The 55,925-nt window shown below is 64.2% G+C and carries 60 protein-coding genes (2 of these 60 running past the window's edge); 45 read left to right on the top strand and 15 right to left on the bottom strand.

The features are described from left to right. Positions 1 to 762, bottom strand: the 5' portion of a protein-coding gene (locus tag M9978_RS12910; protein WP_254293827.1) for a DsbC family protein. Its footprint begins 12 nt before the window's first position; 762 of the gene's 774 nt are visible here — the first part of the coding sequence; its start codon is at positions 760 to 762; the stop codon falls past the left edge of the window. Then, on the bottom strand, positions 746 to 1,054 hold the full coding sequence (locus M9978_RS12905) for a hypothetical protein (protein ID WP_254293825.1): 309 nt from the start codon (positions 1,052 to 1,054) through the stop codon (positions 746 to 748). Before M9978_RS12905 ends, M9978_RS12910 begins: the two co-directional genes overlap by 17 nt. Positions 1,055 to 1,369: 315 nt before the next feature. Between M9978_RS12905 and M9978_RS12900 the strand changes: the two genes are divergently transcribed. The 6 genes from M9978_RS12900 to M9978_RS12880 all read left to right on the top strand — a co-directional run bounded on the left by M9978_RS12900 (position 1,370) and on the right by M9978_RS12880 (position 5,674). Next, positions 1,370 to 1,795, top strand: a complete 426-nt coding sequence (locus M9978_RS12900) for a hypothetical protein (RefSeq protein WP_254293823.1) — start codon at positions 1,370 to 1,372, stop codon at positions 1,793 to 1,795. Between the two features lie 137 nt (positions 1,796 to 1,932). Continuing rightward, positions 1,933 to 2,340 carry a helix-turn-helix domain-containing protein gene (locus M9978_RS12895; protein ID WP_254293821.1) on the top strand — a complete coding sequence of 136 codons (408 nt, stop codon included), beginning with the start codon at positions 1,933 to 1,935 and terminating at the stop codon, positions 2,338 to 2,340. A 2-nt stretch (positions 2,341 to 2,342) separates the two neighbouring features. Next, positions 2,343 to 2,969 carry a GntR family transcriptional regulator gene (locus tag M9978_RS12890; RefSeq protein WP_254293819.1) on the top strand — a complete coding sequence of 209 codons (627 nt, stop codon included), beginning with the start codon at positions 2,343 to 2,345 and terminating at the stop codon, positions 2,967 to 2,969. A 151-nt stretch (positions 2,970 to 3,120) separates the two neighbouring features. Then, positions 3,121 to 3,240, top strand: coding sequence for a hypothetical protein (locus M9978_RS23550; RefSeq protein ID WP_436977191.1), 120 nt, complete (start codon positions 3,121 to 3,123; stop codon positions 3,238 to 3,240). Between the two features lie 86 nt (positions 3,241 to 3,326). After that, positions 3,327 to 3,935, top strand: coding sequence for a lasso peptide biosynthesis B2 protein (locus tag M9978_RS12885; protein WP_254293817.1), 609 nt, complete (start codon positions 3,327 to 3,329; stop codon positions 3,933 to 3,935). After that, positions 3,935 to 5,674 (top strand): asparagine synthase-related protein, encoded by a 1,740-nt coding sequence (locus M9978_RS12880; RefSeq protein ID WP_254293815.1) that lies wholly within the window; start codon positions 3,935 to 3,937, stop codon positions 5,672 to 5,674. Before M9978_RS12885 ends, M9978_RS12880 begins: the two co-directional genes overlap by 1 nt. A 5-nt stretch (positions 5,675 to 5,679) precedes the next feature. On the opposite strand, the gene M9978_RS12875 is transcribed toward M9978_RS12880, so the two are convergent. The 9 genes from M9978_RS12875 to M9978_RS23360 all read right to left on the bottom strand — a co-directional run bounded on the left by M9978_RS12875 (position 5,680) and on the right by M9978_RS23360 (position 16,432). Further along, on the bottom strand, positions 5,680 to 6,864 hold the full coding sequence (locus M9978_RS12875; protein WP_254293813.1) for a Fic family protein: 1,185 nt from the start codon (positions 6,862 to 6,864) through the stop codon (positions 5,680 to 5,682). A gap of 158 nt (positions 6,865 to 7,022) precedes the next feature. Beyond that, positions 7,023 to 9,080: an Atxe2 family lasso peptide isopeptidase gene (locus M9978_RS12870; RefSeq protein ID WP_254293811.1), complete on the bottom strand. Its 2,058-nt coding sequence runs from the start codon at positions 9,078 to 9,080 to the stop codon at positions 7,023 to 7,025. Positions 9,081 to 9,136: 56 nt separating this feature from the next. Beyond that, a complete protein-coding gene (locus M9978_RS12865) occupies positions 9,137 to 11,743 on the bottom strand; it encodes a TonB-dependent receptor (protein ID WP_254293809.1) in 2,607 nt (868 codons plus the stop codon). 97 nt (positions 11,744 to 11,840) lie between these two features. Then, complete coding sequence (locus M9978_RS12860) at positions 11,841 to 12,908, bottom strand: FecR family protein (RefSeq protein WP_254293807.1); 1,068 nt, start codon at positions 12,906 to 12,908, stop codon at positions 11,841 to 11,843. Then, positions 12,905 to 13,459: an RNA polymerase sigma factor gene (locus tag M9978_RS12855; RefSeq protein ID WP_254293805.1), complete on the bottom strand. Its 555-nt coding sequence runs from the start codon at positions 13,457 to 13,459 to the stop codon at positions 12,905 to 12,907. The genes M9978_RS12860 and M9978_RS12855 overlap by 4 nt, the downstream gene beginning before the upstream one ends. A gap of 237 nt (positions 13,460 to 13,696) precedes the next feature. Further along, entirely contained in the window at positions 13,697 to 14,050 is a 354-nt protein-coding gene (locus M9978_RS12850; RefSeq protein WP_254293803.1) for a MarR family winged helix-turn-helix transcriptional regulator, read from the bottom strand. A 2-nt stretch (positions 14,051 to 14,052) separates the two neighbouring features. Continuing rightward, on the bottom strand, positions 14,053 to 14,982 hold the full coding sequence (locus M9978_RS12845) for a phytanoyl-CoA dioxygenase family protein (RefSeq protein WP_254293802.1): 930 nt from the start codon (positions 14,980 to 14,982) through the stop codon (positions 14,053 to 14,055). Next, complete coding sequence (locus M9978_RS12840; RefSeq protein WP_254293800.1) at positions 14,979 to 15,605, bottom strand: acyl-homoserine-lactone synthase; 627 nt, start codon at positions 15,603 to 15,605, stop codon at positions 14,979 to 14,981. Before M9978_RS12840 ends, M9978_RS12845 begins: the two co-directional genes overlap by 4 nt. 77 nt (positions 15,606 to 15,682) lie before the next feature. Further along, positions 15,683 to 16,432 (bottom strand): helix-turn-helix transcriptional regulator, encoded by a 750-nt coding sequence (locus tag M9978_RS23360; RefSeq protein ID WP_254293799.1) that lies wholly within the window; start codon positions 16,430 to 16,432, stop codon positions 15,683 to 15,685. 352 nt (positions 16,433 to 16,784) lie between these two features. On the opposite strand from M9978_RS23360, the gene M9978_RS12830 reads away from it, so the two are divergent. From M9978_RS12830 to M9978_RS12720, 23 genes are all read left to right on the top strand, one after another. Continuing rightward, complete coding sequence (locus M9978_RS12830; protein ID WP_254293797.1) at positions 16,785 to 17,060, top strand: AbrB/MazE/SpoVT family DNA-binding domain-containing protein; 276 nt, start codon at positions 16,785 to 16,787, stop codon at positions 17,058 to 17,060. Continuing rightward, entirely contained in the window at positions 17,057 to 17,455 is a 399-nt protein-coding gene (locus tag M9978_RS12825) for a type II toxin-antitoxin system VapC family toxin (protein ID WP_254293795.1), read from the top strand. Before M9978_RS12830 ends, M9978_RS12825 begins: the two co-directional genes overlap by 4 nt. Before the next feature lie 262 nt (positions 17,456 to 17,717). Continuing rightward, a complete protein-coding gene (locus M9978_RS12820; protein WP_254293793.1) occupies positions 17,718 to 18,629 on the top strand; it encodes a DUF7146 domain-containing protein in 912 nt (303 codons plus the stop codon). Between the two features lie 33 nt (positions 18,630 to 18,662). Beyond that, on the top strand, positions 18,663 to 18,809 hold the full coding sequence (locus M9978_RS12815; RefSeq protein ID WP_254293791.1) for a ParB N-terminal domain-containing protein: 147 nt from the start codon (positions 18,663 to 18,665) through the stop codon (positions 18,807 to 18,809). Beyond that, positions 18,800 to 20,686, top strand: a complete 1,887-nt coding sequence (locus M9978_RS12810) for a ParB/RepB/Spo0J family partition protein (RefSeq protein ID WP_254293790.1) — start codon at positions 18,800 to 18,802, stop codon at positions 20,684 to 20,686. The genes M9978_RS12815 and M9978_RS12810 overlap by 10 nt, the downstream gene beginning before the upstream one ends. A 177-nt stretch (positions 20,687 to 20,863) precedes the next feature. Continuing rightward, entirely contained in the window at positions 20,864 to 21,109 is a 246-nt protein-coding gene (locus tag M9978_RS12805; protein WP_254293788.1) for a type II toxin-antitoxin system VapB family antitoxin, read from the top strand. Further along, positions 21,109 to 21,513: a type II toxin-antitoxin system VapC family toxin gene (locus tag M9978_RS12800; RefSeq protein WP_254293786.1), complete on the top strand. Its 405-nt coding sequence runs from the start codon at positions 21,109 to 21,111 to the stop codon at positions 21,511 to 21,513. Before M9978_RS12805 ends, M9978_RS12800 begins: the two co-directional genes overlap by 1 nt. 157 nt (positions 21,514 to 21,670) lie before the next feature. Continuing rightward, positions 21,671 to 22,540 (top strand): hypothetical protein, encoded by an 870-nt coding sequence (locus M9978_RS12795; protein WP_367305084.1) that lies wholly within the window; start codon positions 21,671 to 21,673, stop codon positions 22,538 to 22,540. Positions 22,541 to 22,587: 47 nt separating this feature from the next. Next, entirely contained in the window at positions 22,588 to 22,764 is a 177-nt protein-coding gene (locus M9978_RS12790; RefSeq protein ID WP_254293784.1) for a hypothetical protein, read from the top strand. Positions 22,765 to 22,864: 100 nt separating this feature from the next. After that, the gene (locus tag M9978_RS12785) at positions 22,865 to 23,110 is read left to right on the top strand and encodes a type II toxin-antitoxin system ParD family antitoxin (RefSeq protein WP_254293782.1); all 246 of its coding nucleotides are present in this window, start codon (positions 22,865 to 22,867) and stop codon (positions 23,108 to 23,110) included. A 155-nt stretch (positions 23,111 to 23,265) separates the two neighbouring features. Next, on the top strand, positions 23,266 to 23,523 hold the full coding sequence (locus M9978_RS12780) for a type II toxin-antitoxin system Phd/YefM family antitoxin (RefSeq protein WP_254293780.1): 258 nt from the start codon (positions 23,266 to 23,268) through the stop codon (positions 23,521 to 23,523). Further along, the gene (locus tag M9978_RS12775; protein WP_302053985.1) at positions 23,520 to 23,903 is read left to right on the top strand and encodes a type II toxin-antitoxin system VapC family toxin; all 384 of its coding nucleotides are present in this window, start codon (positions 23,520 to 23,522) and stop codon (positions 23,901 to 23,903) included. The genes M9978_RS12780 and M9978_RS12775 overlap by 4 nt, the downstream gene beginning before the upstream one ends. A gap of 248 nt (positions 23,904 to 24,151) precedes the next feature. Further along, the gene (locus tag M9978_RS12770) at positions 24,152 to 25,342 is read left to right on the top strand and encodes a DUF932 domain-containing protein (protein WP_254293777.1); all 1,191 of its coding nucleotides are present in this window, start codon (positions 24,152 to 24,154) and stop codon (positions 25,340 to 25,342) included. 69 nt (positions 25,343 to 25,411) lie between these two features. Beyond that, positions 25,412 to 25,693 carry a DUF5983 family protein gene (locus M9978_RS12765; protein ID WP_254293775.1) on the top strand — a complete coding sequence of 94 codons (282 nt, stop codon included), beginning with the start codon at positions 25,412 to 25,414 and terminating at the stop codon, positions 25,691 to 25,693. Continuing rightward, positions 25,693 to 26,013 (top strand): RNA polymerase sigma factor, encoded by a 321-nt coding sequence (locus M9978_RS12760; protein WP_254293773.1) that lies wholly within the window; start codon positions 25,693 to 25,695, stop codon positions 26,011 to 26,013. The genes M9978_RS12765 and M9978_RS12760 overlap by 1 nt, the downstream gene beginning before the upstream one ends. A gap of 28 nt (positions 26,014 to 26,041) precedes the next feature. Beyond that, on the top strand, positions 26,042 to 26,230 hold the full coding sequence (locus tag M9978_RS12755) for a hypothetical protein (RefSeq protein WP_254293771.1): 189 nt from the start codon (positions 26,042 to 26,044) through the stop codon (positions 26,228 to 26,230). Positions 26,231 to 26,292: 62 nt separating this feature from the next. Further along, positions 26,293 to 27,165 (top strand): hypothetical protein, encoded by an 873-nt coding sequence (locus M9978_RS12750; RefSeq protein WP_302053984.1) that lies wholly within the window; start codon positions 26,293 to 26,295, stop codon positions 27,163 to 27,165. A 150-nt stretch (positions 27,166 to 27,315) separates the two neighbouring features. Next, the gene (locus M9978_RS12745) at positions 27,316 to 27,573 is read left to right on the top strand and encodes a hypothetical protein (RefSeq protein WP_254293767.1); all 258 of its coding nucleotides are present in this window, start codon (positions 27,316 to 27,318) and stop codon (positions 27,571 to 27,573) included. Between the two features lie 725 nt (positions 27,574 to 28,298). Further along, positions 28,299 to 28,769, top strand: a complete 471-nt coding sequence (locus tag M9978_RS12740; RefSeq protein ID WP_254293765.1) for a DUF736 domain-containing protein — start codon at positions 28,299 to 28,301, stop codon at positions 28,767 to 28,769. A gap of 88 nt (positions 28,770 to 28,857) precedes the next feature. Beyond that, positions 28,858 to 29,859, top strand: coding sequence for a DUF2493 domain-containing protein (locus M9978_RS12735; RefSeq protein ID WP_254293763.1), 1,002 nt, complete (start codon positions 28,858 to 28,860; stop codon positions 29,857 to 29,859). Positions 29,860 to 29,872: 13 nt separating this feature from the next. Beyond that, positions 29,873 to 30,121 (top strand): DUF6117 family protein, encoded by a 249-nt coding sequence (locus tag M9978_RS23145; protein WP_367305094.1) that lies wholly within the window; start codon positions 29,873 to 29,875, stop codon positions 30,119 to 30,121. 49 nt (positions 30,122 to 30,170) lie between these two features. Beyond that, the gene (locus M9978_RS12725) at positions 30,171 to 30,455 is read left to right on the top strand and encodes a FitA-like ribbon-helix-helix domain-containing protein (RefSeq protein WP_254293981.1); all 285 of its coding nucleotides are present in this window, start codon (positions 30,171 to 30,173) and stop codon (positions 30,453 to 30,455) included. Continuing rightward, a complete protein-coding gene (locus M9978_RS12720) occupies positions 30,452 to 30,871 on the top strand; it encodes a type II toxin-antitoxin system VapC family toxin (RefSeq protein ID WP_254293758.1) in 420 nt (139 codons plus the stop codon). Before M9978_RS12725 ends, M9978_RS12720 begins: the two co-directional genes overlap by 4 nt. A gap of 35 nt (positions 30,872 to 30,906) precedes the next feature. On the opposite strand, the gene M9978_RS12715 is transcribed toward M9978_RS12720, so the two are convergent. After that, positions 30,907 to 31,374 carry an SRPBCC domain-containing protein gene (locus M9978_RS12715; RefSeq protein WP_254293756.1) on the bottom strand — a complete coding sequence of 156 codons (468 nt, stop codon included), beginning with the start codon at positions 31,372 to 31,374 and terminating at the stop codon, positions 30,907 to 30,909. A 445-nt stretch (positions 31,375 to 31,819) separates the two neighbouring features. On the opposite strand from M9978_RS12715, the gene M9978_RS12710 reads away from it, so the two are divergent. Continuing rightward, positions 31,820 to 32,797, top strand: coding sequence for a DUF2493 domain-containing protein (locus M9978_RS12710; RefSeq protein ID WP_254293754.1), 978 nt, complete (start codon positions 31,820 to 31,822; stop codon positions 32,795 to 32,797). Positions 32,798 to 32,989: 192 nt separating this feature from the next. Here the strand turns inward: M9978_RS12710 and M9978_RS12705 are convergent, their stop codons facing one another. Beyond that, the gene (locus M9978_RS12705; protein ID WP_254293753.1) at positions 32,990 to 33,229 is read right to left on the bottom strand and encodes a hypothetical protein; all 240 of its coding nucleotides are present in this window, start codon (positions 33,227 to 33,229) and stop codon (positions 32,990 to 32,992) included. A gap of 541 nt (positions 33,230 to 33,770) precedes the next feature. Between M9978_RS12705 and M9978_RS12700 the strand changes: the two genes are divergently transcribed. The 6 genes from M9978_RS12700 (at position 33,771) to M9978_RS12675 (ending at position 42,871) form a co-directional block, all read left to right on the top strand. Further along, positions 33,771 to 34,067, top strand: coding sequence for a CopG family transcriptional regulator (locus M9978_RS12700; protein ID WP_254293751.1), 297 nt, complete (start codon positions 33,771 to 33,773; stop codon positions 34,065 to 34,067). Then, positions 34,064 to 36,103, top strand: a complete 2,040-nt coding sequence (locus M9978_RS12695) for a type IV secretion system DNA-binding domain-containing protein (RefSeq protein ID WP_254293748.1) — start codon at positions 34,064 to 34,066, stop codon at positions 36,101 to 36,103. Before M9978_RS12700 ends, M9978_RS12695 begins: the two co-directional genes overlap by 4 nt. Then, a complete protein-coding gene (gene mobF, locus M9978_RS12690; RefSeq protein WP_254293745.1) occupies positions 36,100 to 39,051 on the top strand; it encodes a MobF family relaxase in 2,952 nt (983 codons plus the stop codon). Before M9978_RS12695 ends, mobF begins: the two co-directional genes overlap by 4 nt. A 31-nt stretch (positions 39,052 to 39,082) precedes the next feature. Beyond that, positions 39,083 to 39,565 (top strand): lytic transglycosylase domain-containing protein, encoded by a 483-nt coding sequence (locus M9978_RS12685; RefSeq protein WP_367305083.1) that lies wholly within the window; start codon positions 39,083 to 39,085, stop codon positions 39,563 to 39,565. A gap of 305 nt (positions 39,566 to 39,870) precedes the next feature. Next, on the top strand, positions 39,871 to 41,163 hold the full coding sequence (locus M9978_RS12680) for a tyrosine-type recombinase/integrase (protein WP_254293742.1): 1,293 nt from the start codon (positions 39,871 to 39,873) through the stop codon (positions 41,161 to 41,163). Positions 41,164 to 42,544: 1,381 nt separating this feature from the next. Next, entirely contained in the window at positions 42,545 to 42,871 is a 327-nt protein-coding gene (locus M9978_RS12675; protein ID WP_254293738.1) for a hypothetical protein, read from the top strand. A 226-nt stretch (positions 42,872 to 43,097) separates the two neighbouring features. On the opposite strand, the gene M9978_RS12670 is transcribed toward M9978_RS12675, so the two are convergent. Continuing rightward, positions 43,098 to 43,868, bottom strand: coding sequence for an SDR family NAD(P)-dependent oxidoreductase (locus tag M9978_RS12670; protein WP_367305093.1), 771 nt, complete (start codon positions 43,866 to 43,868; stop codon positions 43,098 to 43,100). Positions 43,869 to 44,204: 336 nt separating this feature from the next. On the opposite strand from M9978_RS12670, the gene M9978_RS12665 reads away from it, so the two are divergent. The 5 genes from M9978_RS12665 to M9978_RS12645 all read left to right on the top strand — a co-directional run bounded on the left by M9978_RS12665 (position 44,205) and on the right by M9978_RS12645 (position 51,730). Continuing rightward, the gene (locus tag M9978_RS12665) at positions 44,205 to 45,347 is read left to right on the top strand and encodes a hypothetical protein (protein WP_254293736.1); all 1,143 of its coding nucleotides are present in this window, start codon (positions 44,205 to 44,207) and stop codon (positions 45,345 to 45,347) included. A 68-nt stretch (positions 45,348 to 45,415) separates the two neighbouring features. After that, complete coding sequence (locus M9978_RS12660; RefSeq protein WP_254293734.1) at positions 45,416 to 47,167, top strand: FAD-binding protein; 1,752 nt, start codon at positions 45,416 to 45,418, stop codon at positions 47,165 to 47,167. A gap of 83 nt (positions 47,168 to 47,250) precedes the next feature. Next, the gene (locus M9978_RS12655; RefSeq protein ID WP_254293731.1) at positions 47,251 to 48,591 is read left to right on the top strand and encodes an aromatic ring-hydroxylating oxygenase subunit alpha; all 1,341 of its coding nucleotides are present in this window, start codon (positions 47,251 to 47,253) and stop codon (positions 48,589 to 48,591) included. Positions 48,592 to 48,755: 164 nt separating this feature from the next. Then, positions 48,756 to 50,879 (top strand): 3-hydroxyacyl-CoA dehydrogenase NAD-binding domain-containing protein, encoded by a 2,124-nt coding sequence (locus M9978_RS12650; RefSeq protein ID WP_254293729.1) that lies wholly within the window; start codon positions 48,756 to 48,758, stop codon positions 50,877 to 50,879. 116 nt (positions 50,880 to 50,995) lie between these two features. Continuing rightward, complete coding sequence (locus M9978_RS12645; protein ID WP_254293726.1) at positions 50,996 to 51,730, top strand: GntR family transcriptional regulator; 735 nt, start codon at positions 50,996 to 50,998, stop codon at positions 51,728 to 51,730. A 13-nt stretch (positions 51,731 to 51,743) separates the two neighbouring features. Here the strand turns inward: M9978_RS12645 and M9978_RS12640 are convergent, their stop codons facing one another. Next, the gene (locus M9978_RS12640; protein ID WP_254293723.1) at positions 51,744 to 52,547 is read right to left on the bottom strand and encodes a crotonase/enoyl-CoA hydratase family protein; all 804 of its coding nucleotides are present in this window, start codon (positions 52,545 to 52,547) and stop codon (positions 51,744 to 51,746) included. A 189-nt stretch (positions 52,548 to 52,736) separates the two neighbouring features. Here M9978_RS12640 and M9978_RS12635 point away from each other — a divergent pair, with 189 nt between their 5' ends. The 4 genes in view from M9978_RS12635 to M9978_RS12620 are tightly spaced (at most 41 nt apart) and all read left to right on the top strand, a layout consistent with a single transcriptional unit that may run on beyond the window. Beyond that, positions 52,737 to 53,561 (top strand): helix-turn-helix domain-containing protein, encoded by an 825-nt coding sequence (locus M9978_RS12635; protein WP_254293721.1) that lies wholly within the window; start codon positions 52,737 to 52,739, stop codon positions 53,559 to 53,561. A gap of 41 nt (positions 53,562 to 53,602) precedes the next feature. Then, positions 53,603 to 54,388, top strand: coding sequence for an enoyl-CoA hydratase (locus M9978_RS12630; protein WP_254293719.1), 786 nt, complete (start codon positions 53,603 to 53,605; stop codon positions 54,386 to 54,388). Between the two features lie 3 nt (positions 54,389 to 54,391). Beyond that, complete coding sequence (locus tag M9978_RS23355) at positions 54,392 to 55,552, top strand: acyl-CoA dehydrogenase family protein (RefSeq protein WP_254293716.1); 1,161 nt, start codon at positions 54,392 to 54,394, stop codon at positions 55,550 to 55,552. A gap of 4 nt (positions 55,553 to 55,556) precedes the next feature. Further along, positions 55,557 to 55,925 carry the 5' portion of an acyl-CoA dehydrogenase family protein gene (locus M9978_RS12620; RefSeq protein WP_254293714.1) on the top strand. The gene runs 717 nt beyond the window's last position, so the window shows 369 of its 1,086 coding nt (coding positions 1–369); it begins with the start codon at positions 55,557 to 55,559; its stop codon lies beyond the right edge, outside the window.

The following is a 55,925-nucleotide window of genomic DNA, read 5'->3' as shown; positions in this document are numbered from 1 at the left end:
CTCGGGCTTCCGCGGCCTGGTGTCGAGAAACGCCTCGATCTCGGCCTGCTGGAACCCCGAGATCATCTTGCCGTCGAGGAACAGCGTGGGCGTGCCCGAGATGCCAAGCTTGCGCACGATCTCGGCCTGCGCCGCAACCTTGCGGGCGCCCTCGGGGCATTTGAGCAATGCCTTGGGTGTCGCGCCGGCATAGATCGCCTTGAATGCCGCCGCCGGGTCCGGTGAGCACAGAATATGCTCACCCTTGGCCGCGGCTTGCGGGTGGATGCCGCTCACGAAGAAGACGAGCCGGCGTACCTCTTTGCCTTCGGCGGCCTTTGCGCCCCAATAGCGGTCGAGCGCCTGGCAATAGGGGCAATCGGGATCGGTGAACTCGATCACCTGGCGCGCGCCGGCCGGACCGATCGCGAGCGCCTGGCTGGTGTCGATGGCGCCGAGCCGTTTGCGCGCGCTCGCATCCTGCGCCAGCGCCGTCACATTGACTCCGTTTCGGTCATACATCGCCGCGAACAGCAGATGTCCGCTCTCCGGCGCAAAATAGATTATTCTCCCGCCCGCGATCGCTTGATATATCGGCCCCTTCACAGGCGCCGGTCCGAAGTCCTCGAACTGCAGGTTCGTGAAGGTCTGGCGTAAAGCCTGCTGCGCTTCGCGCGCCGCTGCCGCGAGCGGCTCATCGGCGTTTGAAGGCGTCTGCTGCGCAAGCGCGGGAACCGTGGCCAGCAATGCGCCGGCGATGGCGATCTTACCGGCCTTCAGCATTGTCCGCCTCCGCTGCCGGCGTGCTCGCACGATCGAGGAGCGCGCGGTCGATCTTGAGACTGGCGCCCAGCGCAATCGTCACCGGGCGCGAGGCGGCAGCTTTAGGCGAAGGGAGCGTTCGAGCCTCGATGACGAACCCCTTGGCGGTCGCGACCACCCCGAGCGAGGCGTGCCGGCTGCAGGGATAGCCTTCGGCATCGGGGCGATAGGATTGCGCCTGCGCCAATGGCGCCAGGCCAAGGACACTCGGGAACAGGGCAAGACTCACTATGCACCATGACCGCGTCGGCATGACGTCATCTCCTGATCGCGCAGCCAGCGGCGCGCGGCGTGAATGGATTCCCCGGCGTTCGAACATTGTGTTCGCCCCGCTGAAGACGAACGACGAATTGCTCGGGTTCTCGAAGCGCCACAATCGTCAGGGCACTAAAGAACCGGAGTGGAAGATAGACGCGAGCAAGTTCTTTGGAGGTCGCCGAAGGTCTCGATCGATCTCGTTTGCGAACTGGGCGGTGCCTGTCGGCAGTAAAGTGCCCTTCAACCTTCTGCAGCCATATCCCCTGTGCCGCACCCCTGCGGCCTGGTCGGCTCTGGAGGAGGTGCGCCGATGACCCGCCAGTCGCGCACGTTCAAGCTGCTGCTTTCGCCAGCCGGACAGGATCTGCTGATCGAGGCGCATTGCCATATGATCAGGTGCACAAGGCAGATGCTCGCCTGGGGCACGACCTTGCAGTTGGCCGTGTTGCACCTTGAGACGGTGCCTCCAGCAAGGATCGAGGACCAGCTCGAACGGCTGCCCGCGCTGGGTCTGATGGGGGATCACCGGCATTTCGTCGGTGCGCCAAAAGGGCTGAGCGAAAGCGCCGCGGCGATCGCGAATTCGGTGTCGGTCGGGGGAGCGACCCCCACGATTTCAAGCATCTACCTGGTCGCGCTTCAGCAATTGCTCGTCGCAGACAGCGCTGATCTGCGCTCGGCGCTCGAGCGGGCGCGATGGACTACGCCGGCAAGAATTAATCCAAATCGGATGTAAGCGACGACTTTACGTCAGTGCCAATCAATTCAGGTAATATTTGCCGCAGTTCGATTTGACCGAGGTGTGTAACACACCTTAGCACGCGTTCGACCAAGCCTTGGGCAGGGCGTATTCTCCTTCCGGAGGCGCGTAAGATGTCGATCACCGGCGATGACCTCGATGCTGAAGGCCCGCTGTCCTTTGTCAAGGAACGCTCGGGCCGACGGATCGAGGAAGCGCGCAAGCGCGAAGGGATCACGCAACGGGAACTCGCAAAGTCGCTTGGCATCGGCGTGCGCTGGCTTCGGGAAATCGAGTCCGGCAATCCCAAGGTCCGGCTCGACGATCATCTGCGTTGCGCATTCCAGCTCGGCATCTCGACCGGGCACATCCTGATCCCGCTCATGTTCGCCAGTCAGAAGATGGCGTTCCCGCGCCAATTGGCCGGCGACCTCCGAGAGTTCGAGCGCCTTTGTGTCGAGATCATCGCCAAGCGACAGCTCGAACAGCTGACCGCGGCGCTGACGCCGAAATGGCGCACGCCGCTTGCCGTATCGGGTTGAACATGCCGCCCGACGCCAGCACCCAGGAACGCGTCTATCGCGCGCTCAAGGCCGAATATCTCGACGGCATCTTCCATGCCGGGATGCGGCTCGACCTGCATGCCGTGGCCGATCGGCACCGCGCGAGCACGACGCCGGTGCGCGAGGCGATCCAGCGGATGGTCGGCGAGCAGCTCTTCGAATCCCATCCCGATGGCGGCATCCGGGTCGTCTGCCCCGACATCGATGGACTTGCTTCGCTCTATGTCTGGAACGCGCAGCATCTGCTCGGCACCTTGCGCCTCGCCGACGCGGGGCATCTGCGGGCATCGATGCGGCTATTCCGCGAGCGGGCACCGGGTGTCGCACCCGGCGACCATGCCGCCTTCACCGCGATCCTTTTCCGCTCGATCGGGGAAGCGACCGGCAATAGCGAGTTCGCCGATCAGATTCAGCGCATGAACGAGCGGCTCCACTATTCGCGACTCGCCGAGGCCGCACTGTTCGACGATCCCCATCGCGAGCTTCGCACCTTCCTTCGAAACGGCAGTATTGATGTGCGAACGAACATAAGGCGGCGGATCATCGCCTATCACCGCCGTCGTATTGATCATGTCGTTACGATCGCGCGCATGCTCAAGGCTCGATAACTTGAGGAAATAACCCTCCACGCAGAGAGCGCATGTAGCGGGGCCGGATATATTCGGAAAATCTTGCGCAGAATATCTCGCCGGGGGTGCCTTGTACCCGACTTATACTAGCGTGGCCGACATTCCGTCAGGCCATGTGAGGAGAAGTACCATGCGCAAGGAAGTGCTCGTGCTGGGCATCGCCAGCCAGGAAACCAAGGGCGATCCGGTGATCGGTGAGCCCGACACCTTCGAGCTGCAGAAGCTCGTCGCCGGTCTTTCCAACGACTGATCGGGTGGGCGCACGGCGTCTGCCGTGCGCCCTCTTTGGGGAGCGCCCGCATGCATCTCACCAGTCCGGATGGTGTTCATTTCTGCTTGCTCGGCGAGCGTTTCATCTTCCTGGACGTCGAGCGTGACCGCTATTTCGCGGCGTCGCCTGAGGCGACGCTGGCGCTGGTCCGCGCGATGGACGGGACGTCGGTCCTGGGTTCTGATGAGACCAGGCTCCAGCCGCTGCTCAATGAAGGTTTGTTGTGCCTGAGCCCCGATGCTTCGCGGCCGCTTGGCGAGACCGTCGTTGTCCCAGCAACACGCGATTTGAACTCACGAGGCACCGCGCGGCTCGGCCTGAGCTTGCTAGCAATATTGCTGCAGCTTCGTGCGCAGCGTGAACTGCGCCGCCGCGGTCTGGCGGCGGTGATCGCGAGATGCTTGCAATCGACACCAGGCGTGCGCCGTCGAGGAATCGAGGACATCGCCGCGGCCGTTCGAACTTCGAATCTGATCATTCCGGCGCACGAGCGCTGCCTCATGAAGTCGATCGGGCTGTTCGATCTGCTGGTCCGCAGCGGACATCGACCGACCTTGATCCTGGGCGTGCGGGATTGCCCCTTCACCGCGCATGCCTGGGTCCAGCTCGGCGACATGGTGATTGGTGACGAGCAGGAGCGCGTCGCGCGTTACCGGCCGATCCTGGCGATCTGATGGCGCTCCAGTTTCTCGCCGTCGTTGAGCGCAGCAAGGGCAAGCGCGCCACGATCGAAATCGAGCGCATGGCTGAGCTCGGTTTCACGGCAGTGCCGACGGCCGGGCGATTGGCGCTGTGGGTCAATGAACCGACGCAGGTCATATCGACCGGCTCGGGCCGGGCGCACCTGCTGGGCCGGCTGTTCACGCGTTCGGATCGGCCTGCGCGCGTCACCGCGCTGGATGCGACGTTCGAGCAGCACAGCGAACTGCCCACGATTCTGTCGAATCGGTTCTGGGGCCAATATCTCGCGATCTCGCAATGCGCGCTGGACTCCGTGCAGGTCTATCGCGATCCCAGTGGCGCGCTTCCCTGCTATGTGCGGGAGACCCCCGACGCGATATTCCTGTTCTCGGACCTCGATCTGGGCATTGCGGCGGGTCTGGTCGATCCCGAAATTGACTGGGACGCGATGGTCGCGAGCCTGTTGAGGCCGGCGCTTCGGCGGGCCGAAACCGTATTGCGCGATCTCTACGAGATACCTCAGGGCTGGGTCCTCGGCATCGGTGGCGCGCAATACGCCGCGCTGCGACAGCATTGGTCGCCGTGGGACTATGTGCAGCCGACTGGCCTGCGCGGGGCGGATCTTCTCGAGGCGCTGCGGGGGACCGTGATTGGAACCGTGCGTGCGCTCGCCGGCGAGTTTGATCGCATCCAGCTTTGCCTGTCGGGCGGTCTCGATTCTTCGATCGTCGCGGCTGCACTCGCCGGAACGGACACGACCTGCCTCAACCTTGTCTCTCCGGGCCCGGAAGGCGACGAGCGCGGATATGCCAGGCTCGTCGCCGAGCATCTGGGACTGGAGCTGGTCGACCGGGACTATCGGCTGGACGACATCGTGGTCGGGCGCTCGAGTGCGATCCATTTGCCGCGGCCGGTGGGATCGCCGGGGCGCCAGGCGCTGGATCAGGCGAACCGCCGGCTTGCAGATGAGGTTTCGGCACAGGCCGTCTTTTCCGGCAATGGCGGCGACAATGTCTTCTGTTTCACCCAGTCAGCGGCGCCGATCGTCGATTGCTTGAGGACGAGCGGGCAGCGGAGCAGGACCTGGCGTACGGTCGCCGATATCTGCGAGCTGACGGGCTGCAGCGTCTGGGAGGCGCTGTCGCACGCATTGCGCAAATTGCCACGAAGCGCCGTACGCCATCGTTGGCCGGCCGATCTGAGGTTCATCCATCCGGACCTGGCGGGCGCGGCGAGCGCCGAAGAGGCGCAGCATAGCTGGCTCGAAGCGCCCGTCGGCGCCCTGCCGGGACGGGCCGCGCACATTGCGGCGCTGCTGCGCCCGCAGAACTTCAGCGAGGGATTTCCCCGCGCCGAGCCGCTCGAATTGATCACGCCGATGCTGGCGCAGCCGATCGTCGAGCTGTGCCTGTCGATCCAGACCTGGCAATGGGTCGAAGGTGGTTGTGATCGCGCGGTCGCGCGGAGGGCATTCGCAGGGCTTCTGCCGAAGGCGATCCTGGACCGGCGATCGAAAGGTGGCCCCGGCGCCTTCTATCGCCAGATTGTGAGCCAGTTCAGCAACGAAATCCGCGAACGACTGCTCGAGGGCCAACTCGCGCGCCAGAACCTGTTGGACCGCAAAGCGGTGGAAGCATTTTTTGCCGCCCCGATTGACGCACATGGTGACGCCTATGTTCGGCTCCTGGTGCTGGCTGACACGGAAGCCTGGGTTCAAGCGAGAATACGCTGAGTCCTTCAGGCCCGCCCGGCATCGACCGGGTAGAGGCGCGGGAGCCAGCGTTCCGCCACATCGACCGGGAAACCAAGGCGTAGCGGTGCACGGCTGCTCGTTGAAACAAGCATGCCACGGTCAACAAGCGCTGCGGTGACCATTCGCGCAGCGCGCTCCTCATAGCCGGTGAGTGAAGGTATGCGGCCACGCTCGACTTCTCCGGCGAGCACCGCTTCACGCAGCACCATGAAGCTGCCCCGTGGCAGCCTCTTGGCGCGCACTTCCTCGTCGACATGCTGCTCGATTCGACGAAGCAACACCTCGGGCTCGAGCAGGTCGCTCATAAAGGCGATCTGATCGATCGCGCGGTCGAAGAAGAACGCACAGAAGGCGATGAGACCGCGCTGTGTCAGATTGCCGCGTCCATCGCGATCGCCCTGTCGCGGGCTGTCCGCAGCCATGAGCAACTGTTTGTAACGGGTTTCCTCGCGGGCGAGGCCCCGCGCCACCGACCAGAGGCTGGTTCCGATCCCGAGTCTTTTGAGCAGCGCATGGGACATCAACCGAGCGACCCTTCCATTCCCATCAAGGAACGGGTGAATCCACAGGAAGCGATGATGTACGGCGCCGACGGCCTGGATCTGGCGCAAGCGCGACAGGGACGGAGTGTTATAGGCGGTATCGAACCGGGCGAGAAAGCGCGCCAGTTCGTCAGCCTGCGGGGGGATGTGGCGGCCGACCTGAACGTCGCGGGTGCGCAACTCGCCGGGCACGACTTCGAGCCGCTCGCCGGAGTCCGGATTTTCGACCCACAGCATCTCGGACGGCAACCGCGCGCAGAACTCCCGATGCAGCCACCGCGCATAATCGGCGGTCGCGGGCCAGATATCGGGATCCTTCCCCTCGTCGATGAGCCGCTGAACATGGATATGCGCAACCGCTTCCTGCTGTAGCTCGCGCTTGCGAGGCTCGCTGGAGAAGTCGTCTGCGAGTGCGCGGTCGATGTCGCGCGGATGCGTGTCGTGCCCCTCGATCAGGTTGGAATAATAGCAGTTCATCGACCGTACGAGGGTGCCGATCGACTCGCGCAGGATCGGATGGATGCGGCGCGCCAATCCGCTCGATTCCGTGAGCAGCGTGGCCGTGCTGTCCTCAAGATCGCGAACCGCTTCCTCGGGCAGCATGGGTTCCATCGCAGCGATATCCATGCCATGATTATGCCGGTATTCATGCCGGTTGTATAGCGCAGAAATCCTACAAGAATTGCAATTCTTCGATGATTAATTTGCCGGTTTATTTTCCGCTTCCTACGGTCAGTTGCTCCGGGCAATGCCGGGCCGGGCCGACTCCTTGATCTTCCTGCGTACTAGGGTGAACGAACCAGCGAATCTTTAAGAAGGCTTTCCCAACGCGCCGTTTCGCCAGGGCGAGCGAAGGGGCCGGCATCGCCCTTTAGCCAAAAGCTGAACCAGGCGATGTTCCGGCGATACATGGCAAGACGATGCGCCGGTTGCCATTTGCTGTGGTGCTCGTCTGGAAACACGATCAACTCCATCGGAGCCCCGGTTTCGCGCAGCGAGGTAAATGTCTCGAGGCTGCCCAGATATTCGTCATCGGAAGCTTGAACGAGTAACGGTGTCCGGAACCGCGTGGCATTTGCCGCGATGGAAAACGGCCCCCAAAAATCAGCCGCTGAATCCGTGTAGCGGGGATAGGTGTAGGATCTGAGCCTGGCCGCGCCTCGCGGACCGAGCAACGGCATATGCGTCTTCGGCTCTTCGCAGCAGGAGCTCAGCGCGGCAGCCGCAAAGAGCGAGCTGTTCAGCAGCGCATATTGAGCGGAAACGCTCCCGTCGCTGAAGCCCGTGATGCCGACGCGTTTGGGGTCGATGAGCCCGCGTCGATCGAGCCGGTCGATACCTGAGGCGAAGGCCGACATCACGCTCTTGCGGTCCGCCCAGTCGCCGTAATTGAGCCTGGCGCGCTCGGCGAAATCGCTGGTTGGCGTCAGCTCCGAGACATAGCCCGGCCGCTCGATGCTCAGCACGGCGAATCCCTGCGCCGCGAGCGCGAAGAGCGGGTATTCATTGCCCGTACCGCCGCGCAGAAAGCCGCGCGTGCGGTATTGCACCAGGATCAGCGGAACTCGTTCACCGGGCTTGCGCGCCGGTGGCATGACCAGATCGCCATAGATTTCGATCCCTCGATTGTTGCGCCACTCGAGCCGTTCCACCGAGCCCAGATGCAACTGGCGAAAGGCAGGATTGGGATCGAAGATTTCGCCGATTGCACCATTCGCCGGATCGATGCTCACGATCCTGCGCGGGCGCGACGATTGCTCCAGCGCGCAAACTAGTTGATGCCCCGCTGAGCGGCACCCGAGCAGCAGGTCGCGAGTGGTGAGAATATGCTGCGGCTCGCCTTCCCCGGGCGTCCACCTGTACAGCGCCGTCTGGCTGCTGCCCCAGCCGGTTCGGCGCTGGAACCACAGCTGCTTGCCATCTGGGTGCCACCACAATCCCGCGATCTGTCCCTGACAGCTTTGGGCGTCGCACCGGATCGTTGCGCCGGTGCTGTTACGGACGTGCAGGGTGCCGTCGGCAAAAGCGCGGTTGGAGTCCTTTGGTGCGACCCAGGCGACGGCATTAGGGGTTACCGCGGCCCAGATCGCACCGTCGGGTGCTGTGCCTGCCCGCGCGAACGCATCGCGCTCGCTGGCAGTTGGGACCAGCACCTGACCTCCAAGCGTGACTTTCTCGACTCGCATTTCCGCTGGCTCGCGGTGCGAGGGCCGGTTGCGGGCGATGGGCGACCATCGTTCGTCATAGACGAAGCCCGAACGGCCCTCTGTCTCGAGTTCTGCCAATGCGGCGGCGCGATCGGGGCGCGTGTGGAAGACAATCGCGGTGCCGTCAGCACTCCATTCGAACGCCTCGACGTCCGCCGATGCGTTGGTCAGTCGCCGGCTACCGCTACCGTCCGCCGACGCGATCCACAGCTGATTCGTGGCGGCCAGCCGCTTGAGAAAGGCGACGCTGCGGCCATCCGGCGACCAGCTTGGCCTGATCAACTGAGGCTCTCCGCTCGGATAATTTGCGAGCGCGCCACGCTGAAAATAGGCCCGGATGAGCTCGCCGCCGCGGTCGATCGTGACCGGTTTCGCCGGCGATCTCAAATCGACGACGAGCAGTTCGTGACAAAAGCTGTTCGACGCCGGATCCGCGCGCCGCACCTGAAACGCGATGTGATTGCCGTCAGGCGAGACGCCGATCGGACTGTCATTGAGGAACAGGTCAGCGGTCGGACCGATGTCGCGAAGTCGGGCGAGGTCGAGCGGGTCGACGCCTCGCCCAGCGTTCGCTCGTACCTCGCTGACAGGCGCGTCATCACCATCGCAGGCTGCCCGTGCCGGCAACGCGACCAATGAGATGGCCGCGACTACGGTTAGACCGGCCGTTCCCAGACAGACTCGGCGCGCACTCACCATTGCTTGCGCACCGTGAAGCTGAAGAACCGGCCGACCGGCGAGTAATTGGTCGAGTCGTAGGTCGGATCGGTCGCGAGCGAATTCCGGATGCGGTCGGGCGCCGTATTGAGCAAGTTCGACGCGGCCAGCGAGAGTTCCAGCCGGTGGAAAGGCGAACCCTCGGCATCGACCCGATAGGTGATTGCCGTATCGAGGGTCGTAAACGATCCGACATCGACGAACGGTGTGACCCGGCGATCTTCCGTGCCGCCCACATAGTTGAGGTAGGAGGTCACAGTGAGCCCGCCGTCCTGCCAGCTCAGACCGCCGCGCGCGCGCCAGTGCGGCGCGCGGAAGATCGTTCCAGCCAGTTGAACCGTTGGCTGGCCTTCGACCAGCACTTGCTCACTCTCGATGTAGCTGCCGCTGCCGAGCAGGGTCAGCGTGCCCGTCGAACCGATCCCGAACCCATAGCGAACGCTGAGATCGAAGCCCTTGATCGCCTGACGCGTCGAGTTGCGCTGGCGATTGTCGACGATCGCCACGACCCGCGTTGCATCGAATGGTGTTCCCGCCTGGTTCGACAGCCCTGCCGGCGCATTCGCCAACGCCGCGGTAACTTGATCAGCCGTGGGCGAACGCGTGATCAGGTGCGCATAATTGGGATCGGAGAAAATCCCCAGCGTCGAGGCGATCGGCGCGATGATCCGGTCCCGATAGCCAACGTCGAAATAGCTGGCTTCGATCACCGCGCCCGGCAGAAAGCTCGGCCGCCAGGCAAGCGCCAGCGTGAGATTTTCGGCTCGCTCGGGTTGGAGGCCTTCCGCGTTGCCGCCAGTCATGTGCAACACGGTCGATCCGGCCGGGAAAGCCGAGGTGCCGTAGGCCGTCGCGAGGCGCAGCGCCACGGACTTGTACTGGAACTCCTGATACAGGGTCGGCGACTTGAACGACTGGCCCCAACTGGCCTTCAGGTCGATGTCACGCACCGGCGAGTAGAGGATGCCGAGCTTCGGCGTCGCGACACCTCCGAATGACTCGTAATGCTCGTAGCGAACCGCGCCGCTGAGCGTCAGCCGGTGAATGAAGGGCACCGAATTGTCAGGCTCGATGATCGGTGCCCGGACCTCGGCAAATCCGTAACTGCTGGCGCGTGAGCGCGTGAAATCCGCGGAAACCCGCGTCGTGCCCGCCGTGATCGACCGCGTGAATAAATCAAGCGTATTAGATCGATATCCGCCACCCAGCGCGATCTGAAGCGTGCCGCCGGGCAGCGAAGCCAGCGAGCCGGTGATCCCCGCCTCGCCGGCCTTCAGGATGTCATTGTAGTCGACAAGCGCCGTGATCGCGATTGCGCCAGCCGAATAGACATTGGTCTGCACCTTTGTGCGGCTCTCGCCATAGGTGCCTTCGATATAGGCCTCCCAGCCCGGCGCGATGTCGAGCGCGAGGGACGGCGAGACCGAAAAGCTGCTGATCTTGGGCTCCGCCGCAGCGCCGTTGATGAGATAGCTCGCCGTGGTGGACGAGGCCAACTGGAGGCGCGACTCGCGACGCATCCAGGTCGCGTCGATCTCGAGGCGGACGGCATCGCCCAACTGCTGATAGCCGCTCAGGATCGCGGTAGATTGCTTGAGGCTTGGGACGAGCGTCGCCAGCGGATGAAGCGTCCGGGTGACCTTGCGGTCGCCAGCCAGAATGTGTGTCGAGCGGCTGAAATCTCCGGTCACCAGTAAGCCGCCGGTTTGCCAGTCGGTGCCGGCTGCGAGCGAGTATTGCTGCTGCTCGTTGCCGCCGTCGGTCGATAGGCCTGCTCGGGCTGAGGCCTGCACGCCATTAAAACTGCGCTTCAGGATGATATTCGCGACCCCCGCGACCGCGTCGGATCCATAGATCGCGGAGGCGCCATCGGTAACGATCTCGATCCGATCGATCGCCACCAGCGGAATCGCCGAGATATCAACGCCCTGCGAGACGGCATCATAGGGCAGGCGATGGCCGTTCAGCAGAGTCAGCGTCGCGTCTGGTCCGAGGCCACGCAGGTTGAGGGTCGAAGACGAGGTGGTGTTCTGGTTGGTGCCGCCCTGATTGCCGCCCCCGGCGACCGTCGGATTCTGCCCGCCCGAGAAATTCTGCGGGATCGACCGGATGACGTCACCGAGATTGGAGAAGCCCGCATCCTGCATCTCGCGCTGCTTGAGCACGATCGTCGGCGACAGCGGGGTAGGACCCGCAATCCGCGAGCCAGTGACGACGATGCCGGTCGACTCCGCCGGGCGTGCCTCTACTTCGCCCGACGGCGCCGATCGCCCCTGGATCAGGATCCCGCCATCATCGAACCGCGCGACGAGGTCGGTTCCGCGCAGCAGGAGCTGGACGGCTTCAGCGACCGTGTAGCTTCCGCGCAACTTGGGTGCGCGCTTGCCTTCCACCGCCGCCGCCGGGAAGACGATCTCCCGGCCGGACTGCCGTGCCACTTCCTTCAGTGCATCGGCGAGGCTCTCCGCCGGGACCACGAATTCCTGCCGCTGGCCGCCCTGAGCGAGCGCGACCGTGCCGGTCAGGATCAGGGCATAGGCCGCCCCCGTCATCAGGCGCCGCCGCAGCATGAAGTTCGTCATCATCACTCCCCCGATTTTCTCGCCCCAATGCGGGGCGTGTCAGGGGAAGGACGCGGGCCTGTGCCCAACTACGGGGCGGCCCCCGCAAAAAATTTGCTCAGCGTGGTTCCAGCACAATGCGGGAGGGGTCGCTTCGGTTGACCTTGAGGTCGAACACCGCGGCGCTTCGCTCGGCCAGCTTGTCCGTGTCGCTGATCTGGAAACGGCCCGAGACGCGAATTTCACCGATGGCTGGATCGGAGAAGCGGATCGGAATGCGCCCGAGGCGATTGGCTTGCGCGACAATGTCGGCGAGCCGGGCGCCTTCGAATTCGCGCAGTGTCGCGCTGCCCGGTTGTGACGCCATCGCACCCGGTTGTTCGAGGCTCATCGCAGTGTCGGTGGCACTCCCCACAGCCGATGCGGGGACGATCAACGACTGGCCCGGTGTCAAGCGTCGAGCGGTCTTGGAGCCACCTCCGGCACTGACGACGTCGACGCTTCCCTGAAGCAGGTTCACCGTGACGCCTCGCTGTGGCGAGATCGCGACGTCAAACACCGTGCCGCGCGCCGTGACAAGCGTGCCGGCGGCGGCGACGGTGAACGGCCGCGCTTCATGCGCCACCTCGAACCGTGCTCGGCCGCGGATGAGCGACAGGTCGCGCTTGCCGTCACCGAACTTCACCTCGAGCCGGCTCGCGGGACCGAGCGTGACCGCCGAGCCGTCGATCAGGCGCTCGACCCGGCTCTCCCCGGCAGGTGTTTCCAGCACCATCGCGGCATAGGCGACCGGGCGGCTTGTTGACGCGCTTGTATCGGGACCGGGGTTCGTCAGCCCAGGCAGGTCGGCGCTCGTGCTAATCAGCCAGCCGGCGAGCATCGCTGTCGCCGCGACTGCCGCGAACGCCGCGACGCGGCGGCCCTTGGCCGGCGCTTCAGTCGCGAGAAATTCGGGCGCTTGCGAGGCGACGGTGTCGAGGTGATCCGCCTCGAGCATCTTGCCCATGCTGAAGATCTCGGCGGCGCGATTATAGGCCCCGCGGTGCAGCGCGCCGCGCGTGAGCCATGCCTCGAACTGCGGCCGGTGAGCCTCTGCCTCCGGTCCGCGCATACGGGCGAACCACAGCGCGGCTTCTTCCGTCAACTGGTCGGGACGTTCGCGGCCGGGTGGGGGATTGGTGGTCATTTGCGGTCCAGAGCCTCACCAATCCGCACGATTGCCTGTGCGACATGCCATTCGACCGTCCGTGTACTGATCCCGAGCTGCGCGGCAATCTCCTTGACGCTGCGCTCGTCGACCCGGTGCATCAGAAAGACCTCCCGCAACCGCGGTGACAGCGCATCGACTGCGGCGCGATACTGCATTCTGAGCTGCTCCAATTCGATCGCATCGCCCTGATCGGGACGGACCACCGGTTCGATTTCTTCCAGCGGCACGGTGACCGGGTGCGTGGCGGCTCGCCGGCTTCGGTCGATCAGCAAGTTGCGGATGATCCGCTTGAGGTAAGCCTCAGGGTTCTGCAGCCCGTCGAGCGAACCCTTGCTGGCAAGGCGCGCGAACGCATCATGGACGATGTCGTCGCATTCCTCGCGCCCGCGATTGCGCTTGCGCAGATAGCGCGAGAGGTTCCTGGCGCTGTCTCGATAGAGCGCGGCAAGCCGGCTTTCGTCGGAGATTGCGCCGTCACTCGCGGCTGCGCGCGGCAGGCTGGACCCCAGCACGATGTCACGCGCCACTTGGGGTAAGCGACGTCAGCCGCCTGGAATCGTCGATCGACCATGAAAACACGAGCGCAGCATCCCTCGGATGCCGGACAGGGAAGCCAATGCTTGCGGCGAACCTTCTGGTTCAGCGCTCGTGATGCCAGGCAGGCAAGTTGCAGAGAACGGCCGCCGGCAAAATCCGTCTCGTCGTGAAATTGTGCCTCACATCGGCCTGGGGTGCAAGCCGATGTGAGGCCGCAATTGCGGCCGCTACCGCAATAGGGTCCGCAGCTCGGCAAAGCACGTGTCGAGCATCGCCGTCGTGTCTTCCGACAGCCGTACATGGATGCGTCGGCCATCATCGGGGTCGGGTGAACGGACGAGCAGGCCCCGCGCGACCATGCGGTTGATCGTATTGAGACCCGTGCGAGGCGCCGTCGTGGACGCCCCGCACAGGCTGGTGAGCGAGATCGGCTTGCGCTCGTCCCGCAGATATAGATCGAGCAGCATGTCCCAGGCGGGCGCCGAATAGAGTTCCATGCCGAGGACGCCGCCGATCACCCGGTGCATCCTTCTGGCAAGCTGCGCGATCTCCGGCAGATCGCTGCCGCGTTGCTCGGGCATGCTCAGACCCTGATGCCCGATGCTTCGCCATCCGCCCCTAAACCGAATTCGCCGGCGTAGAAGCGCTCGATCAGCGCCTCGTGTTCGGGTCGGAGGGCGTCGACCGCGCCCTTCCGCCGCCGGCCGGTCTCAAGAAGGTCGGAGGCGCAACGCCCCTCATAGGTACCGAGATTGGGACGATGCGAACGGTAGCCCGCAAGTTCGGCAAGTCCCCGCGGAAATGTGCGCGCCAGTTCCGGGGGATAGGCGAGCCAGGGAAGCTCATAGGGTTTCAGCCAGCCGAGGCTGTAGCTCACGATCATACCGCGCCGCGAGTGTGCGGTGTGGTTCGCGCCGCCAGCGTGCAGCGTTGATCCGAGGAACAGAAGCGCTGCACCCGGCGCCATCTCCGCGGCGATTGCATCTTGGGGATCGAGCACAATCTCGTCCTGCCGCTTGTGGCTGCCCGGCCAGACGATCGTCGCGCCATTGTCCGCGCTGTATGGGGTGAACGGCCACATCACGTTGACCAGATATTCGAGGCCCGGCTGGCGAACTGGCCACATGTCCTGATCGCGATGCGGCGGCTGCATCTTTCCGCCCGGCAGGATCTCGATCGCCTGGGTGAGGTTGAGCTGAATGCACTCGTATCCCGGCGCCAGGATTTGCTCGACGATCGAGAGAATGAGCGGGTTGCGGACGAACGCGTCCATATGACCTGACCGGCCGAGCAGCCCGTGAAAGCGCTTGGTCCAGGAGCCGTAGAACGGTCCCTGCGAGCAGGGCGTCTCGGCAAAGGGCCGCGCGAGATCTTCGCTGAGCGACTGGACAGCGCGAGGCGAAGTCGCTTCCGGGATGATGCAATAGCCCTCGTCCAGGAGCTGCTGGAGGTGGATATCCGCCGCCGAAGTTGCGGCTTGCGGTGCGGCCGAAGCCGTGGCTGCCATATTCATGCTGCCAGCGCCTCCGCCTTGTCGACGATCGTCAGCCCGGACGGGTTGTAAGTGCCCGTCTCGGCGAGAATTCGTGGCGTGTCGGCATCGAGCTGGATCTGCACCGCGCCGGTCGCAACGCCGTCGATCATCTGGGGCGTGCCGAGCAGCCGGCAATCCCATCCCATGGCGAGGATCTGGCCAAGCCACCCCGAATCCGCCACGCAGGTGAACGCGGTGATCCCATGCGCGAGCCCATAGTCGATCGCGGCGCTGATCAGACGGTTGCGAAGGCGAAGCCGTTCGGCGGCACGAAGATCGGGCGAGAGACAGCCGCGGGTGATTTCGAGGATGTCGGGACCGGCCGGCACGGCGCCGTCGCATAGAAATGCGAAGCGGTCACCGAGCAGGTGTGGCCGGTCGGTCCGCAGCAGACGGAACGAACCGAGATGGACGCCATCCGCATCGGCGCTGACCAGATAGGTCGCGTCGCGCGTATCGAACTCGTCGCGCTCATACTGGCCGGCGATGACCGGTACATTCCATTTGAGGATATCGACGAACACGCGTTTGCGCACCCGGTGCATATCGTCGAGGATTGGGCAGCTGCCTGCCGGCTGGCACCCGTTGAAAATCTGGATCATCTCTTGCTCCCGCGCTGTGGCGGAAGCTCAGTTGTACGAGTGCGGACCTGCCTGACACCCGCTAGGTAGAGGGTTGCCTAGCGGCGAAAGACCTCTTCGTAGGAAATCTGTCCGTCGAACAGCGCCCGCACGATCAGGAATGGGCGCTGTGCATTGCCGTAAAGCCGGCGGACGTTCTCGACATGCTCATGTGCGGTCGGGCGGGAGATGCCGAGTAGCTCGGCGATCTCGGCATCGCCCTTACCACGCGCGATCAGCACCAGCGCGTCGCGCTGCCGGTCGGTGAGGACAGGAACGCCGGTGGCGAGTGGGTCGGTGCCATGACGCCGCAGCAAGCGCCGACCGGCTTCGAATGCATAGGTCGAGATCATCGTCGCCAGGGGAAGCGCGTCCCGGGTCAGGCGCTCGAGCGATTGGGCACCGAAGGAGCAGGTACCGCGATACTCGCCGGGCACATGGACGGGCACTGTGAAGCCCTCCCCGAGACCAAATTGCCTGGCGAGTTCGAGGATCTTGCGGTCCCGGTCGCTCAGCCGGATCATCGATTCGACCTGCGACCAGAAAAAGCCGGTCGCGGTGCGGGTGCTGGCGCGATGGATCGGGTCATTCGAATAGTAGCGCTCGGCGAGGGATTTTTCGATCCAATCTGGATGATAGTTGGTCAGACGCAGCGCATCTTCGGGCGAACCGCGCAAATCGACGTGATGTCCCATCGCAAAATGCTCGAATCCAAGGTCGCGCGTAGCGGCTTCAAGACGCTCCTGAAGTTCCTCCGGCTCTCGGACGTCGAGGAAGGCATTGATTTGATTATATAGATTCTTTTGCACTGGTTTGCCTCGTCTGATCTCGCTCTAGGCCTCCTCTCCAAGGATCGGAAAAAAGATAACATATTCTGTCTTTTAAGCGCTGCGGATTTGCTGCCAATCTTGCGCGAATATCGCCGAAGGGAAGGGTGGATTGTGAAGGGAAGGAGCATGCGGTGGCTGCCAATTCCCGAACGCTCGACGCCCGTAGCTAAGCGCTGATTTTCAGCGGCGCTGGGTACTAGTCCAGCAGTTGCGGGCTAAAGTGCATGGTTTGAGTATTGTTTCTCTCGTTCGAGCGCAGGCTACGCGTTAAACCGCCGCTTGAAAATAATGCAGTTTAGCATTACAATCTAAGTGATTTGGAGTACACACCATGGCGACATTGACGGTCACAACGCGCGGGCAGGTCACGTTCCGGAAGGACGTGCTTAAGCACCTTGGGATCCAGCCCGGCGGCAAGATCAGGCTCGACCTGCTACCAGATGGGCGGGCGGAACTGAAGGCCGACCAGGGCAAAGGCTCGTGGCGAGAGTTGAGCGGCATGCTGAAAGGCAAAGCTAACGGCGCGCGTCTCTCAATCGAGGAGCTCAACGACGCTATCGCTGATGCTGGCGCTGAGGCTGGAATTGCCGGAATCGAGCGCAAGTGAAGATCAGCGTTGATACCAATGTGCTCTTGCGTCTCATCGTTGGAGACGACGAGGCGCAGCAACGGACGGCGGCCGAGGCACTGGAAAGGGCTGAGCTGGTCGCCGTCAGCGCTCATGTACTCTGCGAATTCGCTTGGGTGCTGGAGAGAAGCTATCAGGTCGCAAAGCCGGAAATTTCCATTGCGATCCGCCGGATCCTCGAAATGCGCAACGTCGTTGCTAACCGGCCGACGGTCGAAGCGGGCCTCGCTGTCCTCGATGCCGGCGGGGATTTCGCGGACGGCGTGATCGCCTTCGACGGCCAATGGCTCGGGGGCGACACCTTCGTCTCCTTCGACAAAAGAGCCGCAAAGCTGATCAAAGCGCATGGAACCGCAACTCGGCTGCTGACCTGACTGCTTGCAGGTCGTGCTCACAGAGTTCGTTCCGTTCGTCGAAACCAAGGCCGCGCCATGGGACCATCACTGGATACCGACGGTACGCAAACTGACTGCCGATTTCTCGAAGCTCTTCGGGCGTCCACAAGCAATGCGCTATCTGGATGTACCTTGGATTTCATCCGCTATTGAGCAGCGCGAAGGTCGCGCTGCATGGCGGCCAATCTTGCGCGATTAACGCCGAAGGGAAGGGTGGGTTGGCGAAGGGAAGGAGCACGCGATGGCTGCCAATTCCCCGACGATCGATCTCGAAACTGCGGCACGTGAAATCGTCGAACGCAATGGCGGCCTTTGGCGACCGCACGGCGCGATGTGCCGCTGTCCCGCCCATGACGACCGAACGCCGAGCCTGTCGGTCAGGGTCGGAAAGCGGAGCCTCCTGTTCAAATGCTTCGCTGGCTGTGAGACCGCCGATGTGCTGCGGGCGCTACGCGGCAAGCGGCTGGCCGTGCCAGTTGCCGTCGGTCAGGGAGCGTCAACGGCTGTGGCGCCGAGCCGGGACTACTCCGCGAATGCCCGGGCAATCTGGCACGATGCACAGCCTCTCCAAGGGTCACGCGGTCAAGCGTATTTTCGAAGCCGAGGGATCGCCGAGCTGTCGCCCTCGCTGCGATACCATTCCGCCACTCCGCTCGGGCAGGGACGAGCGGCACGATTCCGGCCTGCCGTAATCGCGGCGGTGCATGAGGCCAATCGCGTGGTGGCCATCCAACGGCTGTTCCTCCATCCGAGCCGACCCAAACTTGCGCTCGACCTTCCCAAGCCAAAGCTGACGCTCGGCCGGCCGTTGGCCGGGGCCGTGATGCTCGCGGAGGCGGGCGAGGAACTCGGTCTCGCGGAGGGCGTCGAATCCGCGCTTTCAGCCGCGGTGCTGCTCGGCATCCCGGTCTGGGCAACCCTCGGCAGCGAGCGCATGCCGCACATCGCGATCCCGAACAGGGTCCGGCGGCTGATCCTGCTGCCGGACGCCGATTTTGGCGGCAGGCTTGGCGAACAGCGGGCGCGGGAGGCGTATGACGCCCGCGGGTTCGAGATCGAGACGATCTGGCCATGGTTTGGCCTCAAGGACTGGAACGACGTCCTTCGGGCAAGGGAGGGAGGGGGAAGAGACTCTGCGCGGTTTGCGGCCTGAGGGTCAGGTCGCCCCGCGCTGGAGTTGAACCCCATGTCCAACATCATTTTCGTCAAGGCGGCCAATTGCGAAAAGTCGCTGTCCAATGTTCGCAAATCTTCCGACCCGGTGGCCGATGCGCAGCTCGCCGCCAATATCGCCGCCAATGGCCTGATCCAAAATCTGGTGGCGTGCCGGTAGCCCGGAAGAAAGGCCACTATCGCATCCTCGCCGGCGGGCGCCGGCTCGACGGCGTCCATGCCAACATGGCGGCGAGCATTTTCCCGGCCGACTATGAAATCCCGGTCCTGGTGCTCAAGGATGCGAAGGACTCGATCGAGATCAGCTTCTCCGAGAATTTCTTCAATCTCGAGATGAATCCCGCCGACGCCTGCCGGGCGTTCCAGGACATCATCGACATCGAGCACAAGACGCCGGCCGAGGTCGCCAAGCGCTTCGGCTTGACCGAGCGCTTCGTACGCGGCCGCCTGCGGCTCGCCAATCTCGCCGAGCCGGTGTTCGAGGCGTTGCGCGAGGGGTCGATCACGCTCGATGTCGCGATCGCCTATGCCAGCACCTCGGATACCGCGCGCCAGACGAGCGTGTTCGAGCGGCTCAGCGGCAACTACCATTCGAGCAATATTCTCGAAATCCGCCGCATGCTGGTGGATGGTGGCTACAAGGGCAGCGATCCCAAGGCGCTGCTGGTGGGGCGCGAAGCCTATGAGGATGCCGGCGGCCGCATCGATGGCGATCTCTTCACCGACGCGGCGAGTGAAATCTGGCTCGACGGTGAGATCGTCGATCGTCTCGCCCATGACGCGCTGCAGGTTGCAGCTACAGCCTTGCGGGAACGCGAAGGCTTTGCCGAGGTTCGCACCGTTTCCGCGCTGCACGTTCCCTATATGGAGACCTGCAATCTCGGACGAGTCTATGGCGAGCCCGTGCCGCTCAGCGATGAAGCCAAGGCTCGCAAGTCCGCGATCGAGGCGGAGCTGACCGCGATCGAGGCGGCGGCCGAGGAAGCCGAGGAATATTCCGAAGAGCAGACCGAGCGGATCGAAGCGCTCGAGACGGAACTCGAGGCGATCGGCGATACCGGCCACACCATCAGCGACGAGCAACGCGCTGCGGCGATCGCCTATGTCGTGATCGGCTCGGACGGACAGCCCCGGATTCACGAGCAGCTCTACGCACAGCCGGTCGAAGCCGACCCGGCGGACGACGATGCCGGCGAGACCGAGGGTGAAGCTGATCCCGCCGATGACGTCGAGGAACTCGAGCAGGTCAAGTACAGCCAGAAGCTGTGCGACGAACTCGCGATGATGAAGACCGAACTGCTCGCGGTGCATGTCGCCAGCGACCCGCATTTCGCGCTCGATCTCGGCACTTTCATCATGGTCGACAACGCGACCCGGTTGACCAGCAATTACGGGATGCCGAGCGAGCTTCGCGCGAATTCCCCCAGCGCGCGAGTCCATGGCTTTGAAAGCGGCGCGCCGGCCGCGGAAGCCTGGGCGAAGCTCGACGAAAGTCTCAACCGGTCGTGGATCAGCCATAAGGAAGTCGAAGACCGGTACGACGCCTTTTGCGCACTGGATCAGGCCGAGCGGGCCGCCTGGCTCGGTTGGGCCGTCGCTCGCACGCTTCACGCCGTGCCCGACGGTACGGCCGGAAGCTCGTTCCTCAGTCATCTCGGCCGCAAGCTCGGGATCGATGTCGCAGCATGGTGGCGCCCGACCGCGCGCAATTTCTTCGACCGGATCACCAAGCCCGGCATCCTGAAGCTGTTCGAGGAGATTGGCGGCATGGAGCTCAAGAGCCGCTATGCCGCGTCTCGCAAGTTCGATCTTGTGGCATCGGCCGAGAAGCTGTTTGCGGGGCAGGTGATTGCCGAGGCCGACGTCAAGGCGCGGGCGCTTGCGTGGCTTCCCGCCGCGATGCGCTTCGGTGAGGCGGAGATTGACGCGGAGCAGGTCGACGATACGGTTGCGGACGGCGAAGCGCTGGCCGAGGTCGCGGAGCCGGCCGCTGCCAGCGCGCATGAGGCGGCGGACGCGCTGTCGCAGGCGGCCTGAACCTCGTCGGGATGAGGCTGGGCCGGGCTTTTGCCCGGCCCAGCTACAATGCCATGCCGAGCAACCATGGCTTGGACTACGCGCCACAGGAGGGGCGGATGTGATCTGCCCACCAGAGCTTGCACAATCGGGCGATCTATCTACATTTTGATGAAGTAGAATCTACATGAGGCTAAAATGGCGATAAACGTCAACAACGCGGAAGCGGACGCGCTGACGCGCAAGTTCGCAGGGATTGCGGGCGTGGGGATCACTGATGCGATCGTCATCGCGATGAGAGAGGCTATCCAGCGGCGTTGCCGGAGCGAATCCCCTCGCGAGACGGCTGCACGCCTTTTGCAGGAGCATGGCATCGCGTCGACCGCAGCTGCCCGGAAACCGCTTCCCCGTAAGGTCTTTGACGAGATGTGGGACGAGCGCTGATGTATCTCGACGCCTGCGCCATCATCGCAATTCTTTCGGACGAGAAGGAAGCGCAGCGCGTTTCGGATGCGATCGAGGCTGCGAGTCTGGCGTTCACCTCTTCGATCGCCGTGCTGGAGGCGGCAATCGGTCTGGCCCGGCCCGAAAAGTTCGGCGCGTCGGTCGAAACGACCGGGGCGATCATCCTTGAATTTCTGGATGAGCGCGGAATCGAGCTGCGAGACATGCCACCGGCAGTCGAGACCACGAAACTGGCGCTATCTGCCGCCCACCGGTTTCGTGCCGGACGTTTTGGTCTCAATCTGGGCGACTGCCTCCACTATGCCTGCGCGAAATTCTATCGCGTTCCCATCCTCGCGACCGATGATGAGTTTCGTCAGACCGATCTCGAGACCGTGCCTTAGGACCAACCGAGCTGGATCAATCGAGCCGAAGATCGCTGTCTGATCTCGGCGAGCGTCTGATCGTCCCTTGTGAAATGACCGCCAGCCCAGCGGAAAGGGGAGGGAGGGAGCTATAGCTGAAGGCCGACGGCCTTCGTCCTAGCTCCGGAGGCTCCTCATGTCCTATCCGCTCCTTGCCGCCATCGATTCCGACATTGATGCGCAGCTCGATCCCGTTGACTCCAAGCCTTGCCTGCTCGGCCAAATTGCCGGCTTGCTGGCGGAACGGATCGTCAAACGCCAAGGCGTATCACGCCGCGTTTTGACGCGTCTCATGACCGAACTGTTCGGCGCTGGCGACGCGTCTGGCGCCTGGAGCATGCGCGACGCTTATGACGCGCTTGAGGTGGCGCAAGTACTCGCAATGCTGCGCCAGGACACGGACCCGGTTGGAAATGCCTATGCCATGCTCGCCTCGATCGAGGCAGAGTGCCGGGCACTTCCGACCCAGAGCTATCGCAGCGAGCGGCAGGTCGACCTGCAGCAATTCTCGACGCCGATGCCGCTCGCGTGGCTCGCCGCGCGCGCCGCGGCCATGCAGACCTCCGATCTCGTGCTCGAGCCTTCGGCAGGGACGAGCATGCTCGCGGTCCATGCGCGCGTTGCTGGCGCTCGCCTGATGCTGAACGAGCGCGATCCGCATCGCGCGGCGCTGCTGGAGCGCGCTCTCGGCGAGCCAGTCACGTCGCATGATGCAGAATTTATCGACGATCTGCTCGGCACCGAGATCCAGCCTTCCGTGGTTTTGATCAATCCGCCCTTTTCGCGCAGCGAGGGCCGCGGTCGGGACCGGCATGCCGGCGCACGTCATTTGCGCTCCGCGCTGGCACGGCTGTCCCACGGCGGGCGTTGCATCGCGATCATGCCGCCCGCCTTTGCCCATGATGGCACGGCGGCGAGCAGCTATGACGCTGTCGCGAGCCTCGTGCCGCCGCGTACCGAGATCACCATCACCGGGCAGCCCTATGTCAAGCATGGGACGGCCTAGCCACTGGGCCTGGACCGGCGTTACAGGCACATTGAATGAGATCGACCATGACCGAGCAGACTTACGACATCGGCTTTCGGAGCATCATCGCTGAAGCGGTCCACGAAATGATGAGTGGTGCTCACGACGCGAAAGTTGTGTCCCGCGAGACGTTGCAGACCTTCGATGAATCCTGCTTTGTCTCAGCGCAGCCCTCGGCGCGGCCCGAAGCTGGCGGTGCGTGAACGCGAGCAGCGGGACCTATCGAACATGAGGTTGTGGTTTCATGAATGTTCGCAACATCGCACCTATTGCTATGAACATCTCCGAATAGAGGAGCGCGGGATGGGCACCGATCGCAAGACGATCACATTGACCGATCAGCAGGATGCGTGGATTTCCGCGCAAATCCAGGCTGGTCAGGACACTAATGACAGCGAAGCGATCCGCGATCCAATTCGACTTGAGAATGAACGAAGGTCCGAAACCGAGACGATCCGCAGCGCGCTCATCGAAGGTGAACAGAGCGGCGAACCGGCTCCATTCGACTTCGCCGCGTTCAAGCGCCGCAAGACCGGGCGACATGGCTGACTTCCAGCTCAGCCCTAGCGCCGAGTGCGATCGAGGTGGCGTTCGATCATGCTGTAGAACTTTCGGGCCTTGAGCAGGCGCTGCGACGCGCCGGCAAAATACTGACTTGGGCCTTCAAATGGTCCAATTTCATCGTGCTTAGATGAGGTGCAGCGATGCAGGTGTCCGTCAGCGATGCACAGGGCCAGCTTTCCGAACTCGTCCGCCGTGCCGAGGCTGGCGACGAAGTTATCCTTACGCGCGATGGCCAGGCCGCAGTTCGGCTAGTGCCGGTCAGAAAGGTCGCAAGCGGGACGGCGCGGCGAGAGTTGCTCGATGCGGTTCGCAAATCCGGCGCGGCCAAGGCTGCGTCCGGGCCTGACGCGGCCCATAGCCAGGACTTTCTGTATGGCGAGGATGGATTGCCCTCTTGAACGCTATCGATACCTCGGCGCTGATGACGATCGTTCTCGACGAGCCTGATGCCGCCTCCTGCATCGACGTGCTCGAGGCCGAAGACGATATCGTGATTTCCGCCGCAACCGTTGCGGAGGCATTGATCGTCGCGGGGCGGCGCAACGTCGAGCCGGAGGTCAGGCGTTTGATCGACGGGCTTGGTTTCGAGATCGTCGATGTCACATCTGCCACCGCGCTGCGCGTTGCCGAGATCCATGCGCGCTGGGGAAAGGGAATCCACCGCGCCGCGCTGAATTTCGGCGATTGCTTTGCCTATGATCTTGCCAGGGAGCGGGGATGTCCGCTGCTCTTTGTCGGCAATGATTTCGCGCAGACGGATATCGAAAGAGCTGGCTGAGGCCGTTCGGCATTGCCTGTATCTGGCTCACCACCCTTGCTATTTAGGCGGTTTTGGGAGGCGGCTGGTACGCCATTTCGCTGAATACGTCGAGATCGAGACGACGCGAACCGCGCTGATGAGTGTACTCGACTGCGGCTTGCGCTGACATCTCTACGTCGCGCGACGGATGCCGGGGCGGTCAAAGAGGAGGGGGCAGGGAGTTGCGAGGTCCGGCTTTGGATCTCACGACATCCAGGAGATCCCTCATGAACATGCTCGCTCCCGTCGGACGCCCTGTCTCGGCGCCGTACAAGGTCGATATCAGCCGCGGACAAAATGTGAGCCGTGTGTCCTCGGAATGGTTTTCGCGTCCGGACGATGAGCGCTTCCTCTCGCTCGACAGCCTCTATGACCGGGTCCGCAGCCGCGCCGAGGGTGCGACGACCCGGGTGGTGGAGAGCCGCGCGGTTCGGGTCGAAGCTCGCAGCGACGATCCCGAGCGGCTGACATTGCACGTTCCCGACCGCGCGGAGCCTGTGGCGCCGACGAATTGGTCGTTTGGCCAGCTCTGCAGTCTCGTCGGCGCGCCGGCGTCCTACCTTCGGACACTCCCGGCGGCGCTTGCCGGGATCAACATGCAGCATGGCCTCATCGCGCATCGTGGCGAGCAGGTGAAGCTTCTCGAAACCAGCGATGGCCGCGCCGAACTGCGGGCTGTGACCGGCCCGGACTATGGCCGCATCTGGGATCATGAACTGGTCGCGGCGGTCATGCGCATTGCCGGCAACGGCACTGGCGACACCCGGTGGAAGGTGCCGGGCGTGCTCGACTGGAGCACGATGCACTATAACCCGCATGTCTATGTCTCGCGCGATACGACGACGCTCTATGCATCCGACCGCGACGTGTTCCTCTTCCTCGTCGACGACACCCATCCGATCGAGGCGGGCAAGCTTCCCAATGGCGATCCTGATCTCTACTTCCGCGGCTTCTATTGCTGGAATTCGGAGGTGGGGTCGAAGACGCTCGGCATCGCCACCTTCTACCTCCGGGCGGTCTGCATGAACCGCAATTTGTGGGGCGTCGAGAATTTCGAGGAGATCAATATTCGTCACTCGAAGTTCGCCGCGAACCGGTTCGCGCATCAGGCCGAGCCCGCGTTGGCGCACTTCGCGGACTCCTCGCCTGCCCAGTTCATCAGCGGGATCAAGACGGCGCGCGAACGCATCGTGGCCCGCACCGATGAAGATCGCTCAGCGTTCCTGCGCAATCGCGGATTCTCGAAAGCCGACGCCGGGAAGGTGATTGCGACCGTGCTGGCCGAGGAAGGCCATGCGCCCGAGTCGCTCTATGACTTCGTGCAAGGCGTCACCGCGGTCGCGCGCGGGAAGGCACACCAGGATGACCGGCTCGACCTTGAGGGCAGGGCCCGAAAGTTGCTGGAGCGCGCCAACTGACGCCGGCGTGGCTGCATCTGCGGCCGTCATTTTCCGCGTCGCGGACATTGTCATTTGGAGGTGAACATCATGCCGATCGGCAAATTTGTCGTGATCGGTACGATGCATGTGCGCTGTGCCACGGCGCAGCGTCTGAGTGACTGGGCTCTGCTGACGGCCGCCGACCAGCCCCTGGCGGTGTCCGCGACGCCTGGTGGGTGGTTCCTGCCGACCCATGAGGTCGAATGCGGCGCTGATGTGCCGCCCGAGCTTCACGCCATCCTCGCCTTCGGCCGGAAGCATGGCTGCGGCTATGTGCTCTTGGACTGCGACGGTCCAGAATGCGCCGCGTTGCCCGTGTTTCCGTGGTGATGCTGTTCTCGACGTCGGCCGGGCCGACGTCGAGAGACCGGCATCGTTCGACGACGGACCAAGTCTGTTCGCTGCCGATTGGCGGTTCACCCAACAAGAGGGATCATGCGATGCAGCAGGATGAAAAGGCTGCGCGCGTGCGCGCTGCGCTCGACGCATTGCCCGACCGGACAAGGACCGTCTTCCGGCTGCACGGTGTGATCGGTCTGGAAATCTCCGACATCGCCCGGGGTCTCAACATTCCGGCTGCCGAGGTCGAACAGCATCTGGCCGACGCCCTGGTGGCGATCGCTCATGCGGTCGATGACGCGTCTCGCTGATCCCGCCAAGCCTGAACGGGAAAGTTCAATGCAACAGCTATCGCCATTGCGAGCGCGCCTTGCTTCGTTCGAACATGCCTATGCCGTGGCGACGCGGCTGCGCCGTCAGACCGGCAGGGACCAGTTCGTCGTGCGGACAGGCGATCCCTTGCAGCCGGTCCGGATTACCGAGACGCCGCCAGTGGCGTCCGGCGATCTCATGGCGCGGGTGCTGTGATGCCGGCTTTTGCGCGGGCGCCAACGATCGCGGCGTGGGGCGCTGGCGTCGACTCGACCGCGATGATCATCGAGCTGGTCGCGCGGGGCGAGGCGCCGGACGTGGTGCTGATGGCCGATACCGGAAGCGAGCGGCCTGAGACCGATGCCTTTGTGCCGCTGTTCAGGGCCTCGCTGGATCGTCAGGGCGTCGAAAACCATGTCGTTCGCTATTTGCCCAAGCGGTTCAAGCATTGGCCGCCTTATGCCAGCCTGCTCGAGAATCTGCTGACCAATGGCACTTTGCCCTCGATCAGCTTCGGGCGGCACAGTTGCTCGCAGAAATGGAAGATCGCGCCGCAGGACCGCTGGACCGAGAGCAGGCGGCCGGCTCAACTGGCCTGGGCGCGCGGCGAGCGCGTGGAGAAGCTGATCGGCTATGATTGTTCGCCCGCCGACAATCGCCGCTATGCGCAGCGTGAGGGTCAAGACGATCCGCGCTATGCGTTTCGCTATCCGTTGCGCGAATGGGGCTGGACGAGGCACGACTGCGCGCGCCGGATCGTGCGCGAGGGGCTGCCGGTGCCGGTCAAATCCTCCTGCTTCTTCTGCGTGGCGATGAAGCCGGACGAGGTTCGGGCGCTGCCGCCTCATTATCTACGGCTGATCGTGCTGGTCGAGGCGCGCGCTGCGCCGCGGCTGCGCAGCGTGGAGGGGTTGTGGCGCTCGCGGGTGCTCGGCCGTGGGGGCGCCGAACCCCGGCCTGGTTCGATGACGGCCTTCATCCGTGAGCAGGGGCTGTTGTCCGAGTCGGAGGTTGACCGCATCATCGTCGAGGCGCCGGCCGAGTTGCTCGCCTTTCAATGCGCGGCTGCGAAGCTCGACATCGGTTCGCGGGAACCGGTCGCCGACTGGATCGCGCGGTTCAATGCCGGCCTGGACCGCGCCGCCGCTTGAGTGCGGGTTGACGTTTCCGCCGTTCGCTGACTCATCTGCCGCACAATCCTGGTTGGCATTGATCGGTGCCTGTCATGGTGCGGCCGCGACGGTATCGGGCTGTTGCAGACCTGTTCTGACCGGCTACGCTCGGCGCTGGAGGGTTATTCTGTGCAGTTCCTGGCTGCGATCATCGGCATGCTGGTCAGCGTGCCGCCGCTCATTTTCTTCTGGATCGGCACCGGAACGTTCGTTCGTCCCTCGGAGCGGAGGCTGGCGGTCATCGTCACCCTTGTCTCTGCTGCGCTGCTGGCCCTCTCAGCTGTGCTGTTTTTCACGCGGGCCGTGCAGGCGGTCCAGGGCACTCTCCTTGCCGTCCAGGTGCTGGCCGTGTCCTTGATCCTGCTGACGTACCGCAAGCGCCGTTAGCAAAAACGCGAATTTGGCCTTTTGTCCGGTGGTTGATGTTCCTGCTCGCGCCGATCTTGCGTTGAGCAATGGGCAGGGGGCGCCAGCTTCGGGCTGGCCGGTGCTGGGGAGGGCGGGGTGTTTGGCGGATGCCCGCTCTGCGGGCACCGCGGCCCTATCTCCGCTTCGCTCCGACCGAGCTCCGGCTGCGCCGGATCTCGGCCCTGTCGGGTAACGGTCCGCTTCCGGAAGGGAAGAGCGCGGGGCGGGGTCAGTTGGAGCGGCGGGGCTCTTGGCGGGAGGCGTTCGAGTTCGGCGGCGCTGACCTCGAGATCGATCGCGAGCTGCTCGGGCGCCTTTCTTGCGCCGAGCCGGTCCATGCCATCGTTCAGGCCGCCTGAATTTGCCCGTGGCGCGCGCTTGCGTAGGTCTGGAGGGGAGGCGGGGAGGCGGTGTGTGCCGCCGGGTCGTGCAGCGCGGGACTTCCGCGTTGGCATGCCGGATCTGGTGAAAAGCTGCAGCAGGACGCGCCCGAACGGGAAGGAAGGCGCCTCCCACCATCCGCCGCCGTGCCTCCGGCACGGCCGCCCCGGCTTCCGCCCGGCGGTACGACTTTGCGCGCTGCGATGTCGCGCTTCGGCCTTGGCCGGCGCGCTCCGGGCGAGGCGTCCGCCATAGAGAAGAGAGGGGTCTTTGCGGGTGTCGCTTCGGATTGGCCGAGGCGGCAAACGTCAAAGGAATGAGTCATGAACATCGGTGAATTCAAGGAGAAGAACGGCCGTCTGATGGGCAAGATCGCGACCCGCACGATTGACCTCCCGCAGCTGGGGCTGCGCCCCGTCGAGAGCAGGAACGAGCGGGCACCGGCCTTCGAGATCCTCGCGCTCAATGTCGGCAATCGCTGGGTGCAGGTCGGTGCGCTATGGCAGGCTGAGGCCAGGCACACCACCGGCGAGGTGTTCCTCCAGGGTTCGATCGACGATCCGAGTCTGGCCGAACCGTTGCCGATCGCGCTCTTCGGCACGGTCGAGGAAGGCTATCGCGTCGCGTGGCGGCGTCCGCAGCGGCGCGACGACTTCGGCCCCTCGGTCCGCAGCGGTCGTTCGGACGAGGCGGGTGATGGCCAGGGCCAGGGCGGTTTCGGCGAAAGCACTGCCGGTCGCGAAGGCGAGCTGATGGGCGCCGGCGCCGATCTGGAGGACCAGGTGCCGTTCTGAACGGCGCTGACCGGGCCGGGGGCGCTTGCCGTCCCCGGCCCATTTTTCGTCCCAGCCACTTTTCGCATTGCGTTCGAGGAGAAGGATCATGTCCCGCCAGACCCAAAGCGTCGGCCGCTTCGCCGACCTGAAAGAGCTTTACGCCGAAGCCATCGCCACTCCGGAGTTCCAGGCCGCCTTTGGCGAGCCGTTGGCCCTGTCGATCGTCGAGCCGGGCGAGGCGCCCGGCGAGCATGAGATGCCCGAGCCGATCGCCGCGCAAGCGGATTGCGCGGGGATCGTCGCCACGATCTTCGACCTGTTCACCGGCACGCGGCTTGAGCCCCTCGCTGCGGAGATCGCCTGGGGGTTCGTGAACTCCTTCCATTTCGTCGCGGGCAAGCTCGAGCGTCGTGAGGAAGGGGTCGCACTGGAACTGGGCGATCTTGCCCGTGTGCCCGATTTGAGCGAAATCTACACGCTCGAGGTCGAGGTGAAGCAGCTGCTCTGCCAGTCGCTCGCCGAGCAGCGCGAGGCGATCGAGTGTATGCGCGACTATGCCGCGGAGATGTACCGCGCCTGTTCTGGCTGGCCCTGGTCGCCGACACGCGGAACGCGGGCGTCCTCGGCCTCGTCGGCGAGCCAGATCGCGGCGCAGGATTTCCTGCGCGCCCGCGCGCTGGCGCAGCGCGAGCGGCACTCGCCGCAGGGACCGATCGTGGTCGTGTCGGGTCCGGCGCAATGGCATGACTGGGAGGCGCTCTGGGCGCGGCTCGACCAGATCAAGGCGCGGGTGCCGCACATGACCCTGGTCACGACCGGCCAGCGCAAGGGCGTCGATGCGATCGCGGCGGCCTGGGCAGCGCGGCCCGGCACCAATGTGCCGGTGGTCGCCTATGGGCTCTATGGCACCGGCAAGAAGGTCGCGTTCACGCGCAACCGCAAGCTGGCGGAGCTGAAGCCGGTCGAGGCGGTGCTGTGCGAGGGGTCGGGGCTTCAGGCCAATCTCTACCAGCTGCTGCGGCAGGCCGATGTGCCGATCCACGCTTTCAGGAAGGCGGATCAGGGCACCGAAGCGGCGGCGCTGCCGCGCTCGCGCCGCGCGGCCTGACGGGAGACCTGAGATAGCAATTCCCGACGCCTATATCCGCAACTTCCGGACGATGATGTGCGCCGCCGCCAATGGCGATCTGTCGCTGATGGAGTGCATGGATGCCGTGACCGGCGAACCGCGATATGTGCTTTGTGCCGTGTCGCTGCAGGGCAATGATTATGTGATGACCCCATTCGGCCATCTCCATAACGGCAATCCCTATGAGGCCTATGTGCCGCCTGGCGGATCGCGGCTGGAGGCGCCCGCGCCGCCGGGATGACTATTCGGTGAGAAGGCCCGGCGTAGCCTGGCGTTCATCATTGATTGATATGCAATCAATGATTAATATGAGAGGAAAGGAGGCTGGCATGGCGAGCATGACGATCCGCAATATCGATGACGCGCTGAAGTCGCGGTTGCGCGTTCAGGCGGCGCGCCATGGCCGTTCGATGGAGGATGAAGCGCGCGATATTCTTCGTGCTGCGCTGTCGGCAGGGTCGGGCCGGACCACCCATATTGTCGACCGCATCCGCGCCCGTGTCGCAAGCGTCGGCGGCGTCGATCTCGCGGAAGTTCCGCGTGAGCCGATGCGGGAACCGGTCGATTTCTCATGATCGTCGTCGACACCAATGTGGTGTCGGAACTGTTGCGCCCGATGCCCGCGCCTGAAGTGCTTGACTGGCTGCGAGGCCAGCCAAGCACCTCGCTGTTCATCACCACCGTCACGCACGCAGAAATCAGGTTCGGCATCGCAATTCTCGCAGCGGGACAGCGGCGCGACGCACTGGACGCACTTGCGAGTTCGATCCTGAATGAGGACTTTGCTGGCCAGAGCCTGACGTTCGACGAGGTGGCAGCGTCTTTCTTCGCGACAATTGCCGCGGACCGACGATCTCAGGGTAGACCAATCAGTCAGTTCGATGCCCAGATCGCGGCGATCACGCGTTCGCGAGGGGCGACATTGGCGACCCGCAACATCCGCGACTTCACCGATTGCGGCATATCCCTTGTCAATCCATGGCAACCTTAGGTTTGCGGACCTGACGTTCGATATGCGGCGGATGATTATTCGGTGAGAAGGGCGAGCTTGCGCAGCGAACTCGCCATTCCGGCTTCATGATCGGCTTGCTCTATGCCGGGCGGGACATGGTCGGCGACCATGATTACCTTCGTGCCGTCCGCCACCGGTGCGAAGCTGGTCGTGAGGCGCATCTCGCCGTCGAACGCGGGATCGTCGGAGGTGAAGGTGACCAGCTCGACGATCCGTTCCTCGGCGGCCAGCTCGGCGAATCGAACCTCGACCACGTCGCTGTCGGAGCTGGTCTTGCCCAGGCCCGGCTCGGGATAGCGCAGCACCATGCGATAGCCGCCGCCCGGCCGCGGATCGAATGCAGCGAGGGTCGCGGTCATGCCTTCCGGTGCGCGCCATGAGGCGAGCATCTCGGGATCGACAAAGGCCCGGAACAGGTTCCGTGGCGAAGCGAGAATCACGCGCGAGGCGCTATGCGCCAGCGCATCCAGTTCGATGGTCACGCAAACACCCCTGTTACGCGTGGCGGCGACCTAGCCGTCGCACTCAGGTTTGGGAGAACATCGCCGTTCCGGCAATGTGATTCGTTGAGTTCGGCAACGATTCGTCGCAACAGGTTTCCGCGCGAGCGGGAGCCTGTCGTCATTTGGGGCGGGTGTTTCGCCTGGGGCCGATGGTCTGACGGGGGCATCGAGCCCCCGCCAGACCAGCCTCTTCTCTTCTCTCAAGTCGTCTTAGGGTGGCACGGGGACGCGCCGGCCTCAAGGACGGCGGGGCCCCACCATTTTCACTGGCGGATCGGGCCGGTGGGCATTGCCGCGAGCGTCGTGGCCGCCAGAGAAAATCGTGACCCCCACCGCCGCTCACGCGGTCGGGCTGCGCCCGATCCTTGACCCCGCCGCTCGGCGCCCGTGCCGGAAAAATGACCTCTTCTAGAAGGAGGTTCAAATGACCAAAATTGTACGTTCCATCCGCAGCTTCACCGAGATCGCCGACCTCATTGCGGCGGAGACCGCGGCGCCGAGCGACGGGTTCGCCGCGGCGTTCAGCGAGACCATTGACGGGTTCCGGATCGATGCCGGGACGGATGTCACCGATGCGGGAATGCCCGACCCGCGCGAGGTCGAGCTTGCGACCGAGATGGTGGTTCGCACGCTGTTCGACGTACTGCGCGACACGCGGCTGGAGAGCCTTGCCGACCGGTTCGCCTGGGGGATCGTGCACAGCTTCCATCGGGTCGCGGGGCAGCTGGAGGGCGAGGCCGACAAGGCGGCGTCGCGGATCAAGGAGTTGATCCGCGATGCCGATGGCAGTGAGGTGATGATGGCCGAGCTGGAGGAGGCGCAGCTGCTCTGCCACTCACTCGACGAAGCGGTGGATGCGGCAGCTTGCATGCGGGATCACGCCGCAGCCACTTACCATGCCGAGACCGGGCGGCCCTGGTCAGCGCCGCGCGGGTCGCTGGTGTCGAGCAAGCGCACGGCGTCGGTGGTAGCAGCCGCCGACTTCCTCGCCGCGCGGCGCCAGCGCCGGGCCGAGGCGCATGCGCCGCAAGGGCCAGTGGTGATCTTCTCCGGGGGGCAGGTATGGGAGGATCACCGCCAGCTCACCGCGGCGCTGGACTCGGTCAAGGCGCGCATCCCGGGACTTGTGCTGGCGACCACTGCGCAGAACAAGGGTTGCGATGCGATTGCCGCTGCCTGGGCCGCGCAAACGGGCACGCCGCTGATCGCGTTCACGCTCAACCGCAAGCTCGGGCAACGCGCCGGGTTCGCGCGCAACGAGCAACTGCTGGGACTGAGGCCCGTGGAAGCACTGGTGTGCGAAGGGTCCGGGTTGCAGTCGCATCTGGCGCGGCTGGTGCGGGCGGCGGGTGTTCCGGCGCAGTTCTTCCGGCTGGCGGGACAGAGGCGTCAGGCGGCGTGAGAGCAAGGGGACCGGTTCGGGATTTTCCCGGACCGGTTTTCTTTTTTGTGAGGGTGGAGGTCGCCCCGCTCAGGGACCCCTGCGGGGCCCGTCGCGGGGCGATGCTGCATCCCCCGGGTGGGGGATGCAGGCCTCCTGCGCGCGGCTCCGCCGTGCTCGTCGCAGGGACGCCCCTTCGGGGCGGCTTATGCGTCAGGCAGACGCGGGAGGGAGTGCCTTGAGCGCGGCGATGGCTGGGCTGCCGCCGGTGCGGATCGCCTGGCCGATCAGGTCGCGAAACTCCCTCTCGCTGATCCGCTCGACGGGGAGGTCGGTGAGCATCGCACCATATCTTGCGCGCAGGGTTCGGCGCACGGTCTCGGCTTCCTCGGCGAGCGCGCGCTGGCGCTTGTCGAGTTCGGCAAGTTTCTCACGGTCGGACTTCGAGGGCATTGCGATCTCCTTCTGGATCGTCTGCCCGCCAGGGTCTGTTTCGCATGATGAGGGAGGGTCCGCAATGGCCCGATGAGGGAGGGCCGGCTGTCGCCGGCGTCTCATTGAAGCACCCCTTCGGGGAGCCCCGCGCCTTCCGGCACGAGGCTGCGCAGCGCAGCAAGGCGCTGCGAAGACAGGACGCACGCCCGAGGGCGTTTGTAGCACCGTACGCACGGGTGCTGCGGAATATGCCGCATATTCTACAGATAGTTACTGGCAACTACTTGTAGTCTGTTGAAACGCCAAAGTGTCCGACATGTCATACGCTGATTTGGGTAGTCCCCGCGCAACATGCGGTGCCGGAAGGATATAATCATGTCCGACACGTCGGTCGTATGCCGATGACAGTGTCATCGGCGTCCCGATGACGCTGTCATCGGCCACCTTGTGTGCGCCGTAGGTGCCAGACCGGCATTTCAGCGCCCTGACCGGTGCGCGGGGATCGACGTGCGGGTACTAAGGTCAACGCCAAGGCGGGCAGCTCAAGACGGAGACTGCTATGCCCGTGGTGTCGATCCGGATGGATGAAGAGCTTCATCGCAAGCTGCGGCTGCGCGCCTATGGCGCCAATCTCAGCCTGTCCAAATTCCTGCAGCCGGTCCTCGACGAGGCCGCCACGCCGGGTAGCAAATACCCCTTCAGCAGCAATGACGAGATCCTTGCGATCGCCATCCAGATATTCGCCCTCCTCTCCGAGGCCGCGCTCCATCTGTCGCCCGACCTCCCCCACAAGGCGATCGGTCGAGCCCGCGTGTTGCTCGCCGAGCGCGGCCTGCTCGGCGAGAACGACCGATGAGCATCTTCCGCAACGACACGCTCGGCTCTTGGACCCGGGGCGGGCAGGCGATCGTCCACAATGTCCGCATGACGACCCAGGTCTTTTACCAGACCATGCTGGCCGGCCTGGTCATCTGGGTGATGGGCACGGGCTGGTACGCGTTCGAGAAGTCGACGCCCTATGAGCGGTTCGTGCTCGTCAAGCTCGGCCAGGCCGCGGTTATGGGCGACGCGGTGCCCGGCAACGCCGCACCGATCCTGTTCGAGACGCCGACCGGCCAGCGCTACTGGACCAACCCGGAGCTGTTGCTCAAGTCGAACCTCGCCCGCAGGACCCTGCGGCGGTTCGAAGCCAATCTCCTGCGTGGGGCTATGATCGCCGGCGTTTTCACCCTCGCGATGCTGGCTTGGGCCTGGTTCTATTTTACGCGCATGGGGCGGGGGCTCGGCTCTAACCAGTTCCTGCGCGGCGCCCGGTTCGGCAGCGCGCGGCAGGTCCGCCGGGCGCTGTGGCGCTATGCGCGCGGCAGCTTCGCGATCGGCGGCGTGGCAGTGCCCGAGAGCTTCGAGCCGGAGCATATCCTGATCTGCGGTGCGCCTGGAACCGGCAAGACCAACATCATCGTGAAGATGCTCGCCGGCATCCGCGAAAACCGCCGCCGGGCGATCGTCTATGACACGGCCGGGACCTTCGTCGAGAAATTCTACCGCCCGGGCATCGATGTGATGCTGAACCCGCTCGACCTGCGGTCCGACCGCTGGATCCCGTGGGTCGATGTGCCCCATGAGTATCAGTACGACCAGATCGCGGAGTCGACGATCCCCGACAAATTGGGGGACCCGTTCTGGGCGAAGTCCGCTCGCGGCACGCTGGTCGCGGTGCTGCGCAAGCTCGCCCGGCAGGAGCGCACGCTGGTCTCGGTCCTGCTCGACACGCTCGTACGATCCAAGCTCAAGGACCTCGCTTCGTTCGCGCAGGGAACCGAGGCGGCGGCGTTCATCAGCCTGGAAGGCGAGCGAACCTCGGCCGGCATCCAGGCCGAGCTTGCTTCGGTCATGCGCAGCTTCTCCTATCTCGACGATACCGAGGACGGCTTCTCGATCCGCGACTGGGTGGCGAACGAGAAGGACGACAGCTGGCTGTTCGTCACGGTGAAGGCGGACCAGCTGCCCTCGCTTCGTCCGCTGATCACGGTCTGGCTCGATATCGCAATCTCGGCGATCATGAGCCTGTCCGCCGACCGCAACCGGCGTCTCTATTGCGTGATCGACGAGTTGCCGAGCTTGCAGAAGTTGCCGTCGCTGTCCGACTTCCTCGCCCGGGCGCGCAAATATGGCGGCTGCGGCATCCTCGGATTCCAGAGCTATCCGCAGCTCGAAGCGACTTACGGCATTCAGGATGCGGCCGCGATTACAGGCTATTGCTCGACCTGGGTGGCGCTTCGCGCCAACGACACCCCCACCGCCAAGCATGTCAGCGAGAATCTGGGCCAGGTCGAACAGATCGAAGCCAATGAGGGCATGTCCTATGGCGTGAACGATATGCGGGACGGGGTGAACCTTTCCCGGATGCAGGTGACGCGCCCGCTGGTGCTCCACACAGAGGTCACCAATCTCCCGAACCTCACCGGCTATCTCCGGTTCGGTCGCAACCTTCCGGTGGTCCGCTTCCAGGACGTCTATCATGCCATGCCGTCGATCGCGGCGGCGTTCGAAGAGCGGGTTGATCCGCCGGTTCGGCTCCACCTGAAGGAGGTGCCGCCCGAACCCGCATCCGTACCGACCCCGGCTGTCCAACCCAAGCGCCGAATACGACGCCGTTCGAACACAGCGCAGGGCCCCGAGCTTCCGCTGGAAGAGCGCGCGACGGTCGAAGCCGCCGAGCCTCGCGACCTTCCTGATGACTGCGCAGCCGAAGCAACCGCGGTGCCTGCGGCGCCGGATAGCGATCCAGCGCCGGCCCCGCTGCTCATGCTCCACGGCAGTTCAAACGGGTTCCGGCTGCGGCAGCATGGGCGGCAGGGTGGGGCGCGCGGCCCGGCGAGGCCGGCATGATCCATCCCCGCCGCCTCAAGGGCACCGCTGCCAATATTGCCCGCTATTACTCGGTCGGAGATTATTACACGAAAGGCGCCGGCGAAGGGTCAGAATGGGGCGGCGCACTTGCGGCTGAACTAGGGCTGCAAGGGACCGTCGATCGGGTGCAGTTCCAGCAGTTGCTTGCTGGCAAGATCGGCGATCAGCAACTCGGACGTCATGGCAAGGATGGCGCGATCGAGCACCAACCGGGCTGGGATTTTGCGGTCAGCGCGCCGAAATCGGTCTCGATCATGGCGCTGGTCATGGGCGACGATCGCATCGCTCAGGCTCATGAGCGTGCGGTCGGCACGGCGCTAACCTATCTCGAGGAGCATGCGATGCTGCGCCATCGGATGGCGGGCGAGATCGTGCATGAGACGACCGGCCGCCTCCTGTTCGCGCGCTTCACTGAGCACGCTTCGCGCGAGCTCGATCCGCATCTCCACACCCATGTCGTCGTGCTGAACATGACAAATCGGGAAGCGCATGCGCCGATGGCGAGCCTCGAGACTCGTGCAATGTATGCCGAGCAGATGACCGCCGGGCAGGTCTATCGCAACGACCTGGCGCATGGGTTGCGGGAACTGGGCTATGGCGTCGATCGCGATCCGCGCTCCGGTCTGTTCGAGATCGCGGGCGTTCCCCGAGACCTCATCACGCAGATGTCGCAGCGGGCCGAACAGATCGACGCGCACGCGACCGAGCATGGGCTGACGGGGCAAGCGGCTCGGCGCGTCTCCTTCTACGAAACCCGCGGCGCGAAGGAGAAACTCGGCGTCGAATCGCTGCAATCCCGCTGGACCGGGCGAGCTGCCAATCACCTAGAGGGGCTGGACGCCGTTCGGGACCGGGCGTCGAGTCAGGCAGGTCAGGTGATCGTGCCTGACCCCGCTACTTCGGCGCGCGCGATGCTGTTCGGGATTCGCCAGGCGGAAGGCCGCGAGGCTGTCAGTAATCTTGGACAAATGCTGCGTCTTGGGCTGTCATCGCATTTGGGTGAAGTCCGTCTCGAGGATATCCGACCGCTTGCCGAGACCCACCTTGCGCGGCGAAAGCTGCTCGAGACGCGCGAACAGACCGGCGACGCCGTTCTCACGCGCGGTCGCACATCGCGTCGCACGGCACGGCTCGAACTGGCGCTGTCGGAGCATCTCGCGCTGGCGCTCAACGATGCGAAACCTTTGGCCTCGCCCGAGCGGCTGCAGGAGGCGAGCGCGGACGCCGGGCTCACTCCGGCCCAGCAAGCCGCGCTCATCCATCTCGGTACATCGGTCGACCGTGTGCTTGGCGTGCATGGCGTCGCAGGTGCGGGTAAATCGACATTGGTCCGGGCATTGCGCGAAGCGGCGGGCGATGACTTGGAGCTGGTCGCACTGGCGCCGACCTCCTCGGCCGCTGCCAACCTTGGCCTGACTGCGGGTATCCCATCGCGTACCGTCGCGAGCTTGCTCGCCACCGGCGGCCGGGACCTCGACGACAGCCATGTGCTCGTCCTCGACGAGGCCGGCCAGCTCGGCAACCGCCAAGCGCTCCGCATGCTGGAACTGAGTCGGGTCACCGGAGCCCGGCTGATCCTGCTCGGCGACAACAAGCAGACCGGCGCCATCGAACAGGGCAAGCCATTCTGGCTGATGCAGCAGCTCGGGCTGTCGAAGGCGATCCTGACCGAATCGGTGCGGCAGGAAACGCGCTCGATGAAGGCGGCGGTGACTCACGCTCGGTCCGGTGAATACGCGGCGTCGCTCGCCAGTCTTGATCGGGTGGTCAGCGGCAGCAACGCCAACGATCTCGCCAAGGAACTGGTTCACGAATGGACGCGGCTCAAACCCGAGAACCGTGCCCATACCAACATTCTCGTTCTGGAAAATGCCACCCGGCTGATCGTCAATGCCGAGGTGCGCAAGGCGCTCAAGGCCGAGGGTGTCGTCGCCGCGGAAGATAGCCGGCTCGAGGTGCTGACGCCGGCCGGCATGACCCCGCAGGAAAAGCAGTTCGCGCGTTTCTACTCGGGCGGGCAGGTGGTCACCTTTTCGCGCGCCAACGCCGGGCTGGGGATCATGAACGATGCCGAGTATCGCGTGCTCGGTATCGCACGCGGACCCGGTGGGCGGCAGGTTGTTCAACTTGTCGATGAGCACGGCCGGACGATCAGCTGGGACCCGCGGCTCGGGCGCGCATCGCAGGTCAACGTGTTCCGGTCCGAACAGCGCGATCTCGCGCAGGGCGACCGCATCCAGTGGCGGCTCGTCAACCATGATCTTGGGATTCGTAATGCCGAGCGCGGGACGGTTCAGGCACTCAGCGGCGCCATGGCGACGATCCGCTGGGATTCGGATGGTAGAGTCCAGCAGATAGACCTCAGCGAGCATAAGAGCTGGGATCACGGCTACGCCGAGACCGTCTACTCGGCTCAGTCCAAGACCTACGACCGGGTCTACGTCCTCGCGCCGGTCAACTCACCGCTCGTCACCGGCCAGAACTATTATACGGCGATCACGCGTGCGCGGTTCGGCGTCAAGCTGTGGACCGAGGACGAGAAGCGCCTCGTCGACAAGCTCGACCGGCGGTCGGGCGAGAAGAGGTCGGCGCTGGAAGGTCTGGGGCGCCTCGACCGCAGCTCGGTGCGTGAGCGTGAAGCGCGTCATGGCGAGCGTTGGAGTCGGCTTCGTAGTGAGCAACAAGCTGACCGCCAAACCCGGAAAGCCGAACGGGCGGCCCGGGACGAAGCCCGTCCGGGCGCCGATATTCCGCTTCCCACACAGTTGGCCAGGCGTGCCGCGAAAGCGGCCGGCGCGATGGATCGATGGCTCGCCTCTCTCATAAAGTCCTCCGAGCACATCCAGGATCATGAGGCGAGCGCCCCGGAGCAGGTCCGGCGCTTGGAACAGGAACGCGCCGATAGAGGTCGCGGCTATGACCGGTAATCCGCGGAGAGCTCTCGGCATCGCGACTGCGTTGGCGTTGCTCGCAGCTGGATCAGCCGAGGCGAGCACCCGGTCCAGCAGCCGCGAGGGTCAGGAGCGATTGATCGCCCAGTGTATCCGGGAGGCGTCCGACAAACGGGCCTGGTTGGAAAAGACCCTGTGGGGGTTGCGGGACCAGGAAGCCGGCTGGGTCGGTGCCGAGATCGCGAATCGCGACGGCAGTCACGATTTGGGGCCGCTGCAGATCAACAGCTGGTGGATCCCCAAGCTCGCCGCCGCGACGGGGAGGTCGCCCAGTAGCATTCGCTGGTGGCTCAAGCATGACGCGTGCTTCAACGTCAGGACCGCGCGCTGGATATTCCTGTCGGGCCTCGCCGTAACTGGCGATTATTGGAAGGCGGTCGGCGCTTATCACAGCCCAACAAATTGGAGGCAGCGGCGGTACGCATTTGCCGTTGCCAGGCGGATGCAATGGCGCGCGGTGCATTCTGCTCCGGTCGTACCTCGGCAGTGACCCAGCTTAACGGTCGCGGACTGCCGCCCATCTTCTTGTTGAGGATCGACGGGAGGGTAGGAATGGTGCCGGTTGCAGGAATCGAACCCGCGACATCGAGTTTACAAATGCGAAGGTCAGTCGCAACGGAAGCACTTGAAAAACCTAGAGTTTTGCCGCCTCTGCGGCACCATTTTGCGATCACGGGCACAAATACGGACACATTCGTCGGACTGGACGAGACAATTGGGGACAGGGGAGGACTCTCGTTGTGCCCGCGGTGTGCCCGTGAATAGCCTGAAGCCGCAAGCGATGCCGGGTTTCAAATGGCACAGAGAGTCAACCTTACACCGACGAATATCGATAATTTGCGTATCGGGAGTTTGAGTGATCCGCGCACGCCGGGTCTTTACATTGAGATCCAGACCGGACGCGGGCGGTTGCTGCGCATATGGAAGTATCGACGTCGCATCGCCGGTGGCAAAACCTCCCATAAAGCGACGCTCGGACCTTTTCCGGCGCACACCATCGCCGACGCACGCGACTGGGCAAATAAGCTCAACTTAAGCATAGAAAAAGGCATTGATCCGATTGCCACGAAGCGCGAACACCTAGCTGCATCAATTCCGGTATCTGATGCTCATGCGCTCTATATGGATGAAATCAACGCGGGAACCCGCCGCAAGCTGAAACCGCGCACAATTGCTGACAAAGAGAAGATTTGGGCTAGCGACCTGAAGGCTGCGATCGGCCATCGGATATTGCAGGAGATTACAGAAGACGATCTGTGGTCGATTGTGCTGGCTAAGGGCCGCAAGGCACCGATCCGCGCGAACCGCCTCGCGGCCGAACTCAAGGTTTTCATGAAGTGGTGTGCAAGCCGGGCAGGGAGGGAGGCCGGCGTCCGCCTAAAGGCCAGCCCGGCAGCGACACTGGATGCCTATTACTTCCCGTCGCGGCCCCGGGCGCGCTTTCTCAGCCATGAGGAGCTATCTTGGTTTCTCCAAGCGTTGGCGGTTGAGGAACGAGTGTATCAGAGAGCGCTCCTGCTTCTCCTGCTTACCGGGTGTCGCAAAGAGGAGGTATTGGCTGCGCCGGCGTCCGAGTTCGTGGCCGACGTTTGGTCTATTCCTTCCGAGCGAACGAAAAACTGGCAGGTCCACCGAATCCCGCTTTCACCTTGGGCGTGCTCGCTCAGCAGAACCAATTCAGAGTGGCTCATCCCGTCCGAACGCGTCGATGGCCCAATGATCTGGGGCTGGTACAAGATTCTCTCGCGGATAAGAGTTCGAATGGGCGAGCTGGGCGGACGAGCGGTTGAACATTTCACTCTGCATGACCTGCGCAGAACGATGCGCTCAAACACTAAGCGGTTGAAGATTGATCTGGAAACGGCCGAAGCGATGCTCAATCATAAGAAAAAAGGACTGGAGGAAATTTACGACGGCTATGATCTCTTCGATGAGAAGCGAGAGGGTTTTGCCAAATGGGAGAGTTTTCTTGTCAGCCTGGCGGTCACTTCGAGGGTCGAGGTGGAGCTTTCCATTCCGGATGAATCCATACAGTCTTGCGGTGTACAGCCCGACCATCAAGCCAATCTTCAACTTCAACTTTTCTGAACACCGGCGATCCGGCTGGACGCATTTCGGTAGGGAATGATGGGTCCGGTCGGGCACGCAACCTGGTGAGATGGCGGACAGACATACACGCAAAGTCGGCGAACTCCTCGAGCGTAAGGGTTGGCCTCTCCCAATAGCGATCTCGAACCACTAAATTTTCCGGTGCCCAGAGTTGCCTACGCACCCTTACAGGCGGTACGAGAACGGACAATCATACGGGCAATTAACTGCAGGTTTCGCAGTCGCTATATCATTTGAGGCCACGTCAGGCCTCTATCGATCACCGGTGGCGTTTGGCGCTGCCCCGACCGCAGTGAGCGTCGCTAGCATCCATGTTAGGCCGCGCTCGTTTTCGCCGTGAGAGGGCTCGTGAAAAACGCTCCTGGACACCCTTGTATCGGTGAAAAATCAATAGCTTATGGGTATGATGTCCATCCGCATCCCGTGCAATATGAGCGGGTATATTAATAGATTTGGACCCGCGCCGAGCCGCCTATGCCACGCCGTCTTGTCGAGATCCGCATCAAAACGCAGCTTCCGCACCAAGCTCAAGGTCCAGAAAAAGCCCTATTGGCGCCTCATCAGCGAGGGCTTCCATGTCGGCTATTTCCGCGGCGCCACCAAAGCCTCTTGGGTGGCCCGGCTGCACGCTCGCGAGAAGCCTGGCTACGAAACGTCAGTGCTCGGCGAAACCGACGATATCGCGACAGCCAATAGCGAGGACGTTCTCGACTGGACGCAGGCGCTCGACAAGGCGCCCGCCTGGAGGGCGCTGCTAGAGCAAAAGGTGACACATGTGATCCTGATATCACGGTCGCCAGCGCGCTGGCATCCTATATCGCGCGCCGCGATGTGCGCCGCTCAAGCCAGGCTGGGCGCGCCTTGCAGTCGGACGCGCACTACCGCCTCACCAGCTATGTCCTCCAGAATAAGCGCCTCGCGGGGATCGCGCTCAAGGACCTTTCCGAAGCCGACCTCATCGCCTGGCAACGCGGTCCGCGTGCGATCCGCCCAGCCACATGCCCGCGCCTCGCCAGCGACTTCAAGGCTGCATTGAACGCTGCCTATGCCATGCACCGCAAGGTACTGCCGCGCGATTTCCGACCACCATCCGGTTTGGCCTCACCATGGAAGCGCGGGAGGTCACGATCGCGCGTGCCCGTGAAAACCAGATTCTCGCCGACGATCAGGTTCGCAACGCCATCGCTGCCGTTCGCCAGATTGATGAGGACTTCTGGCGGCTGGTTCTCGTTCTGGCATCGACCGGCGCTCGGTTCGCACAGGTTCAGCGCATGTGCGTGGGAGACGTGCAGGCAGCGCAGGGGCGGCTGATGGTGCCGCAGTCGTTCAACGCGGCCGGCGGCAGGTGGAGTATATCCGCGTGGCGGTTGGCACCAACGTCATCGCCGCGCTGGCGCCGGCAATCGAGGGCCGACCCCTCAGCGCGCGCCTGCTCGAGCGGTGGCGTTACCGGCAGATGAAGCAGCAGCAGTGCCGGCAGGCGGGCATCGTCTTGGACAAGGATACCCGCGGCGCGTGGAACAATGCGGCCGAGATGACCCGCCCCTGGCGAGAAGTTGTCGCCGCGGCCGAGCTGCCGGCTTCGACCATTCCGTATGCGTTGCGGCACAGTTCGATCGTCCGAGGTCTGCGTGCCGGATACCGATCCGTCTGGTCGCCGCTTTGCACGACACCTCGGTTGCCATGATCGAGCGGCCCTATACGCGCTGGATTACGGAAGGTCTTGAGGAACTGGTCGCGCGAACCGTAATTCCTGTGGCCAAAACTCTGACCTCAGGCTCGCCAGGGGCCTCACTTCGTTGCCAATCTCGGATGAAATGCGGCAGCCAGCAGGCTCGGCTAGCCAGCTTCCTATAAAAATGGCTAACGTGCCTTAGTTACCCGATAAAGTCGCAGCTTTTCGCGGCGTCAGTTCATGGCCGCTCACGAAAGGCGACGCCGGTCAGTGGCGCGATTCCCTCAACACCGCCATCCACGGCGAGCTGCACGCCGTTCACGAAGCGTGCCTCATCACTCCCCAGGAACAGCGCGGCCTGCGCGACGTCCCAGGCATCGCCCTCCAGGCCGAGCGGGCCGACCTTGCGCCGGGCCTCGCGCATCTCGGCGGGTAGATGACGCATGGCCATCGGCGTCATCATGTGCCCGGGCGCAAGCGTGTTCACCCGAATGCCCTGGCGCCCGTGCAGGACGCCGACTTCGCGCCCAAGCTGACGCAGTGCCGCCTTGGCCGGGCCATAGGCCAGCGCCCCCATCGTGCGCATTCCGGAAAGGGAGGAGATGTTGACGACGTTGCCGCCGCCCGCCGCCGCCATCCGCGGCACCGCGGCGCGCATCATCAGCATCGCCGATGTGAGATTCGCGTCGATCTGCCGGCGCCACGCCGCCAATGTCACGTCTTCAAGGTTCAGCGGCCCCGCCATCCCCGCATTATTGACGAGGATGTCGAGCGCGCCGAACGCGCTGTGCGTTTGTTCGACGGCATGTTCGCAATCCGCCTCGGCAGTCACGTCGCCGCCAAGCGCGAGCGCCCGGCCACCGTTCGCCGCGATCGATTGGGCAGTCGCCCGCGAGCGTGACTCGTCCAGATCGAGACACGCGACGCTCGCGCCCTCCGCCGCAAACAGCCCCGCGATCGCCCGGCCGATGCCGACATCGTCGCCTTCGGCACCGGCGCCGGTAACGATTGCTACTTTGCCTTCGAGTCGTCAGCTAGATCGCTTGGGCTGGGGCATCGGTGCTCCTGAGATTATTCAACAGCCGGCTCGGGCCTTGTCTGGACGTCATCGCGTGCTGCGCCGTTGGGCACAACAGCAGCCGACTCGCGCTTGAAAGCCCGCCCAGCCGAACATGCAACTCGCGTGACCGTTCGGCGGCGATGGCTGATTTGCAACCGGCGCGCCACGCCCATTGCATAAGCGATATTGGGGGGTGGCCGCTATACTCGGCCGAAGGCCTGTCACAGATCAGCCATGTGATGGAAGCGGCGGTGAACGCGCTATCGTACCAGACCAGGAGGCAGCATGAGCGGCGAGTTCAGCGACAAGTACAAATCGATCGTCCATTCCCATCAGGCGATCGCGCTGGAGGACGAGGGGACTCATTTCGAAGCGCTGGCCAAGCCTTCTACCGAAACCGATTTCTGGGAGGAGACGGCGCTTGGCGTCGTCGGCGAGTCGGGTGAGAATGACGTGCTGCTCTGGGCGGCCGGCTATGTGCTGGCGGCTAACGGCCAGGGCATCTGGGGCGAGGGCATCACCGCTGAGCGCGAGATCCAACTGATCGTGGTGCCCAAGTCGCAGCGCGGCACGATGAGCGACAATAATTTCCTGCGCGTTGGCTGGACGCCGAGCGAGCGGATGAGCCTCGACAAGCTCAAGGTGACTGCCGGCGACGATTCGGTGACTTGGGACTTCAACGGTCTGCAGTTCGTCGCCGCGCCGCCGCGCTGGGCCTTGCAGGGAAGCGCGGGCGGGGCGCAGTTCGACCTCAGCTATGAGCAGAAGGGCACGCCGCTCTGGAACTGGGGACCGTTCGCGGACGCCGCGAAGGGCGATCGCGCGGGCTATGACGTGTTCGTCGACGTCAACGGGACGATCACGACGCCGGAAATGACGCTCGAACTGACCAGGGGGTATGGCGTGCGCGAACACATCATCACGGGTCAGTCGAACGATCCAGTGAAGAACCTGCCCGCGCCGAACTGGATGTGGTGGCTTTATTCGATCGAGGGCGACGTCAAGGTCAATTTCTTCCAGATCAACGACGCAATGCAGATCGGTTTCGTCAAATATGGCGAGCAGGAACAGGTCAATTTCGGCACCCATGGAGGCCCGGACCAGTCGATCGCGTTCAAGGTGACCGAGAAGTGGGAAGATCCCCGCACCGGCATGAACCTGCCGGTGAAGTGGCGGCTGGACATGGACAATAGCGGCTGCAAGGTCGCGGTCGATATCGCCGCGCATGGCCGGGCCTACAGCCATTGGCCGACCGCGCACGGCACGCGCATGTATTGCTATCTGCTGTCAACGATGACCGGCACGGTCGAGCTGCCCGATGGCCGGGTGATCGAGCTGAAAGAGCATCTGACGGTCAATTCCTTCTGCCGGACCGTCCTGACGGCCGGCGAGACGCTGGCCGGCGCCGCGCCGAAGCGGCCGGGCTGAAGCGCAACTGTGGGTGATGGCCCGGGCGGCAGCCGCTTCGGCCAGTGTAGGTCAACAGGAGAATCGTGGTGTCTGCCAATCCTTCGCTCGCCCCGGAATATGATCTGCTCGTGGTCGGCTCAGGCGGCGGGTCGATGGCCGCTGCGGCGGTGGCCCGTCGCATGGGCAAGCGCGTCGCGATCCTCGAAAAGCGCGAGAAGATCGGCGGCTCGACCAGTTTCTCCGGCGGCGTCTGGTGGATCCCCGACAATCACCTGTTGAAGGCTGCGGGCATCGATGACAGCTTCGGCAAGGCGCGGCGTTATTTCGACAGCACGGTGACCTATCAGGGGCCGGCGGTTACCGCGGCGCGCCGTGATGCGTATCTGGCCGCCGCGCCGAGGATGCTGCGCTACCTGGTCGGGCTTGGCCTGAAGGTGCGCCGCCCCGCCGATGACTGGCCGGACTATTACGACACCAACCCCGGCGGCTTGCCGGAGGGCCGCTCAGTGATGCCCGAGCCGTTCGACCTGCACGAACTCGGCGAGTGGGAACAGCATATGGCGCTGTACGAGCCGGGCTCGATGCTGCCGCTGGGTGCGGACGAATTCCCGACGCTGTTCCTGATGAAGCGGACGATGGCGGGCAAATTGAAGGCCGCGAAGCTGGGTATGCGGATGGCGCGCGACAAGCTGCTCCGTCGGCGCACGGTGGCGAATGGCGGCGCGATTCAGGGGCGGATGCTGCAGATCGCGCTGCACGAAGGCGTGGAAGTCCACCGCGAGACGCCGTTCCGCCGCTTTCTGGTGGAGGAGGGGCGCGTGGTCGGCGTGGTCGTCGAGCGGGACGGGCGCGAGCAGGAGGTGCGCGCGCGGTCGGGGGTGATCGTCAATGCCGGTGGCTTTTCGCGAAACGCGGCAATGCGCCAGGCGGTGAGCACGCGGGGACCGGTCGGCGCGGACTGGACCAACGCCAATCCCGGCGACACGGGCGAGACGGTGCAGGCGATGATCGATCTGGGCGCCGCGACCGACTGCCTCGATACGGCGTGGTGGATCGTCACCTCGCGCAACACCGACGGCAGCTGGCCCGAAGGCGCGACGTGGAAGGACGGGACGCTTTACCCCTTCATGCACCACCTCGATCTCAGCCTGCCATTCTCGATGATGGTCGATCAGGATGGAAGGCGGATCGCCGATGAATCGGGCGCTTACATGGAAATCGGCGAGCGTATCTATGACCGGCAGCAGCAAACCGGGCGCGCGATCCCGGCATGGATGATCTTCGACGCGAGGCATCGCGAACGCTATCCATGGGGGGCAATGCCGCCGGGCAAGACGCCGCAAAGCTGGCTCGACAGCGGCTATATGAAGAAGGCGGACTCGCTGGAGGCGCTTGCGGCGCAGTGCGGGATCGATGCCGCAGGCCTGCAGCAGGAGGTGTCGCGCTATAATGGTTTCTGCCGGACCGGAGTGGACGAGGATTATGGCCGCGGCAGCCGTGCGTTCGATCGCGCGCATGGCGATCCAACCGTCACGCCCAACCCCAACATGGGCGCGATCGAGCAAGGGCCGTTCTATGCCTGCGCGATCTATCCCGGTGATGTCGGGACTGCGGGCGGCGTCGTGACCGACGAATTCGCCCGCGTCCGCCGCGAGGATGGCAGCGAGATCCCGGGACTGTACGCAGTCGGCAATTCGACCGCGTCGCTGTTCGGTCGCTGCTATCCGGGCGCGGGCGCGAGCATCGGTGCGTCGTTCACCTTCGGCTATCTGGCAGCGCATCACGCCCTCGGGTCGGACGAACTCGGAAAAATCCTGGAGCCGCCTGAGGACGCTTGAAAGGGTGAGCCGACACTTGATATGCTGTCATAACAACGAGCGCGTGTGGGCTGTGTCTTTCCTGCGCCGCGAAGGAGAGAGACATGGCGACTGCAGTGGATAATCGTCCGCGCGACATCATCAAGGTTGCAGCTGAAAACTACACCTCGGCCGAGTTCGCCCGCCGGGAAAAAGAGCATCTCTGGCCCAAGGTCTGGCAGGTCGCCTGTCGCGAAGAGCAGATCCCCAATACCGGCGACTATATCGTCTATGACATCGCGGACGACACCATCATCGTGACGCGTGCGCGCGACGGCGGGATCAAGGCGTTCTTCAACGTCTGCCCCCATCGCGGCCGCCGGATCATGGAAGGGTGTGGCCATGCGGTGAACTTCCGCTGCGGCTATCACAACTGGACCTTCGGGCTCGACGGCAAGAATGTCGCGGTGCAGGATCGCGAGGATTGGGTCGGCACGCTCGACAGCGAGAACCTCAATCTCGTCGAGGTGAGGACGGGGACATGGGGCGGGTTCGTGTTCATCAACATGGACCCCGATTGCGAGAGCCTCGAGACGTTCCTCGGCGTGATCCCGGAATATCTCGACCCGTTCGAGTTGGGGAATATGCGTTTCCGCTGGTCGCTTGAGCTCAGCATCGACTGCAACTGGAAGGTCGCACTCGAGGCGTTCATGGAGGCGTATCACGTCGCCGCGACCCATGCGCAGCTGCTCGACACGCAGGGCGAGGATCGCACCTCGAGCTTCGCGCACGGCAAGCATGCCCATTTCGGCTATTGGGGCGCGGAATATTTCATCGGCGAGCCCTCGCCCCGCCTCAAGAAGCAGCGCCCGAAAGATGTCCGTCCCGGCGTCGTCGACTTCTTCCGCCAGATGGAGGAGACGTTCGGGGCGATCTTCACCGACCGCGACTATGAAGCGGCCAAGCAGATCATGGAGCATATCCCCGCCGACGCCGACCCGATGACGGCGTTCGGCGCCGCGATCGAATTCGGTCGCCAGGCGGCGATCGCGGACGGCTGTGGCTATCCCGAGGGACTGACCTACGAAGCGCTGGCCAAGGCCGGCACCGGCTGGCACATTTTCCCCAATTGCCAGACCTTGCCCTATTTCGACGGCGCCGTGTGGTATCGCGCGCGGCCTGACGGCGACAATCCCGACAAGTGCATCTTCAACATCTGGTCGCTCAAGCGCTATGCGCCCGGCAAGGAGCCCAATGTCGAGCATGAAAAGCATACCGACCTGACCGGCAAGTCGTTCGGCCTGATCGTCGACCAGGACGTGGCCAACATGAAGGAAGTGCAGAAGGGACTGAAGTCGCGCGGCTTCGCTTATGCGCGACCGAATCCTTTGCAGGAGGTGGCGATCGCCAACTTCCACCGCACGTTGGAGCAATATGTGCTGGGGCAGGCGCGCTCCGGATCTTGAGCCGTTCGGCGCGCTGTCGTTGGTGCGTCGGCGGCACAGCGCGGCACGGCCGCTTGCGGGGGTTTGGATATCGAGGAGACGATGACGAGCGTCCGGCTGATTACGAGCGGCAACGGGCACGCTATCGCCGTTCAATCTGATCGAGTTCGCACAGCCGAGGTAGCATGTCCCAGGATCCCGAAACCGCTGTTCGCTATCAAGTGGTCGACGAGGTCGCGGTCCTCACGATCGACTTTCCGCCGGTCAATGCGCTCGGCGCGCCGATGCGCGAGGGGATGGTACGGCGGCTGGAGCAGGCCGGCGAGGATGCTTCGGTCAAGGCGATCGTCGTGATCGGCGCCAACGACCGGTTTGTCGCGGGGGCGGACATTCGCGAGTTCGGCAAGCCGCGGGTCGGCCCGACGCTTCAGCGGATCCAGGGGCTGATGGAAACGAGCGTGAAGCCGGTGGTGTGCGCGCTTGACGGTCACGCGCTGGGCGGTGGGCTGGAACTCGCGCTTGCTGCTCCGTTCCGGATCGCCGCCGTGCGCGCCAAGGTGGGCCTGCCGGAAGTGACGCTCGGACTCCTCCCGGGCGGCGGCGGTACACAGCGGATGACGCGCATGGTGGGGCCGGACGTAGCGCTCGACCTCATCCTGTCGGGCCGGCACATATCCGCAACCCAGGCTCTGGACCTGGGCATCGTCGATGCCGTGACTCAGGGCGATTTGCGCATGGACGCCATCGCATTTGCCAAGGCGAAGGCGGCAGAGGGCGGCCCATTCCCCAAGGCGATCGAGCGTGAGGACAAGGTCGCCGGGACCGATCGCGCGCTGTTCGAGCAGACGCGCGCCGCCAATGCCAGGAAATGGGCCGGCACGGTGGCGCCGTTCAAGATCGTCGATTGTGTGGAAGCTGCCTCCACGATGGCGCCTCGCGCTGGCCTAGAGTTCGAGCGCGAAGCGTTCGAGCTGTGCCTGAATGCCCCCAGCCGTGCGGCGCAAGTCCATCTGTTCTTCGCCGAGCGTGAAGCGGCCAAGGTCATCGGCCTCGATCCGGCGGTACGCCCGCGCGACATTCGTAAGGTCGGCGTGATCGGGGCCGGCACGATGGGCGGCGGCATCGCCATGTCGGTGATCAATTCAGGACTGAACTGCGTGCTGCTCGACGCGACGCAAGAGGGTCTCGACGCTGGCCTCGACAAGGTGCGGGGCAACTACGCCACCTCGGTCAAGCGCGGATCGCGAACGCAGGCACAGATCGATGCCGCGCTCGCGCTGCTGTCGACCAGCCTCGATTATGCTGCGTTCTCCGATTGCGACATCGTGATCGAGGCTGTGTTCGAGAATATGGCGATCAAGCAGGAAATCTTCGGCAAGCTCGATGCGGTGTGCAAGCCTGGCGCGGTGCTGGCGACCAACACCTCGGCGCTCGATATCGATGAAATCGCGGCGGCGACGAAGCGGCCTCAGGACGTGATCGGCACGCACTTCTTTTCGCCGGCCAACGTCATGCGGCTGTGCGAGAATGTGCGCGGCGCAAAGTCGTCGGACGAGACGATCGCGACCGTCATGGCGTTTGCGAAACGCATCGGCAAGGTGCCGGTGCTGGCCGGCAATTGCGAAGGCTTTATCGGCAACCGTATCCTGAAGATCTATGGTCAGGAAGCTGACCTGATCCTGGAAGAGGGCGCGACGCCGTGGCAGGTGGACAAGGCGCTGAAGGGCTTCGGCTTTCCGATGGGGCTGTATTTGATGCGCGACATGTCCGGGCTCGATGTCGGCTGGCGCATGCGCCAGGGCCGGATCGAAGCCGGCGCACTCGATACGAGCAGTGCGGAATATCCACCGCTCGCCGATCAGCTGTGCGAGGCGGGGCGGTTCGGTCAGAAAACCGGTGCGGGCTATTATCGCTATGAAGGCCGCGACGCGACGCCGGATCCCGAAGTCGAGCAAATACTCGCCACGATTGCCCAGAAGAAGGGCACGCCACGGCGCAGCTTCACGGACGAGGAGATCGTCGAGCAGATCCTGTCGGCGATGGTCAACGAAGGCGCGAAGATCCTTGAGGAAGGGATCGCGCAGCGCAGCAGCGACATCGATGTGACCTATATCTACGGCTATGGCTTCCCCAAGCATCGCGGCGGGCCGATGTTCTGGGCCAGCCAGCTGGGGCTGGGGCGCATCCTGGAAGTCGTTCGTGCGAATCATGCCCGCTTCGGCGATCGCTGGAAACCGGCCCGCCTGCTCGAGGCGCGAGTCACGGCGGGTCAGGACTGGGACGGAAAGCCGGTTGCTTCGGCCCGCTAGATGCGTCGGGGACCGGAACGCGTTGGTGGCGAGCGAGTTGACGAATGGCGCCGGCCTTCTCTACCTCTGGACATAAGGGATCGGGACAAGTGCATGCGGTTTCCAGGGCAGCGACGATGAGCAAGGCCGCGAAGCTGACCGCCGGCCCGATCCCGCTGTACCATCAACTGGAGCAGGAACTGCGGCGGCGCATCGACGGCGAACTGGAGCCGGGCAGTCCCCTGCCGAGCGAAGACCGGATCTGCGAGGAATATGGCGTCAGCCGCATCACGGTGCGGCGTGCGCTGGAGGAACTGACGCGCGAGGGGGTTATCTTCCGCAAGCGCGGGGTGGGGTCGTTCGTGGCCGAATCCACGCACGGCATGAACAGCCAGCTGACGGGGTCGCTGGCCGAGTTCCTCAACGCCGCGTCGTTCTTGCGTACGATGTTGCTCAGCCAGTCCGAACGCTTTCCGCCGGCCGCCGTGCGAAAGTTGTTCGACCTTTCCGCCGGGGAGCGCGCGACGAACCTGAAGATCCTGGGATCGCTTGACGAGGAAGGCCCGGTCGCGTTTTTCGACATGTGGTTTCCCGAGGAAATCGGATCAAGAGTGGATGTTTCACAATTGGGCGCGATGGTGCCGGTCATACGCTTGGTCGAACGGGCATTGAGCATCCGCATCGTGCGCGCCGAGCAGATCGTCGAAGCCGACCATGCGGGTGAGGAAGCGGGCGACCACCTCGGCATCGCACCCGACACGCCGATCCTGCGTGTCCGGCGCGTCTATTATGATGCCTCGAACACGCCGGTAGAGGTGGCGCTGGCGCGGTATCATCCCGACCGCTACCGCTACGCGATCGATTTCCGTTAATCCGGCTCGTCGATCAGTTGCCGGTGAAAACCGGCGACCGCTTTTCGAGAAACGCATCGACCGCTTCGGCATGATCGGCGGTTTCGTGCGCAAGCGACTGCATCGCCGCCGACAGTTCGAGCACTTCATCGAGACGCATGTTCTGGGCGTCGACCAGCAAGCGCTTGGCCATGCGCAGCGTCTTCGGCGGATTGGCCGCGATGCGCTGCGCCAGCGCCATCGCCTCGTCCATTAGCGTATCGGCTGAGGCAACGCGGGATACCAGGCCGCAGTCCAGCGCTTCGGCTACCGTCAGCGTATCGCCCGTGAAGAGCATCTCCGCCGCTTTCGCGAAGCCGACGACTCGCGGTAGGATCCAGGCGCCGCCGTCACCCGGCACCAACCCCATCTTGATGAAGCTGGCGGCGAACTTCGCGCCGTCTGCCGCGATTCGCATGTCGCACAGGCAGGCGATGTCGCAGCCCACGCCGATCGCATGGCCATTGACCGCGGCGATGATCGGCACTTCCAGCGCGGCAAATGCGCGCGGGATTCGCTGAATGCCGCGCCGGTAGTTGGCGCGAGTCGCGGCCGGGCTGTCGAGCGGGCCGATGCCGTTGCGATCCTTCATTCCCTGAAGATTGCCGCCAGCGCTGAAGGCGCGGCCGGCGCCGGTGAGGATGGCCGCGCTGACCGACGGATCGGCATTGAGCGACTCGAGCGCGGTGACGAGGTCGTCGCAATCCGCATGCTCGCCGATCGCATTGAGCTTTTCCGGCCGGTCGAACGTGAGGATGGCTACTCGCTCGCGACGCGCGATGCTGACGAAATCGCCCATATCTTCTCTCCTGTCGTTCGACGTCTTGAGCACTCGATGCCGGGGGCCGCCATCAAGGAAGCCCTGCCATCGCCAATGCGATCAATCGGCCACCTGTTATGACATTATGCGTAGTTGACAATGTTGATATAACAAGTGCAGTCTCCACATCGGATCGGTGGAAACCGACGGCAAGCTAGGAGAGCTCGGATGACGCGGCCATTGGACGTCAAGACGATCAAATCAGCGAAGCGCGTGTTGCAGGTGTTCGAGTTCTTCGATTCGTCACGTCGCGAGGCGACCGTGATGGAGATCGCCCGCGAATATGGCTATCCGCAGTCGAGCACGTCGGAGCTGCTGAGCTGCTTGGTCGAGCTGGGGTTTCTCCACCGCGACCGCTATCGCCGGACCTATCGTCCGACCGCAAAGGTGGCGGTGCTGGGCGCCTGGACGAGTCCCGCGCTGTTCCGCCGCGGCGGCGTGCTGGCGATGATGGACGAGCTGGCCAGCGATCTCGATTGCTCGGTCGTGCTCGCTGGCTGTGTCGGCCTGAACGTGGAGCATCTGGAGTACGTCCATGGCGGCACCGAACTGTCCGAGGACGAGCAGCCGGGTGCGATCACCACGACCACCGTGGGCAGGCTGCTGCTGTCGGTCAACGACCGGTTCGTCATCCGCAAGCGCGTGCATCACATCAACAGCGAAGTCGCCGAGGACCGCCGCGTGCGGGTCGAGGATCTGTTCGTCGAGGTCGATCAAATGCGCAAGCACGGTTTCGCCATCTCGCCCGGCGTCTCGCAGGGTCAGGGCGGCATCGTCGCGACGCTGTTGCCGCGTGACGGCGCCCATGACGAACTGGCGATCGCGCTGGTGGTGGGCGAGGGGGACCTGCGCGGCGCGGCGTTCTTCATGAACGCGTTGCGCGATGCGATCGCGTCGCACGTCCATCCTGACCGGCGCGGCTCGGTCGAGCGGCATTCGCGGCACGTCCCACCCCCGCCGGCGATGGTCCCGGCGATGGCGCAGGCCAGCTGAAGGCCCTCGGCACGGCGATCAATATGTTTCAGGGGGCATGAGTGGAAGACCAGATTCTAACGCGCAAGGACGGCGCGATCGGCCGCATCATCTTCAATAATCCGGCCAAGATGAACGCGATTTCCCTCGGCATGTGGGAGGGCATGGGCAAGGCCATGAAGGCGTTCGAGGCCGATGACGAGGTGCGGGTCGTCGTCTTCTCCGGCGCGGGCGGCAAGGCGTTCGTGGCGGGGGCCGACGTCTCGAAATATGCCGAGGAACGCGGCGCGGCGGATGCGCAGGAACATTATGCCCGCACCGGCGAGGACGCGCTGCAGGCGATCTATACCTCCAAGAAGGTGACCGTCGCCGCGATCGACGGCTATTGCATCGGCGGCGGTGTCTCGGTCGCGCTCGTCTGCGACCTGCGCTACTGCTCGGCCAAGTCCTCGTTCGGCCAGCCGGCGATGAATATCGGCATCGGCTATCGTTATTCCTCGCTGCGGCGGATGGTCGACATCATCGGCTATGGCGCGGCCAAGGACATGCTGCTGGGCGGGCTGCGGTTCACCGCGCAGGAGGCCTATATCAAGGGGCTGGTCGGGCGCGTGCTGCCCGACGATGAATTCGACCAGTGGACCGAGAAGACCGTCACCGAGATCTCGGTCGGCGCGCCGCTGACCGCCGAAGACATTAAATACACGCTCTGGACCTATGCCCAGGACGAGGCAAAGCGTGATACCGATCGTTGCGAGGAACTGTTCCAGATCTGCTACGCTTCGGCCGACTATAAGGAGGGCATCGCGGCCTTCGCCGAGAAGCGCAAGCCCGTCTTCACCGGCAACTGACCGGTGGACCTTCGACCGTCACCGGAAGAGGTCGCCTTCCGCCAGGAAGTTCGCGACTACATCCGCGCCAATCTGGCGCCCGAGACGCACCGCGTCATGATCGAGGGGCGCATCCCGACCAAGGGTCAGGTCGTCGCCTGGCAGCAGGCGCTGAACGCGCGCGGCTGGGCAACGCCGGCATGGCCGAGCGAATGGGGCGGGCCGGGCTGGTCGCCGGTGCAGCGCGCGGTCTTCCTCGACGAACTGCACCAGGCGCCCGCGCCCGAGCCGGTGTCGTTCAACGTCGCCATGCTCGGCCCCGTGCTGATCCGCTACGGTACGCAGGCGCAGAAGGAACGCTTCCTCCCGGCGACGGCCAATCTCGACATCTGGTGGTGCCAGGGCTTTTCCGAGCCGGGCGCCGGGTCCGACCTGGCCGCCGTGCGCACCAGCGCCGTTCGTGGCCATGACGCCGATGGCGATCACTTCATCGTCGATGGGCAGAAGATCTGGCAAGGCATGGCGCATCATGCCGACTGGATGTTCACGCTGGTGAGGACTGATCCGCAGGCCCCGAAGAAACAGACGGGGCTGTCGTTCCTGCTGATCGACATGACGCTGCCCGGGGTGACCGCTCGTCCGATCATCACGATCGACGGGCGGCACGAGGTCAACGAGGTGTTCCTCGATAATGTCCGCGTGCCGGCGGACTGCCTGGTCGGCGCGGAGAATGACGGCTGGAGCGTCACCAAGTCGCTCCTTTCGAGCGAGCGCACGAATATCGCTCGCATTGGCATGACCAAGCACATCCTGCGCCGGGTCAAGGCGATGACCTCCGACGATCCGTCATTGGGAGTCAAGGCCGCCGCGATCGAGGCCGAGCTCAAGATGCTGGAGGTGACCCAGCTTCGCGTTCTGGATGCGCAGCGTCACAGCGACGGCGCCGACCCTCGGTCGTCTGTGCTCAAGCTGAAGGGCGTCGAGCTGCGACAGGCGGCCTCTGAGCTGCTCGTCGCGGCCTGCGGCATCGACACCTTGCGCGCGGAGGCCGCCGGGCCCGAGGCGATCGCGGACCCGCTGGGCACCGCGCTGCCCAATTACGCGATCCTGCGGGCGGCCTCGATCTATGGCGGGGCGAGTGAGGTGCAGAAGACCATCGTCGCCAAGAACATCCTGGGGCTGTGATCGCGTGAACCTTGAACTGACCGACGACCAGCGGATGCTGAAGGACATGCTCGACCGGCTCGTGGCGGATACGGGGGGTGTCGAGGCGCATCGAGCGGCCGCGCGGATGCCGCGCGGCTGGTCGCCGGACATGTGGCGCGAGATCGTCGAACTCGGCCTGCCGGCGATGCTGCTGGACGAGGCGCTTGGCGGCCTGGCGGGCGGCGGCACCGAGTTGATGATCGTCGGCGAGGCGCTGGGGCGCGGGCTGATCGCGGCGCCCTATCTGGAAAATGGGGTGCTTGCCGCGCCGATCCTCGCTGCGGGCGACGGCGACACCGCGGCGCGCGCGCTGGCGTCGCTGATCGATGGATCGCGCAGCCATGCGCTCGTG

This window comes from Sphingomonas tagetis (genome assembly GCF_024211275.1).
Taxonomy (GTDB): Bacteria; Pseudomonadota; Alphaproteobacteria; order Sphingomonadales; family Sphingomonadaceae; genus Sphingomonas; species Sphingomonas tagetis.
Note: the sequence above shows the minus strand (reverse complement) of the source record. Positions and strands in the feature narration are given on the sequence as shown.

Coding starts and splice junctions, on each gene's coding strand:
- M9978_RS12650 (WP_254293729.1), top strand. CDS start 48,756: ATGTCCCAGGATCCCGAAACCGCTGTTCGCTATCAAGTGGTCGACGAG.
- M9978_RS12700 (WP_254293751.1), top strand. CDS start 33,771: ATGCCCGTGGTGTCGATCCGGATGGATGAAGAGCTTCATCGCAAGCTG.
- M9978_RS12735 (WP_254293763.1), top strand. CDS start 28,858: ATGTCCCGCCAGACCCAAAGCGTCGGCCGCTTCGCCGACCTGAAAGAG.
- M9978_RS12865 (WP_254293809.1), bottom strand. CDS start 11,743: ATGACGAACTTCATGCTGCGGCGGCGCCTGATGACGGGGGCGGCCTAT.
- M9978_RS12880 (WP_254293815.1), top strand. CDS start 3,935: ATGGCGCTCCAGTTTCTCGCCGTCGTTGAGCGCAGCAAGGGCAAGCGC.
- mobF (WP_254293745.1), top strand. CDS start 36,100: ATGATCCATCCCCGCCGCCTCAAGGGCACCGCTGCCAATATTGCCCGC.
- M9978_RS12655 (WP_254293731.1), top strand. CDS start 47,251: ATGGCGACTGCAGTGGATAATCGTCCGCGCGACATCATCAAGGTTGCA.
- M9978_RS12695 (WP_254293748.1), top strand. CDS start 34,064: ATGAGCATCTTCCGCAACGACACGCTCGGCTCTTGGACCCGGGGCGGG.
- M9978_RS12785 (WP_254293782.1), top strand. CDS start 22,865: ATGGGCACCGATCGCAAGACGATCACATTGACCGATCAGCAGGATGCG.
- M9978_RS12860 (WP_254293807.1), bottom strand. CDS start 12,908: ATGACCACCAATCCCCCACCCGGCCGCGAACGTCCCGACCAGTTGACG.
- M9978_RS12740 (WP_254293765.1), top strand. CDS start 28,299: ATGAACATCGGTGAATTCAAGGAGAAGAACGGCCGTCTGATGGGCAAG.
- M9978_RS12845 (WP_254293802.1), bottom strand. CDS start 14,982: ATGAATATGGCAGCCACGGCTTCGGCCGCACCGCAAGCCGCAACTTCG.
- M9978_RS12875 (WP_254293813.1), bottom strand. CDS start 6,864: ATGGATATCGCTGCGATGGAACCCATGCTGCCCGAGGAAGCGGTTCGC.
- M9978_RS12680 (WP_254293742.1), top strand. CDS start 39,871: ATGGCACAGAGAGTCAACCTTACACCGACGAATATCGATAATTTGCGT.
- M9978_RS12720 (WP_254293758.1), top strand. CDS start 30,452: ATGATCGTCGTCGACACCAATGTGGTGTCGGAACTGTTGCGCCCGATG.
- M9978_RS12805 (WP_254293788.1), top strand. CDS start 20,864: ATGGCGATAAACGTCAACAACGCGGAAGCGGACGCGCTGACGCGCAAG.
- M9978_RS12770 (WP_254293777.1), top strand. CDS start 24,152: ATGAACATGCTCGCTCCCGTCGGACGCCCTGTCTCGGCGCCGTACAAG.
- M9978_RS12820 (WP_254293793.1), top strand. CDS start 17,718: ATGGCTGCCAATTCCCCGACGATCGATCTCGAAACTGCGGCACGTGAA.
- M9978_RS12665 (WP_254293736.1), top strand. CDS start 44,205: ATGAGCGGCGAGTTCAGCGACAAGTACAAATCGATCGTCCATTCCCAT.
- M9978_RS12905 (WP_254293825.1), bottom strand. CDS start 1,054: ATGCCGACGCGGTCATGGTGCATAGTGAGTCTTGCCCTGTTCCCGAGT.
- M9978_RS12895 (WP_254293821.1), top strand. CDS start 1,933: ATGTCGATCACCGGCGATGACCTCGATGCTGAAGGCCCGCTGTCCTTT.
- M9978_RS12790 (WP_254293784.1), top strand. CDS start 22,588: ATGACCGAGCAGACTTACGACATCGGCTTTCGGAGCATCATCGCTGAA.
- M9978_RS12760 (WP_254293773.1), top strand. CDS start 25,693: ATGCTGTTCTCGACGTCGGCCGGGCCGACGTCGAGAGACCGGCATCGT.
- M9978_RS12640 (WP_254293723.1), bottom strand. CDS start 52,547: ATGGGCGATTTCGTCAGCATCGCGCGTCGCGAGCGAGTAGCCATCCTC.
- M9978_RS12710 (WP_254293754.1), top strand. CDS start 31,820: ATGACCAAAATTGTACGTTCCATCCGCAGCTTCACCGAGATCGCCGAC.
- M9978_RS12850 (WP_254293803.1), bottom strand. CDS start 14,050: ATGCCCGAGCAACGCGGCAGCGATCTGCCGGAGATCGCGCAGCTTGCC.
- M9978_RS12765 (WP_254293775.1), top strand. CDS start 25,412: ATGCCGATCGGCAAATTTGTCGTGATCGGTACGATGCATGTGCGCTGT.
- M9978_RS12750 (WP_302053984.1), top strand. CDS start 26,293: ATGATCATCGAGCTGGTCGCGCGGGGCGAGGCGCCGGACGTGGTGCTG.
- M9978_RS12900 (WP_254293823.1), top strand. CDS start 1,370: ATGACCCGCCAGTCGCGCACGTTCAAGCTGCTGCTTTCGCCAGCCGGA.
- M9978_RS12840 (WP_254293800.1), bottom strand. CDS start 15,605: ATGATCCAGATTTTCAACGGGTGCCAGCCGGCAGGCAGCTGCCCAATC.
- M9978_RS12705 (WP_254293753.1), bottom strand. CDS start 33,229: ATGCCCTCGAAGTCCGACCGTGAGAAACTTGCCGAACTCGACAAGCGC.
- M9978_RS12725 (WP_254293981.1), top strand. CDS start 30,171: ATGCAATCAATGATTAATATGAGAGGAAAGGAGGCTGGCATGGCGAGC.
- M9978_RS23550 (WP_436977191.1), top strand. CDS start 3,121: ATGCGCAAGGAAGTGCTCGTGCTGGGCATCGCCAGCCAGGAAACCAAG.
- M9978_RS12645 (WP_254293726.1), top strand. CDS start 50,996: ATGAGCAAGGCCGCGAAGCTGACCGCCGGCCCGATCCCGCTGTACCAT.
- M9978_RS12635 (WP_254293721.1), top strand. CDS start 52,737: ATGACGCGGCCATTGGACGTCAAGACGATCAAATCAGCGAAGCGCGTG.
- M9978_RS12890 (WP_254293819.1), top strand. CDS start 2,343: ATGCCGCCCGACGCCAGCACCCAGGAACGCGTCTATCGCGCGCTCAAG.
- M9978_RS12800 (WP_254293786.1), top strand. CDS start 21,109: ATGTATCTCGACGCCTGCGCCATCATCGCAATTCTTTCGGACGAGAAG.
- M9978_RS12755 (WP_254293771.1), top strand. CDS start 26,042: ATGCAACAGCTATCGCCATTGCGAGCGCGCCTTGCTTCGTTCGAACAT.
- M9978_RS12815 (WP_254293791.1), top strand. CDS start 18,663: ATGTCCAACATCATTTTCGTCAAGGCGGCCAATTGCGAAAAGTCGCTG.
- M9978_RS12780 (WP_254293780.1), top strand. CDS start 23,266: ATGCAGGTGTCCGTCAGCGATGCACAGGGCCAGCTTTCCGAACTCGTC.
- M9978_RS12795 (WP_367305084.1), top strand. CDS start 21,671: ATGTCCTATCCGCTCCTTGCCGCCATCGATTCCGACATTGATGCGCAG.
- M9978_RS12830 (WP_254293797.1), top strand. CDS start 16,785: ATGGCGACATTGACGGTCACAACGCGCGGGCAGGTCACGTTCCGGAAG.